This window comes from Psychrobacter sp. 5A.1, assembly GCF_030407455.1.
Lineage (GTDB): Bacteria > Pseudomonadota > Gammaproteobacteria > Pseudomonadales > Moraxellaceae > Psychrobacter.
In genome coordinates this window covers 1-41,911 of record NZ_JASDDJ010000027.1, presented here as the reverse complement: position 1 = coordinate 41,911, position 41,911 = coordinate 1, and the positions used below count along the sequence as shown (strand labels likewise).

Here is a 41,911-nt window from a genome sequence, read left to right as displayed (position 1 = left end):
GTATTCGATCTGGTATTCTTTTATATTAACTATGGTTATGTCTGATGACAGCATACTTTTTAGAACACCACCAAATAAATTTCCGATTTATATACGCTGTTATATCAAAAACAGATCTACTATCGTCTAAGCAAAAAAGGCTAATAGCAGGTTGTTGTACTCAGTATCGACTACTGCGATATCGGTAACCATGGTGCACTTAATACCAGCAAACATAAGGCAAAAAATATCAACGAAAACGACTGACTATAAGCAATGTATTTAGCCGGTATCACTAGATCTGCGGGAGAGTCAGGGATGCCTTTACGCTTCAATAATTTTGTACCATATATCCAGCCAAAAGTCGTATAAATGCCGTAAGCTGCAGGGACTGCGATAGCCAATGGTGTCAAATCAATCACGTATAGGATCACCACGGAGATAAAGAACCATAATGTGTCTAGCAACGAGCTGACTTGAAAAAATTTAGATTTGGGCAATTTGCCATCGGTCTTTTTGAGCATCTCCCCTTCTATCCAAATTAAAACTGCTACCACAGCGCTAAGAGTAATATACACGAATTGCGGCGTTAGCCAGTCTGGATAAGATATTTGCACAACATACAACCTGTTATCTATAAAAAGTGAGAATGAAGCATCCGCCCAATTCAATTACTTAGAAACGGGTTGGAACAATGACGGATGTTAATCGCAAAGGCGCTTTGGCCAATGTTAAGGTGCCTGCTTATATTGGGTAGCAATTACTGGTTTTCAACCGATAACCCCGATTCAAATCAAAGCGCAAAGCGCCTAACAAATACTTTGCATAAAAAAACCCATGCTATCAAGTGATAACACGGGCTATTTAATCTAAATCAGATTTTTATCTGAATAAGACTTTTATCTGTATAAAACTTAGTTTTTGTCTTTATCGATGATTTTGTTACCACCGATCCATGGCATCATGCCACGCAGCTTAGCACCAGTGATTTCGATTTGATGGTCAGCGTTGTTACGACGACGCGCAGTCATTGATGGATAGTTGGTTGCGCCTTCAGAGATGAACATCTTCGCGTATTCACCAGACTGGATGCGCTTTAGTGCATTACGCATGGCTTCACGTGACTGCTCATTGATAACCTCAGGGCCAGTAACATATTCGCCGTATTCAGCGTTGTTACTGATTGAGTAGTTCATGTCAGCGATGCCGCCTTCATACATCAAGTCAACGATAAGCTTTAGCTCATGTAGGCATTCGAAATAAGCCATTTCTGGTGCATAGCCCGCTTCTGTTAGTGTTTCAAAGCCCATTTTAACCAGCTCTACTGCACCACCACAAAGTACGGCTTGCTCACCGAATAGATCCGTCTCAGTCTCATCTTTGAACGTTGTTTCGATGATGCCTGAACGACCACCACCAACGCCAGCAGCATACGATAATGCTAACTGTTTGGCTTGACCAGAAGCGTCTTGATAAATAGCGATAAGATCAGGGATACCGCCGCCTTTAGCGAACTCTGAACGTACAGTATGACCTGGTGCTTTTGGTGCAACCATGATGACATCAAGATCGCCACGTGGGACAACTTGATTATAATGGATTGCGAAACCATGAGCAAAAGCTAGTGTAGCGCCTTCTTTTATGTTTGGCTCGATTACATCGTTATAAAGCTCTTTTTGGAACTCATCAGGCGTCAAAATCATGATGACGTCAGCGGCTTTTACCGCTGCTTCTACTTCAGCAACTTTTAGGCCCGCATTTGCTGCCTTTTTCCATGAGCCTGAGTTTGCACGTAGACCAACAGTCACATCGACGTCTGAATCTTGTAGGTTAAGCGCGTGCGCATGTCCTTGTGAACCATAACCAATAATGGCAACTTTCTTACCTTGGATAATTGATAAATCACAATCTTTGTCATAATAAACGTTCATAAATACAGTCCTTTTTCTCAATCATGGTTTGCCATGGATAGTAAACGCTTATGCTGTAGTCAATATAATAACTAAGATAAGCGCTTTGTTGATTAGATAAATAAATATTGGTTTAAACTGGTTTTGATAAATAATTAGATGCTTAGAGTCTTTTCACCGCGGGCAATACCAATAACCCCTGAGCGAACCACTTCCATAATACGCTCACGGCCAATGACATCGATGAAGCCGTCAAGTTTGGCTTTGTCACCCACGATTTGAATCGTATATAAATTTGAATTTACATCAACGATTTGTGCACGGAAAATATCTGCGCTGCGTTTAATCTCTTCACGTACACCGCCCGTCGCACGGACTTTAATGAGCATCAACTCACGCTCAACGTGTACGTTTTCTGTTAGATTAAGCACTTTAACCACTTCAATCAATTTATGCAATTGCTTGGTGATTTGCTCAATTCTTTCAGGTGACGTAATGGTTGTTACCGTTAGACGTGAGATACTTGGATCATCAGTAGGCGCGACGTTTAAGGTTTCGATATTGTAGCCACGTTGTGAGAACAAGCCGACTAACCGCGACAACGAACCCGCTTCGTTTTCCATCAATACCGAAATCAGATGTTGTTGTTGCATTAGGTACGCTCCCCTTTTGTTAACCACATATCACGCATTGTCTGTCCAGCGATTTGCATCGGATATACATGCTCATTACGATCGACATAAACGTCAATAAATACCAGCTTGTCTTTCATTGCCATCGCTTCTGCTATCTGTGCTTCCATAGTTGCAGGGTCAGTAATTTTGATGCCGACGTGACCATAACTTTCGGCCAATTTAACGAAGTCTGGCAGTGAATTCATATATGACTGTGCGTGACGACCTTCATATAGCATGTCTTGCCACTGCTTAACCATACCCAACTGAGCATTGTTGATGTTCAGGATTTTGACTGGTAAGTTATATTGCAAGCAGGTGGATAGCTCTTGGATATTCATCTGAATAGAGCCTTCACCAGTAATACAAACCACATCACGCTCTGGATTGGCAAGTTTGGCAGCCATCGCATATGGCAGACCAACACCCATGGTACCAAGACCACCTGAGTTCAGCCATTGACGAGGCTCATTATAAGTATAATAGAGAGCCGCAAACATCTGGTGCTGGCCGACGTCACTCGTGATAATAGCGTTACTATTAGTCACTTTATCTAAGGCTTGTACGACGCTCTGTGGCTTGATGCCATTGTCAGTACTGGTGTCATAACGCAAACCATGACGTTTACGCCATTCGTTAATCTGCGACCACCAGTCAAGCAATGCATGTTGCTCTAACTGCTTGTCTTGACCAACGATGTCTAGCATGTCCGTTAAGACAGATTTTACGTCACCCACGATAGGAATGTGCGCAAGGATGGTCTTTGAAATCGAAGCAGGGTCGATATCGATATGAATAATGGTGGCGTTAGGACAGAATTTTTTGACGTTATTGGTCACGCGATCGTCGAAACGTGCACCGACAGCCAATATCACATCAGCATGATGCATGCTCATATTGGCTTCATAAGTGCCGTGCATGCCAAGCATACCTAAGAACTGCTCATCTGAGCCAGGGAACGTACCAAGGCCCATTAAAGTGTTGGTCACGGGTAAGTTCAGACGATGCGCAAGCTCAGTCAGCTCTTCGTGAGCCTTACTCCAAATCACACCACCACCAGCGTAGATGATAGGACGCTGCGCTGCTAATAGCGTTTCAACGGCCTTTTTGATTTGACCGCTGTGACCTTTGAGTGAGGGCTGATACGAGCGTATAAATACCTCTTTTGGGTACTCATAAGCGAATTTTTCACTTGGTGCGGTCATGTCTTTTGGCACGTCAATGACAACAGGCCCTGGACGTCCAGTCTGCGCAATATAAAAGGCTTTTTTGACAATCATGGGGATTTCGCTAGCATGGCGTACTTGAAAGCTATGCTTGACGATAGGACGTGACACGCCGACCATATCTGTTTCTTGGAACGCATCTTCACCGATTAGGCTGCTTGGTACCTGACCTGCAATGACTACCATCGGTACTGAGTCCATAAAGGCGGTGGCAATAGCCGTCACCGTATTGGTCGCCCCAGGTCCTGATGTGGCTAGTACAACACCCGTGTTGCCCGTTACGCGTGAATAAGCATCTGCCATGTGACCAGCGGCCTGCTCATGGCGCACGAGAATATGCTCAATCGCTTCTTGCTGAAACAGCGCATCATAGATGTGTAAAACTGCACCACCTGGATAGCCAAAGATGTATTTGACACCTTCGTCAGTCAGTGATTGCACCAACATCTCAGCACCAGACAGCATTACAGGCTGCTCACTACCTTCAGCAAGACGTTGTTGCTTTTCTTCAAAATTTTTGGCGGCATTACCCGTTTGGGTACGTCCTGTCATATTCGGACTTTGCGTGGTTTGCGTCACTGTCATCACCTTTTTTTGCGGCGAGAATTTGCGGTATTCTATGAGATTGGATAATCACTGATAGTCATTATTTTTACACTCATTGAATCATCGCTAATTCTTGTCCATATCAAGAATATCTGCCTAGTAGCTTTAATTAATACTGTCTTATGAGACAATATATCATTCAAACACAGCAGTGTATTTAAGGTCAGCTTTGTGATGGAGGTTTATCGATATACAGTGACAAGATGCGAGTGCATCCATAAAAGAAATGGCTTATTATTGAGAGTAAATACCAGCAAGTACTCATTGTGAATTTGTTCATACAGATGCATCGACATAAGTAGGTAAAGTAATTTTCATGGCCAATACTGCATTATAAGGTCATTAGAGCTTACAAGAGGCCTGTTAGAAAGCTTCTCAACTACATACTATATCGTGTTTGACACAACCGCTAAAAACACATTTAGCACTTTTCAAATAATAAGTTCATCTTAGTCATTGTAGACAGATAAGTCCGGAGACAATGTATAAAGTTAGAATAGTGGTCGTTATGCCACCATGCTTGCTATATCATTGTCACAAAGGAAATAAAACTGCGTAAGCTACTGATAAGTAGCTCGTAGTCCTCATTCTCAAGTGCCACGGCAATATCGTAAAAGCCGTTCACTGACCAATCAACTGCTATTATATTCGATGGTTTGCGAGTTATTGTCAAGAAAAACTTCTAAAGCCTATCCCAAACTATTAGTTATTAAATAATATACATTCATAAGTATTATTTGCTAAAATTGAAAGTCGATACATTATTACTACCAATAAAACGCTCAAGTGTTATATTTACACCTATATACATTTGATTTTTATTACATAAGAGGATTGCTACTATGGCATATGCGTCTAAGATAAATACCGCTGCCAAACTATTAACGAGTACCGCGTGTATGCTACTGCTGTCCATGAATGCCAGTCAGGCTATTCAAGTTTACAAATCCATCGGAGCACATGGTGAAGTTAAATACAGCCAACATTCTCCGCAAACGGGTAAGAACATTGAACTGATTGAATTTCGTAGTGATGGACGGCAAAACAACGCAGGACAAATGGCAGGTAAAACAGATGCCAACCAGAGCAACAATACTCAAACTGCTGAAGAGCAGCGAGTAGCAGCGCTTGAGGCACGCATCAAAGAGCAAGATGCACAAGCCAACGCTCAACGCTGCCAGTCACTTCGTAATAACTTGACCAACCTAAATGTTGGCGGACGCATTTATGAGATGGACGATAAAGGCAAACGTCAGTATTTGGATGGCCGAGAAATTGAGCTTAAACGTGAGCGTGTACAGCAAGCGATTGATCAGTACTGTGGCAAGGCTGCTACCTAGAGTCAATATTAGGGTCTGTTGAACATTCAGATGTGGTGCTGGCAGTCACTATTTTTTAGACAATATGCCGTGGCATTTTTGACGCCTAGTCATTCTAGGGTAAACAATGTCGCCATGTATTGGAAAAAAATAGTGCTGCCCTCCACTCGAGCACAGCTCTTGCCTTGCGAACGGGCAAAGCGGTGCTTTGCTCGATCCGTTCTCAAGGCTGATGCTAAAATCCCCCCAAACGTTGTTGCAAGCCTAGCTAAGGTCTCGACATTATCGTCGGTTTGCGCCTAGTTTGGTGCAATTTTAGCGAACAGCAGCCCTAATATTTTAATGTTCAACAGACCCTAGTGATAGATATTAATATCTATTACTAATCAACTGCATAATATGACGAATGGCTACAGGCATATCTTGAGCTTGTAGCCCTCGTTGTCCTATCAAAAGCCTGCCATTATCACGGTGCTCGTTACTCATTTGATTGACCAGCTGATCCCCTGCCAACCCATGTATAATCACTGCTTGATGCAAACGATGCATTGCTGACTCTAAGTCTTGTTGTGCCAACAACCCAGCAATGACACCCGACAACACATCTCCCATGCCAGCCGTTGCCATGCCAGCATTACCAACACCGCAGACATACACCTGATCTTGACCCAAACCATGCTCTAATACTAAAGAGCCTGCGCCTTTTAACACCCAATCACCACCAAAAATTGTCGCACCCTGTTTTATAGCGGCCAATCTATCTGATTCTACCTCATGTATTTTTTTATCCAGCAATCTAGCGGCTTCACCACTGTGCGGTGTCAAACAAACCCGATGGTTGGCAGCATACTCTCGCAGATCTTTTATCAGCTCATGACCGTCCATTTGTAGCGAGGCCAAATGGTACAGACCATCAGCATCAATCACTATTGGTTTTTTTGCTCTTATAGCAGCTTGTAGATACTGGATAAACAGTGCTTTTGCTTTTTCGTCACGGCCTAAGCCCATACCAATAGCAATCACACTGGCTGCTTTAATTAGCTGTTTGACCCCTTCCACATCATGCAAATTGATGGTCATTGCATCTGGTAGAGAGGTTAATAGCGCTCCATGAAAAGCGTCATGGCAGGCAACGGTCATTTTACCCGCCCCTGTCGCCATCGCACTTGATGCAGAAAGAATGGCTGCGCCACCCATACCTTGTGAGCCATGGACACGATTGCCACCGATGATTAATACATGACCATAGCTGCCTTTGTAGCTATTTTGACGCCGTGGGCTTAAACCATAAGCAGTAGTAACGAGCTTTGCTACGGGCATAAATGCTTTATTATGCATAGGATACGGTATCAGCGGTATGTCAACCACCTGCCCGCTATAATCCATACCATCCTTGGTATGTAAACCAAATTTGCGCGCAATCAGGCATAAAGTCACATCCGCTCGTATCGCTATGCGTTCGAACACTTCGCCAGTAGCGGCCATCAGCCCACTTGGAATATCCACAGCAATAGCAAGCGCATGGTTTTGCTCAGACAATTTATTGAAAGTATCAATCGCCTGTTTATAAATACCCTCGGGAGCACGGTCTAAGCCTATACCAAATAGGGCATCGATATAGACGTCGGCGGGCAACGCTCTTTCTTTTGAGTCATTGTGCAACTTATCATATAGACCATCATATAAGTCATGATAATGATCAGCCTCTTCAAAGCGTTCATAATGGCACTTGGCGTGTAGGGCTATCTGTCGTGCTTTGGTCGCATCAGTTGTATTGTTGATATTGCTATCTTTTTTGGCAGAAATCACTGGTTGATCGGTGATGTCAAAATCACTCTCATTAAAACCAACCGCCATCACTTCTATTTGCCAGCCAGCTTGCTGCAAATAATAAGCAATGAGCCAGCCATCACCGCCATTATTGCCTTTTCCTACCCAAATACTTGCTCGGCGCGGGCGAGTATTTGGGCGGGTAATACGCTGAGAGACAATGGTGTTGGCAAAGTGGTTGGTATTGAAATTCTGCTGCTCATACAGCTGCTCGATCTGCTGCGCCATTTGCCACGCTGCTTGCGTCATCAATCCAAAGCTATCATGCCCCTCTGCAAACCATGCTTGCTCCATCGCATATATTTGCGCGCTGCTATATAACGCGATAGGTTTTGTCGTTTTTATAAATGATACATTGCTCTGATTTTTCATGATTGATCCTTGGTGCTTTTGGCTCATTTTTGTATGTTATCGACATATCGACATATGGTTGCTCATCTTCTATCTCAGCTTAGCAAAAGCTTACATCGACTTATGTATCGATATGAATGTAAGTTTATTTTCTTTTATACTTGCGCTCTTAGCTCACTCGCTTATCATAACGGTATTCACATTATCGCTAATTACCAAACATGAATAATATCACCGAACCAAACGAGCAAATATCCAGTAAACATCGACCTTCTATGCATACCGATAAAAATAAAGACAAGATTGTCGTTAATCAGCCAATAGCATTTGCTACCACAGCAGACGTCAAGCAGTGGATTAAAACCCAAGCACAGGCTTTAGGGTTTGCTGACTGTGGTTTTCTATCCGTGCATCACCCTTTATTTGCCAAACAAATCGTGCAGTTACAGCAATGGCTAGATAAGGGTTATGAGGGGCAACTGCAGTTTATGCACAGCAATCATGAGCTACGTGCTAATCCTGAAAAACTGGTCGATGGCGCAAAAACCATCATCAGTGTGCGTATGGATTATCTGACTCAAGCACCAACGCCGCGGACAATCACTGACAACGACCACCCCAACCAAGGTATCATCGCGCGTTATGCAAGAGGACGGGATTATCATAAGACCATGCGTAGCCGTTTAAAGCAATTGGCATTAAAAATAGAAACAATGCTTCCTGAATGGCAACATCTCAATATTGGGTCAGAGCGAGATTTTATCTTTAGGCCTTTTAGCGACTCTGCACCTATCTTTGAACGCCCTATCGCTGATGCTGCTGGCCTTGGATGGACAGGTAAGCACACGCTACTCATTAATAAACAAGCAGGCTCGTTTTTTGTGTTGGGCGAGCTATTTATTAGCCTTGAGTTGCCAGATGACCAACCTATCAAAGAGCATTGTGGCAGCTGTAGCGCCTGTATTGATATTTGTCCTACCCAAGCGATTGTCGCACCCTATGAGCTTAATGCCTCAGCCTGCATCTCCTACCTCACTATCGAGCATAAAGGTACCATTGATACCAAGTACCGCCGAGCGATTGGTAATCGCGTCTTTGGTTGTGATGACTGCCAGCTTATCTGTCCTTGGAATCGCTATGCCAATATCACACCTGTAGAAGACTTCGCACCACGGCACAACCTTGATAGTAGTAGCCTACTTGAACTATGGCAGTGGCAAGAAGCTGACTTTATGAAAAAGACGGAAGGCAGCCCACTCAGACGCACAGGTTATGTTAGCTTTTTACGCAATATCGCTATTGGACTTGGAAATGCCAACGCCTGTGCAGATACTGTTGCTCAATTACAGTCAAAACTGGGTGTACACAATGAGATATTAGATGAGCATATCCTTTGGGCAATAACTGAGCAGCAAGATAAATTAAAAGCGATTAAGTCTTAAGCTTATATTTGTCTAAACAAAAAAATGCCTCTTATTTACAAGAGGCATTTTTATTAGCGCATATTTTTGTATTATCCATTACAAATATTATGGCTTAGGAATACGTAAGACCTGACCTGGATAAATTTTATCTGGTTCTGAAAGCATGGGCTTATTGGCTTCAAAAATCTTCATATAATCGTTTGCTGAACCATATACATCTTTGGCAATTTTAGATAAATTATCGCCAGATTTTACTGTATACATCGTAGATTCAGGGGCATCTTCTTCGATATCGATATTATCGATGACTTTCGCAACGTTCTGTACGTTACCGATAGCGATGATGGCTTTTTCACGATCTGCTTGCGTTTTAGCCTTACCGCTGATTTCTGCCGTATCTGTTGAGCCATTATATTTAATCTTTAGCTCACTGATATCTAGGTTTTGCTGCTGAATACGGCGAAGTAAAATATTAGCCACTGACTGCGCGCTAGGTTCACTGCTTTGAACGGGGGTGTTGGCATCCGCTTTTGACTCTGACTTGGCATCATGTTTGGCATCGTCACGATTGAAAATTTTATCACCGATGTCTTTTGCAAAACTGAACATACCCATATGTGTGCTCCTTAAAGTATTATTATTTATCGCTCGTATTTATTTTTTTGGTAATGTGTACATTTAGCGGTTATCACACCTACCTAAGTATGATGCTCTGTAATATGCACTTCATTACGGCTTACCATTATGAGTATAAACAAAGTAATCGGATGTAGATAGTAATCGTATGTTGAATAATGTTGAATTGACGTAGTTTATGTTAAAAAATGATTGGTTTAAATCGCATGCCAAAAAAAACCGCCTATCCAATAAGATAAGCGGTATTATAAAATTGCTACGTAAAGAGCAAATTATAGTTGGGCTTGTACGTAATCGATTGCTTTTTGAACGGTCGTCAATTCTGCAGAATCTTCGTCAGGAATAGTGATACCAAAATCACTCTCAAATGACATAACCAATTCAACTAGGTCTAATGAATCTGCACCTAAGTCTTCCATAAATGAAGCATCGTTGTTGATATCTTCAATATTCATACCCAATTGCTCAGCTACTGCAGCTTTAACTCTTAGCTCGGTATCGTTACTCATGTAGATTTCTCCTTTTTGATCTATTATTTTGACAAACTGCCATAGTCCTATTATTAGGCTCTATGGCATTGTATATAAGATGGAACTTTCAGATTCATATGGCTATCTGAGTGCTTTATAACTAATGATACGTTTTGACTAATGTCTGGTAAAGCCTTGCTATCATACATGGCTTTGACATAAAAGTGTCCGTCATTATAGCACCCTTTATTATAGTTTACACTCGTTCACACAGTTTTTTATTATCACTATGTAACACTTGTGTGTCACTTACATATACATGCCACCATTGACCGGAATAACAGCGCCTGTGATATAGCTGGCCTCATCACTGGCTAAGAAATGTACAGCAGCTGCTATGTCTTCTGGCTGACCCAAACGGCTGATAGGTACAGCATCTAGCATAGAATTAAGGAGACGCTCATCAAGCTCATCTGTCATATCCGTTTCAATCAAACCTGGTGCTACGCAGTTGATGGTCACTTGTCGTGAACCGATTTCACGCGCGAGCGTACGGCTGAATCCTTCTACCCCTGCTTTGGTCGCAGCATAGTTAGACTGACCCGCATTGCCCATTTGAGCCACGACAGAGGTGATGTTGATAATACGACCGCGACGGGCTTTCATCATACCGCGTACTGCGCGTTTGCTCATGCGATAGACTGACGTCAAGTTAGTATCGATGACATTTTCCCAATCTTCATCTTTCATACGCATCAATAGACCATCTTGAGTGATACCTGCATTGTTGACCAATACTTGTACCGCGCCATAGACGCTTTCGATCTCTTCAAACAGTTTGTCAATTTGAGCGGTGTCACGTACATCTAAGACACGACCGATGCCACCAGAGTCATGAAGATAATCATCAATAAGCTCAGCACCTTTTTCAGTGGTCGCTGTACCAATGACAAAATGTCCTTCTTTAGCAAAACGTTTGGCGACTGCCTTACCAATACCTCGGCTAGCGCCAGTCACTAATGTAATCGTACGGCTCATGATAACACCTCTAATAATTTTTCTAGACGGGCAGGCTTGTCTGTAGGATAGCTTGAGATTGGCTGTGCTTGACGCTTTGCCAAATTGCTTAGTACGTTGCCACTGCCACATTCGATTAATATGTTAATTTGCTTGTCTGCCAGCTCTTGCATGGTTTTTGACCATAATACAGGCTCGCTCAACTGTTCAGTCAATGCTTGTTTGATGCCTACAGCGCTACTCTCAACGCGTGCATGGCGGTTTTGAATAACAGGAATAGTTGCTTGATCAAACTTGATACCCGCGAGTATCTCAGCCAAAGCACTACTTGCAGGTTCCATGAGGGCGCAATGAGACGGTACGCTCACTTTTAGAGGGACAGATTTTTTGCCCGTATTCTTTACTTTATCGATAACCGCATTGACACCAGCCGCGTTACCCGAGATAACCACTTGCCCTGGGCTATTAAAGTTAGCAGCGCCAACAACGGCGTCATCGACATGTTCGGTGGCTTGCTCGCACAAGTTTTCTACTCGGTTATCTTCAAGTCCTAACACCGCAGCCATAGCAGTATCGACACCTACAACGGCCTCTTGCATCAGCTGACCACGTTTATGTACTAAAGTGACTGCATCACCAAGCGATATCACGTTAGCAGCACACAGGGCACTATACTCGCCTAGAGAATGACCAGCTAAATAACAAGGCGTGTCGTCTATTTTTTGTTGTAATACACGCCAAATTGCGATACTCGCTGTTAGTAGCGCTGGCTGAGTATATTGGGTTTGATTGAGTTTTTCTTCATCCTGACAGATCGCCCACAAATCCTCACCAAGCGCATCACTCGCTTCGGTAAATGTATCGCGTATCTCTGGATAAACGTCAGCAAGCTCACTCGTCATCGCGACTGCTTGAGATCCTTGTCCAGGAAAAATAACCGCGATACGAGCGGGTTGCTTTTTTACCATATCGGGTACAGAAGCCATAACCAATATTCCTTATTTAATTAGAAATATCCCTAAAAACAATGGGGTGTATTATATTATTAGATGTGATACAAAGCCGCTACTTCGATTATTGGTATAAGAAAACGGATTGTCAGTAAACTATACACTGACCCACCCTATTATCATAGCGGATGCAAACCAAACAGCGATAGTAAAGCGCTATTCAATCTAAAGGGGCAGTTTATATCAGCACACTTTTCAATCGACTAACAACAGGTTATCTATGCTAAAAGTTTAGTCATAAATAACAAAAAGCCAAGTTATCCAGCCACATAATATATGATAGCGAAATAACTTGGCTTTCTTTAGCTCAAAACTCATTGCTTGATGCGGCTATGCAAAAGCAATAATAGTCACCAGTACTATGACTACTTTTGCATTAGCTAACAAACAACTTAGGCGTCTTGACTTACCTTGAACAACTGACGACCACGGTAAAAACCATCTTTAGTCATGTGATGACGACGATGTTTTTCACCAGTAGTAGCATCAATGCTCAGCTCAGCCACTTCCATACGATGGTGTGAACGGCGCATGTCACGACGAGAACGGCTTTTACGACTTTTTTGAACAGCCATGATATAGCTCCTATACTTAAAAGGGATAAGCTTGAAATTCAGCTTTAATCGATACTGACAGAGGCCATATAATCACAACAACCTAAGTCTTACGCATCATTAGTTAAATAGATTGCCACTCACATAAAATGCTAACTATGTCTAAAATCTATAGTAAATTTGCATAGTCAGCTTCTATCAGTAAGCAACTTGTTGCTAGAATGCAATAAACCGGACATTATACGCATGTTTAATGGATTAATAAAGCCCTGCATCTCACTCTTCTGTAGAAAGCTGATGAAAGGTATCACAAATTCATTAAGTAGTACATTTATATGTGAACTGCTTTTGATGAAACTACAGCTTGCCTTTTAGCGAGGCTAAAGCGGCAAAAGGATTTTCTGTTTCTTCTTCTTCTGGAATCTCACCAAACTGCTCTACCGTCATCTCACAGTCATCATGCTTTGGTGACATTGGCGTCTTGAGTAGTATCTCGTCTTCAACCAATTTCTTGAATGGCAATAGCTTCTCTGGTGATTGCTCTGTAATGATTTCATCAAGTAATAAATAATCTTGCTCTTCATTCACTAAGCGTACTTGGCTCTCTTTTTCAAGCAAAGCAATATTAAAATCATCAGACAAATCGATAGCCACTGGCTGCAGACAGCGCTGACAAGTTAGCCAAACCTGACCAGTCAATGTAAATGCCAAATGTAAGACATTATTACGGCGATACAAGCTAGCACTAAGCTGTATTTTTTCTTGCTCGTGTTCGGTAGCTAGAATAAGCGCCAGACGTTTGAACGCACTTGGCTCTACTTCTCCTGACCATTCATAACCAGTATCTGCCCACTTATCTAAAGAAATAGAATCGGGCATGCTGGTAGGTAACGGCACTTTTTTGTTATCAGTATGCATTGCTGACGGTTTACTTTCTGGAGTGCTTGACATGCGCGGCCTCATTCATCAAAACGGTGTATAATATTGCCTGCCATACTAACGGAAAGCATTGAATGACGCTAGCGCTAGTATGTTAATATTTTTGATATTGGCACGATTTAACATGACCTGTTCTTCGCCTTTATACTAAGGTGATAGTTTTCATTTTTACCACTTATCTGACCAGTATTTCACTTATGAATTCGTTTAACAATAAAATTGACTTTGCTAACTTACTCTCATCCTCTAAAGCAAAAATACTATTGAAATGTCTTACCGAGTTGGCCAGTGATATGAACTCCACTTCTACCGATTCATCAAATCTTGAGAAGAATAGAGCGTTAGAGCGCCTGAGAAATGAATGGCAATGCTTATCTACTACCGAAACTGACGATAACGACCAACAATTAGCTGATAATAATGAGCGAGTAGCTACCGACTGGCTCATTCAATTATTCAATACTTTATTTGCCGATCAAAAGGTTATATTGGTTCGTAGTGAAGGTGAACCCGAATACTTTCCTGCCCAAAACAATGAACCCGCAAGAATTGAATTTGCTCATGGGTTTTTTGCCAGTGCATTGCATGAAGTCAGCCATTGGTGTGTGGCCGGAGAAGCTCGTAGAAGGTTGCCTGACTTTGGCTACTGGTATGCACCAGATGGACGATCAGCAGCTCAGCAGCAGTCTTTTGAACGCGTTGAAATTAAGCCGCAGGCATTGGAGTGTCTTTTTACTTTAGCTTGCGGGCGACCTTTCCAAGTATCACAGGACAATTTATTTGCATCGTTTGATACGAGTGATAGCACCTTCGAACATGATGTTTATCGACAAGCAGAACAGTATATTACTGAGCCTCAGACACTACCACGTGATGCTAAAAAATTATTACTTACTTTACTTAAGGTTTCCACACCCAATTAGACTAAACCAATGGCAATATAACTCTCAATGATATGATTTTTATAACGTGAATGGTTAAGGATCTTATACGAACAATAACGCCTTGCCACTAAAGTTACATGTGCTATGCGCTATACTAATAATCAAATCGATATTTTAAACCAGTAAAGTTTATCAACGTTTAAAATATAATTTATGAATTATCCTCTGTAGTAAACAAACTTAACACAGCCACCGAAACACTTATTCAAATGAAGAAAAACCTCATAATTATAAGATAAGGAAGCACTATGCAAGTATTCTATATTCACCCAGACAATCCACAGCCTCGATTGATTGAGCAAGTGGCTGACCTGCTACGTAAAGACCAACTGATCATCTACCCTACCGATACCAGCTATGCCTTTGGTTGTCGTCTGGGTGCCAAAGATGCGTTAGAAAAACTTAAACAAATTCGTGAGCTTGATGATAAACACCAATTTACCTTATTGTGCCGTGACTTAAGTGAGATTGCTAATTACGCTACTGTAGATAATGTGCAGTTTAAACAGCTAAAAGCACATACCCCAGCACCTATTACATTCATTCTAAATGCCACAAAAGATGTACCAAAAAAACTGTCGCATGCGAAGAAAAAAACCATCGGTATTCGTGTACCTAGCAATCCTATTGCTCAAGCATTATTGGAAGCGATGGATGAACCCATTTTAACCAGCTCACTAATCTTACCTAACCGTGATGACATACTTGACGATCCATTCGAAATTGAAGACATCTTAGGCAATCAAATTGACGGTCTAATCAATGCAGGTATAAAGACAACCAAGCTAACCACCATTGTAGATATGACCAGCAGCCAACCTGAGATTGTCAGGCAAGGTGCTGCTGATGTTGATTCACTACTGCTCTAACAAAATGAATAATGTGATTAACCAAATTCAAGACATAAAAAAAAGCTCCAATTAATTGGAGCTTTTTTATGAATCATATATTCAGTATAAAACTAGTCACGATCAACTAATTCTACATATGCCATTGGCGCATTGTCACCATCACGATGACCGCATTTTACGATACGCAAATAACCACCTGGACGAGTCTGGTAACGAGGACCTAACGTGCCAAATAATTTGCCTACCATAGCTTTGCTACGCATACGGCTGAATGCTAAACGACGGTTAGCAACGCTGTCTTCTTTAGCCATAGTGATTAATGGCTCGGCAACGCGACGTAGTTCTTTAGCTTTTGGTAAAGTTGTTTTGATCAGTTCATGCTCAAATAATGAGTTAGTCATGTTCTGAAACATTGCCTTACGATGACTGCCGGTACGACCCAGCTTGACTCCACTCTTACGATGGCGCATAGTCAAAAATCCTTAAAGTTTAACGGCTACGATAAGAAAAGCGATCATCAACACGTAAATCAGCTGGTGGCCAGTTATCTAGGCGCATACCGAGCTCTAAATCTTTAGACGCTAAAACGTCTTTGATTTCCGTTAATGATTTCTTACCAAGATTTGGGGTTTTTAGAAGTTCAGTCTCTGAACGTTGTACCAAATCACCGATATAGTAAATGTTTTCAGCTTTCAAGCAGTTGGCTGAGCGAACCGTTAGTTCAAGATCGTCCACAGGGCGTAATAGCACCGGATCAACCTCTTCTTTCTCTTTCACAGGCTCAGGCGCTTCTTCAGCTTCTAGGTCAACAAAGATAGAAATCTGTTGTTGTAAAATAGTGGCTGCTTTACGAATTGCTTCTTCTGGATCTATAGTGCCATTAGTTTCAAGCTCAATGATAAGACGATCAAGATCAGTACGCTGCTCTACACGAGCGTTCTCAACCTGATAAGCAACACGAAGCACAGGACTAAAGCTTGCATCAAGCTTTAAGCGTCCAATTGCCTTGGTATCACCATCTTCACGGCGCTGGTTTGCTGGCTCATATCCACGACCCATCACTACACGCAAACGCATCTTAAGATGACCACGGTCGCTCAATGTACCCAAAACCAATTCTGGATTGATGATGTCAACATTGTGCGGCAACGCGATGTCTGCAGCAGTAATAGTGCCTGGACCTTGTTTATCCAAGGTCAAAAATACTTCATTTTGGTCATGAAGCGTAATTGCCAAGCCTTTTAAGTTCAAAAGCAAGTCAAGTACATCTTCTTGCAGGCCTTCAAGCGTTGAGTATTCATGGTCAACACCATCAATCTCAGCTTCAATGACTGCAGCACCAGGTAATGAAGATAACAAGATGCGACGCAGAGCATTACCTAAGGTATGCCCAAAGCCGCGTTCTAACGGTTCGAGCGTGACTTTCGCAATCGTTTCGTTAACCGTATCCACATTAATGGCATTCGGCGTTAGAAACTCAGTTGCATTTAGCATCATGATGTCACCTCGATTTATTAAACTGGTTTAATTAACGTTAATTGCTCAATGCCATTTTCATAACATTGAGCATTACGTCATTACTTAGAGTATAGCTCAACGATCAAGCTTTCGTTGATTTCAGCAGGTAGATCAATACGATCAGGCGCATGTTTAAACGTGCCTTGTAGTTTGCTGTGATCAACATCAAGCCATTCTGGAATACCACGTTGTGTCGCTAGTTCAATAGCGTTTTTAATACGTAGCTGTTCGCGAGATTTCTCTTGGATAGCGATGACATCACCATCTTGAAGCTGAATTGATGGAATGTTCACACGAACAAACTCATCACGACCAGCTTTTTTTACCATAACAGTACGATGACTGACTAGCTGACGTGCTTCTGCGCGAGTTGAGCCAAAGCCCATGCGATATACCACGTTGTCTAGACGGCTCTCAAGCATTGCTAGTAGATTTTCACCAGTAGCACCGCGCTTACGAGCAGCTTCTTTATAGTAATTAGCGAATTGACGCTCTAGCACACCATAAATACGCTTAACTTTTTGCTTTTCACGCAACTGTAGAGCATATTCTGAGGTCTTGTTACGGCTTACACCATGTTGACCTGGTGGACGACCAGCTTTCTTCGTTTTTACGTCATACGGTTTAACGCCAGACTTAAGGCCTAAATCCGTACCTTCACGACGTGATAATTTCAGTTTTGGTCCAATATAGCGGGCCATTGTTATGTCTCCTATAAGCTTTTAGTATAAAAAGCTTCGTCTTTAATATTAGACGCGGCGCTTTTTCGGCGCACGGCAACCATTGTGTGGGATTGGGGTTACATCAGAGATGCTGTTAACTTTATAACCCAATGCACCTAGTGCTCTTACCGCAGACTCACGACCCGGTCCTGGTCCTTTGACCAAAACATCGATATTCTTAACACCATATTCTTGGGCCGCTTTACCAGCGACTTCAGCTGCAACCTGAGCTGCAAATGGTGTAGATTTACGTGAACCACGGAAGCCTTGTCCACCTGAAGTGGCCCAAGCCAATGCATTACCTTGACGATCGGTAATCGTAACAATGGTGTTATTAAAAGACGCATGGATATGGGCAATGCCCTCCGATACTGAACGACGAGCCACCTTTTTGCGACTGCGAGTGTCTTTTGCCATCTTTTAGCTTCCTAAGTTAATTATCTTTTGAGAGGGCGTGTCGGACCCTTACGAGTACGAGCGTTGTTCTTGGTGTTCTGACCTCTAACTGGTAGGTTACGACGATGACGGATGCCACGGTAACAACCAAGATCAACTAAACGCTTAATATTCATTGAAACTTCACGACGAAGGTCACCCTCAGTCATATAGTTTGCAACTTGTGCACGGATAGCATCTAACTGTGTATCATCTAACTGACTGACTTTAGTCGTAGGGGCGATGCCAACTGCTTCTAAGATTTTCTGAGCAGTGGTACGACCTACACCAAAGATGTAAGTTAGTGAAATAACAGCATGCTTATTATCCGGAATGTTTACGCCGGCAATACGAGCCATTGATTTCTCTCCATTAAAGAAAAATAAGCGTTATCTAACGATAAGGCTTTACTCTTCAGATTTGTTGCTGTTAATACTAGAGCTTTTATAATCGTTATCGATGTCTTGACCATAAGCCTGTCTATCGATTCTATTATAAAAGATTTTGTATAAACACGGCAAGTGGCGGATGATATCGCATCCGCCGTTATTTTTCAAGTATTAATTTAATTAGCAAAGAAAACGTAATGTTTTCTCATGCTAAGTATTAACCTTGACGTTGCTTGTGGCGAGGTTCTGCTGTACAAATAATATGTACACGGCCTTTACGGCGCACAACTTTACAGCTACCACAAATCTTCTTAACTGATGCTTGAACTTTCATAGCATGCTCCTTGAAATATCGTACCGCTCATTTAAGGTTGAGTGGGCGATTGAATTAACGTCTGATCATGATATTGATGGGTCATCAAATGCGCTTGAATCTGCGAAATGAAATCCATTACCACAACCACCATAATCAGTAAAGACGTACCACCGAGTTGAAACGGTACACCAAACGATGACTGGACGACCATTGGCATTAAACAAATAACCGTCATATACATCGCGCCAATAAAGGTCAGTCGGTTTAATACATGATCGAGGTAACGCTGAGTTTGTTGTCCGGGGCGAATACCTGGAATATACGCACCACTACGTTTAAGGTTTTCTGCTACTTCACGCGGACTAAATACCAACGCTGTATAAAAATAGCAGAAGAAAATAATCATTGCGCCAAACAGTACTAAATATAGCGGTTGTCCTGGGGACAGTACCAATGCCATATTTTGTAATATTTTTTGTACCAAGGTGGGATCAGTTGATTGACCAACCCACTGCCCTAAACTTGCAGGAAACAACAGCAAAGAACTGGCGAAAATAGCTGGGATAACCCCGGCCATATTAAGCTTCAACGGCAGATGTGACTGCTGCTGAGCATAAATTTTCCGGCCTTGTTGTTGCTTTTGAGCATAGTTCACAGGGACACGGCGTTGAGCACGTTCAATATAAACGATACCCGCGGTAACCGCGATACCTAGCAATACAAAAATAAATAGTACAATCAAGTTCATCTGACCTTGATTGACCTGTTCGATAGACTGCGAAATCATACCTGGCGTACCAGCCACAATACTCGCAAAAATGAGCATTGAGATACCATTACCAACGCCACGCTCTGTAATCTGCTCACCAAGCCACATTAAGAACATTGCGCCCGCTACCAATGAAGTAACGGCTGGTATATAAAAGGTAAGACCAGACGATAAGGTAAGATTTTGGCTGATTAAGCCAGCACACATTCCTAATGACTGTACTAGAGCTAAAGCAAGCGTCCCTTGACGGGTATACTTGTTTAGCTTACGTCGTCCCGCTTCACCTTCTTTTTTGAGGGCTTCAAGCGATGGCAATACTGCAGACATCATCTGTACGATAATCGATGCTGAGATATATGGCATAATGCCAAGCGCCATAATAGACATACGCTCTAGCGCACCACCTGAGAACATGTTGAACATACTCAAAATGGTGTTTTCGTTGCGCGAAAACAGATCAGCCAAGTTAACTGGGTTAATACCCGGAACTGGAATATGTGACCCTAAACGATAAACAATCAATGCGCCGATTAAGAATAATAAACGCGCCCATAGCTCGTCATACTTACGTATGAAGGCAAATGGATTAAGCGGTATACCAGCCGATGACATTGATTGCTTTGACACGTTACTACTCCTCGATGCTACCACCAGCAGCTTCGATAGCTTGCTTAGCACCTTTAGTCACTTTGATACCTTTAAAGGTATAAGCTTTAGTGACTTCGCCTGATAGCATTACACGAGCACGCTTCATATCGTGACGGATAAGGTTAGCAGCTTTAAGTGTTTCAACGCTAACCACATCACCTTCAATTTTATTCAGTTCAGAAAGACGCACTTCTGCAGTCTTCATAGCCATTTTGCTGGTAAAACCAAATTTTGGAAGACGACGATATAAAGGCATTTGACCACCTTCAAATCCTGAGCGTACGCTAGAACCTGAACGAGATTTCTGACCTTTTACACCACGACCACCAGTCTTACCAAGACCTGAACCGATACCACGACCACGACGTTGAGCAGTTTTCTTTGCGCCAACACCTGGTGATAATTCATTTAATCTAAGACCCATTACGCTTCCTCCACTTTTACCATGTAGTTAACGCGATTAACCATACCACGGGTTGAAGGCGTATCTTCTACTTCAACAGTGTGATTAATGCGGCGTAAACCCAATCCTTTCAAGCTCGCTTTGTGGCTCTTTAGGCGATGGGCACCCGATTTAAATTGAGTGACTTTCATTTTTTTCATCGTAACTCACCTAGTCTAAGTTAACCCAAGATTTCGTCTACAGATTTACCACGTTTAGCTGCCATCTTCTCTGGAGTTGACATATCACGTAAACCGTTAAACGTTGCGCGAACAACGTTAGCAGTATTGGTAGAACCATAACATTTAGTCAAAACATCTTTGACACCAGCAACTTCTAATACAGCACGCATAGCGCCACCAGCGATTACGCCAGTACCTTCAGATGCAGGCTGCATGTAGACTTTACTAGCACCATGACGTGCTTTGATCGGATGATGCAAAGTTGCATCATTTAGCTCAACAGTAATCATATTACGTTTGGCAGCTTCTAGTGCTTTTTGGATAGCAGCTGGCACTTCACGCGCTTTACCACGACCAAAACCAACACGACCATTACCATCACCCACTACGGTTAACGCAGTGAAAGAGAAAATACGACCACCTTTAACAACTTTTGCAACGCGATCAACGGTAACTAAGCGTTCTACTAGACCGTCAGTCTGTTCATTTTTATCATTTTTATCATTTCTAGCCATGATTAAAACTCCAATCCGTTTTCGCGAGCTGCTTCTGCTAAAGCTTTAACTCGACCATGATATTTGAAACCACTACGGTCAAAGGCAACTTTAGTAATGCCAGCTGCTTTTGCGCGTTCTGCGATCATTTGGCCTACAGACGTTGCTGAATCAGCATTACCAGTCGCGCCTGAACGCAAGCTGCTGTCTAAGGTAGATGCCTGAGCAATCACTTCACCACCATTTGGAGAGATAATCTGGGCATAAATATGTTTCGACGTGCGGTTAACCGTTAAGCGATGAACGCCTAAGAAACGGATATGCGCGCGTGTTTTCTTAGCTCGACGCAGACGAGCTGCTTTTTTATCAAACATTTCAACTCACCTTATTTTTTCTTAGCTTCTTTGCGAATCACATGCTCGTCACTATAACGAATACCTTTGCCTTTATAAGGCTCAGGTGGGCGGAAACCACGGATATTAGCCGCTGCTTGACCAAGCTGCTGTTTATTGTTTGATTTCAAAACAATTTCAGTTTGCGTTGGGGTTTCAGCTGACACGCCTTCAGGTAACGTATATTCTACTGGATGAGAATAACCAACGTTCAAGGTTACTTTGTTACCAGTAACTTGTGCGCGATAACCAACACCAATTAATTGAAGACGTTTTTCAAAGCCTTCGTTTACGCCTTTAACATAGTTGTTAACAAGAGCGCGCATGGTGCCAGTGTGCATCATAGCTTCTTTTGAATCGACTGTAGGTGAGAAAATGATAGCATCATCTTCCTGTTTCAGCTCGACCAATTCATGCAGGCGTAAAGACAAATTGCCGTTCTTGCCTTTAACTTCGACCTGCCGATCGTTCAAAGTAACGCTTACGCCGTTTGGCAGCGTCACTGGGGCTTTAGCCACACGAGACATAGGAATATTCCTTAAAAAATTAACTTCTTTATATTAGCGAAAAAACTAACAGGCTAAAAAGCCTGCTAGTTTAGCATAATTGTCCCCAATAAGCATCATTCAATTTTATCAATCTCTGATGCCTAAGTTTTTAAGGATATATCGATCAATCATAAATTAATATATACTCAAAAAGGGTCAAATAGACTTTATCGTCTTATTACCTAATGCAGTAAATGCAAATTAGGCAACAAATGCGACGATTTCACCACCGATACCAGCAGCGCGTGCAGCACGATCACTCATGATACCTTGGCTAGTAGAAACGATAGCAACACCCATACCTTGCTTAACAGTAGGGATAGCGTCTTTACCGCGGAACTGGCGTAAACCAGGACGGCTATAACGTTGGATAGTTTCGATGACAGCTTTGCCTTCGAAGTATTTCAATTCAATAGTAAGGGTTGCTTTGTTGTTTTCTTGTTCAGCAACAACAGCGCTAGCCACATAACCTTCGCTAACTAGTAAATCAGCAATTGATTTACGTAATTTAGAGCTCGGCATTGCTACCGATACTTTGTTAGCCATTTGTGCGTTACGAATACGGGTTAGCATATCCCCAACGGTATCTTGCATACTCATATAGTTACTCCTTACCAGCTTGCTTTACGAACACCAGGCACATCGCCTTGCATGACACGCTCACGCAGCATATTGCGTGATAAGCCAAACTTGCGGAAGTAACCGTGAGGACGACCGGTGATAGCACAACGATTACGCAGACGTACTGGTGATGAATTGCGTGGAAGAGCTTGTAGCTCTAACATTGCTTCCATACGAGTTTCGTCACTTGCAGTCATATCACTGATAGTTTCTTTTAGCTTGATACGCTTTTCAGCATATTTAGCAACCATTTTTTCGCGCTTTAATTCGCGGTTAATCATGCTCTTCTTTGCCATAACGTCTTTACCTTATTTAAATGGGAAGCCGAATGCTTTAAGCAACGCACGACCTTCTTCATCAGATTGAGCTGACGTGGTGATTGTCACATCCATACCGCGGATACGATCAATTTTGTCAAAATCTACTTCTGGGAATACAATTTGTTCTTTGATACCCAATGAGTAGTTACCACGTCCGTCAAAGGCTTTAGGTGAAAAACCGCGGAAATCACGAATACGAGGAATTGCAATGGCAACGAGACGATCTAAAAATTCGTACATTTGCTCACCGCGTAACGTTACTTTACAGCCAATTGGCCATTCTTCACGAATCTTAAAGCCAGCAACTGATTTACGCGCTTTGGTGACAACAGGCTTTTGACCAGCAATTGCAGTCATATCAGCCACAGCACCTTCAAGCAATTTCTTGTCTTGAGACGCGCCGCCTACACCCATGTTCAGTGTGATTTTAGTGATTTTAGGCACTTGCATCACATTTGCCAAACCAAGTTCTTCTTTGATTTTCTGCTTTAGTTCATCGTTATATAAAGATTTTAATCTTGCCATTACCATTACACCCTTAGTGTCTTACGCAGTCGCCACTACTTCACCGCTTGAACGATAGACGCGTTGTTTCTTGCCGTCTTCGCCAAACTGATAAGTAATACGGTCTGCTTTTTGGGTTTGCGCATTTAAGATTGCGACATTTGAGATATGCAGAAAAGCTTCTTGCTTAAGAATGCCACCTTCAACGCCAGTTGCCTGATTTGGCTTCTGATGTTTGGTAACAATATTAATGCCTTCAACCTTAATACGATCGTTTTTTACAGCTTGTACAGTACCTTGCTTGCCTTTGTCTTTCCCAGCAATCACGATAACTGTATCGCCTTTACGTAATTTTGACATGGATTACCTCACAATACTTCTGGTGCTAGTGATACAATTTTCATAAACTGATCACCACGTAGTTCACGAGTTACCGGTCCAAAAATACGAGTTGCAATCGGCGCTTTGTTTTGGTTCAACAATACCGCTGCATTGTCGTCAAAACGTAACACAGAACCATCAGGGCGACGAACGCCTTTTTTGGTACGTACAACTACTGCATTCATCACGTCGCCTTTTTTAACACGACCACGAGGAATGGCTTCTTTAACCGTTACTTTAATAATGTCGCCAACTGATGCATAACGACGATGAGAACCACCCAGTACTTTAATGCACTGAACTCGCCTTGCACCGCTATTGTCTGCAACTTCCAGCATTGACTCAACCTGAATCATAGCGTTACTCCACACGTATGAGCAATAAAAACCAGTTGCTGCCGCTAGCACAGTATGAGTAGACGGCATTTTAATATAAATAACCGCGACTTACTCTTAATGTGAGTGATATACGCTCGGCGCAATCAGCATCCTTAAAAAGGCGGCTATTTTAACAGCTTCTGGCTTTTAATGCAATTTACTTAGATTTTTTCTACTTTTTCAACCACATCAACCAAAGTCCAAGACTTGGTTTTTGAGATTGGACGCGTTTCTTTGATGCGGACAAGGTCGCCTTGTTGGCAAACGTTATTCTCATCATGTGCTTTGATTTTCGTAGAACGACGAAGCTGCTTGCCATACAAAGGATGACGAACCAGACGCTCAATCAAAACTGTGATGGACTTGTCCATCTTGTCGCTGACAACTCGTCCTGTCAATACGCTAGCATTGGTAGCTGTTTGATTGTTATCGCTCATGAGTCGCCTCGTTGTTTCTCGTTAATCAAAGTCTGAAGCTGAGCAATCGTGCGACGATTGCCTCTGACTTCATGGGTATTACCCAACTGACCAGTTGCTTTAGCCATACGAATACGGAAAGCATCAAGTTGCTTTTCATCAAGTAACTGGGTCAGTTCTTCTAATGATTTATCACGTAATTCACTGATCTTCATTACATTATCGTCCGCTTAACAATGGTAGTTTTAAAGGGCAATTTTGCTGCAGCAAGCGTGAAAGCTTCACGTGCAAGCTCCTCTGGTACCCCTTCAATTTCATATAGCACTTTACCAGGTTTGATTTCGCATACCCAATACTCTACAGGACCTTTACCTTTACCCATACGTACTTCTAATGGCTTGTTGGTAATAGGCTTGTCTGGGAATACACGAATCCAAATCTTACCGCCACGCTTAATTTTACGAGTGATGGTACGACGTGCTGCTTCGATTTGACGTGCTGTCATACGACCACGCGTCAATGATTTTAGACCAATTTGTCCGAATGCAACGGTGCTTCCACGATGAGCTAGCCCAGTGTTACGACCTTTATGCATTTTACGAAACTTGGTACGTTTTGGCTGTAACATAGTTTAACCTCTGTCTGAGTTTCGACGGTTTCCGTTTCCGCGACCACGGCGTTTTGGCGCACGAGTCTGCTCTTCTTTGACCGGATTATAAACGCTGTTCATACCGTCAAGGATCTCTCCGCGGAAAATCCAAACTTTAACACCGATGGTGCCGTAAGTTGTCTCTGCACGAATTGACGAGTAGTCAATGTCAGCACGGAGTGTATGCAGTGGCACACGACCTTCACGGTACCATTCACTACGAGCAATCTCAGCACCGCCAAGACGGCCAGACAGCTCAACTTTGATACCTTTAGCACCAGAACGCATGCTGTTTTGTACGGCGCGCTTCATCGCACGACGGAACATAACACGACGTTCAAGCTGACTACCGATACCGTCTGCTACCAAACGTGCATCAAGATCAGGTGACGTGATTTCTTCAATGTTGACCTGAGCAGGTACGCCCATAATTTTGGTCAATTCTTTTTGAAGTCTTTCAATATCTTCGCCTTTTTTACCGATAACAATACCAGGACGCGCAGTGGCGATGGTAATCTTAGCGGCGCCAGTAGGACGCTCGATCATGATGTTGCTGATCATTGCGTTGTCTAGCTTTTTGCGTAGATATTCACGAACTCTAATGTCGTTGATTAGGTATTCTGAGTATTGTTTAGGGCTAGCATACCAGTTTGCGTTATGCTTTTTTACAACACCAAGACGAATTCCGATTGGATGTACTTTTTGACCCATAACTTATTCTCCTACCTTTATAGTGATGTGACAGGTACGCTTGCTGATACGATCAGCGCGACCTTTAGCACGTGGTAGGATACGTTTTAGCGTAATGCCTTCATCAACGTAGATAGTTGATACTTTAAGAGTATCGATATCTAAACCGTTGTTGTTTTCGGCATTGGCGATGGCTGAGTTAAGACATTTCTTAACAAACACAGCGCCTTTCTTATTGCTATACGTTAGGATATCCAAAGCACGCTCAATAGATTTGCCACGAACTTCATCAGCAACGAGTCTAACTTTTTGTGCCGATATGGCGGCACCGCGTAATTTTGCAGTTACTTCCATGGTAAGCACCTTATCTCTTAGCTTTTTTGTCAATGCCGTGACCACGATACGTACGAGTCGGGGCAAATTCACCTAGTTTATGACCAACCATCTGTTCGCTCACGATAACCGGTACATGAGTACGGCCGTTGTGAACAGATAAAGTTAGGCCAACCATTTGTGGCAGGATCATCGAGCGGCGCGACCAAGTTTTAATTGGCTTGCGTGAGTTGGTTTCTAATGCATTCTCAACTTTAGCAAACAAGTGCGCGTCTATGAATGGACCTTTTTTCAATGAACGAGGCATGAAATTCTTCCTTTATTTCTTCTTGGCGCGACGGCGGATGATCATGTTGTCAGTACGCTTATTGTGACGCGTTTTAAGTCCTTTAGACTTCTGACCCCAAGGGCTAGTTGGATGGCGACCTTTGTTACGACCTTCACCACCACCATGCGGGTGATCAACCGGGTTCATAGCGACACCACGAACTGAAGGACGAACACCACGCCAACGTGAAGCACCAGCTTTACCAAGTGATTTCAAGTTGTTTTCAGTGTTAGAAACTTCACCAATAACAGCACGGCAATTCACGTGTACACGGCGGGTTTCGCCAGAACGCATACGTAGAATAGCATAAACACCGTCACGACCTAGTAACTGAACACTAGCACCCGCGGCGCGAGCCATCTGTGCACCTTTACCGATTTTAAGTTCGATATTGTGAATCACAGTACCCAATGGGATATTTTTTAGTGGTAAACAGTTACCTGGACGAATTGGTGATGCTTCGCCTGACATTACTGTATCGCCAACTGCTTGTTTTTTAGCAGCGATGATGTAACGACGTTCGCCATCAGCGTACTTAAGTAATGCAATATGCGCAGTACGGTTAGGATCGTATTCAATACGCTCTACCGTTGCTGGGATATTGTCTTTAGTACGTTTGAAATCGATAATACGATAATGCTGCTTATGACCACCACCGATGTGACGAGTCGTTATGCGACCATTATTGTTACGACCACCGGTCTTACTTTTTGATTCTAGAAGCGCTGCAAACGGACGACCTTTATAAAGGTGTGGATGCACTACTTTTTCAACAAAACGACGGCCTGGTGATGTTGGCTTTGCTCTTACGATAGGCATGAGTGTAATCCTTATTCGTTATTCGCTGTTTCACTAGTAGAAGCAGTCGTATTCGCGACCTCTTCACCAGCATCAGCCATTTGTACATCTTGACCAGCTTTTAAGGTAACATAGGCTTTTTTATAGTCATTACGACGGCCGATACTTTTACCAAAACGCTTTGTCTTACCTTTAACATTCAAAGTGTTTACTTTTAAAACTTCAACACCTTCAAACATCATCTCAACTGCTTTTTTAACTTCAAGCTTAGTAGCCTTAGAGTCAATTTTAAATACCTGCACACCAAGTGAGTCGCCAAGCATTTGAGATTTCTCTGAGAATACAGGTCCTCTTAGGATCTGATAAAGTCTTGCGTTATTCATGCTAGTGCTTCCTCAAATTGTTTCGCAGCTTCAACTGACATGATTACTTTATCAAAAGCAATCAAGCTCACTGGATCCACTTCACTTGTACCAAGTACATTGACATGTGGGATGTTGCGAGCAGCTAAGTATAAGTTTTCGTCAACTTCTTTTGTGACGATCAATGCACGAGGTGCACCAAGCTCATTTAACTTTGCGATCAGCTCTTTGGTCTTAGGACCAGAAACGCTTAGCTCTTCTACCAAAATCAGACGCTCTTGGCGAATCAATTCGGCTAGGATGCACTGCATCGCACCGCGATACATCTTACGGTTAACTTTCTGTGACCAATCTTGTGGCTTAGCCGCGAATGCACGACCACCCCCACGCCAGATTGGGCTACGAATAGAACCCGCACGAGCGCGACCAGTACCTTTTTGGCGCCATGGCTTAATACCACCGCCAGAAACTTCGGCACGGGTTTTTTGTGCGCGTGTACCTTGGCGAGCACCAGCTAAATAAGCGGTGACGACTTGATGCACTAGTGCTTCGTTGAATTCACGACCAAATGCCGTATCAGAAAGCTCAACCGCAGCACCTGTAACTGTTTTTAAATCCACGTTAATCCCCTTGCTTAGGCTTTGACTGACGGACGTACGATAACATCGCCACCGGTGGCACCTGGGATAGCACCCTTGATGACAAGTAACCCTTTTTCGGCATCAACCGAAATCACTTCTAGGCCTTGAACAGTAACACGTTTGTTACCCATCTGACCCGCCATCTTTTTGCCTTTGAATACTTTACCTGGTGACTGGTTTTGACCAGTTGAACCATGTGCACGATGAGACACTGAGTTACCATGAGTAGCATCTTGCATACTAAAGTTGTGACGCTTTACAGGACCTTGGAAACCTTTACCTTTACTGTTTCCTGTCACATCAACCATCTGACCTTGTTCGAACAAGTCAGCTAGAATCTCGCCACCAATCTCACGACCTTCAAGATCGCTTTCGTTGGCACGAAATTCCCAAACACCACGGCCAGCGGCAACGCCAGCTTTAGCGAAGTGACCTTTTTGAGCTGCTGTTACGCGGCTGTCACGACGGGTACCTGTGGTAACTTGGATGGCTTGATAGCCATCTACATCAGTATTTTTTACTTGAGTAATGCGGTTAGCACTGATCTCAACCACTGTTACAGGGATAGAAGCACCTGTTTCAGTGAAGACACGGGTCATGCCGCATTTTTTACCGACTAAACCGATCGCCATTTTAGACCTCTTTATATCTTATATTAATGGGTTGGGTGTTTATGTGCATTAACCCAAAGCAATTTGAACGTCAACACCCGCCGCCAAGTCAAGCTTCATTAGCGCATCCACAGTTTTGTCGGTAGGTTGAACGATGTCAACCATACGCTTGTGAGTACGGATTTCGTACTGATCACGAGCGTCTTTGTTTACGTGTGGTGAAGTTAGAACGTTGAAGCGCTCAATGCGAGTCGGCAACGGTACAGGACCACAAACTTGCGCACCGGTGCGCTTTGCAGTATCAACGATCTCTTGTGCAGATTGATCAATCAGACGATGATCAAAAGACTTAAGACGGATACGGATTCTCTGGTTAGCCATGCCAGCAAGCTCCTAATATGTGCTTTCGTCATTCTTGCGTTGCAAGATCATGATCAAAAGCAGTTTGGTTAAATATTCACTTAAAGCGGCCTTCTGTTCTTAACCAGAATGAGTTCTTTATCCGAACTTGTAGCGTGCCAAAAGCAAAATAGTTTAAAGCCCCGCCGACCCTCCTATATATTGGAAAGCAGCAAAGGCATAATGAAATAGTGCCAGAAACGATGCTCTGGCTGTCATAGCGCCAGCTTTTTTTATTCAGCTGCGCATATATAATTCAGTGGTATACATTATACATAGTATTCTACCGATTGCAAGGGCAATATCTAGAACAGCTAAAGATATCAAGTAATTAAGGTAACGCTGTTAAATAAGCGAACCTAATGAAAACCGACTGATTATATTCAATAAAATCAATCTAGCACAATATCATACTGCTCTTGGGTATAGAGATTTTCCACATCAAAAGTAATCACTCTGCCCAGTAGGTACTCTAGGTCTGCTACCGTATCAGATTCTGTGGTCAGCAGTAAATCAATGACGGCGGCATGAGCCACGACCGTAAACTTTTTAGGAGAGTTGTAGGTGCGAGCGCAACGCATGATCTCACGGAATATCTCAAAGCAGACGGTTTCGGCTGTTTTAACAAAGCCGCGTCCCTGACACGTTGAGCACGGTTCACAAAGCTGCTGCCCTAACGATTCTCGGGTACGCTTACGAGTCATCTCTACCAAGCCAAGCTCACTAACCTGCGTAATCTTAGTTTTTGCATAGTCTTGGGTGAGCTGCGACTGTAGACTTTCTAGCACATCGTCTTTGTGCTGCTGCTCTAACATATCGATAAAGTCTAAGATAATAATGCCGCCTAGATTACGTAGGCGCAACTGACGAGCAATAGCATGAGTGGCTTCTAGATTGGTTTTGTAGACCGTGTCCTCTAATGAGCGACCGCCCACAAAAGAACCTGTATTGACATCAATTGTCGTCATTGCTTCCGTCTGATCGATAATCAGATAGCCACCAGACTTTAGGTCGACACGGCGTTTCAAAGCGTCACGCAAGTCGTCCTCGACACGGTGTACATCAAACAATGACTGCTCTGCGGTGTAATGCACGATTCGATCATAAACAAAAGGCACAAACTCTTTGGCAAAGTATCTGACTTGCTCATAGATTTGCTCATTATCGATGATGACTTTTTCGGTATCAGCATGTACCAAGTCACGGATTGAGCGTAATGGTAATGCTAACTCTTGATAAATCAGCTCTGAGCTTTGATGATGATTGATTTCTTGGCGACGGGCACAGATAGTTCGCCACAGCTGCAATAGGTAATAAATATCTTCTTCTAGCTTATCAACAGGGACACGTTCAGCAGCCGTACGAGCAATGAGCCCGCCTTTTAGATTGACCGTTTGCATCAGGCTGCTAAGTTCGGTTTTTAAGCGTGTCCGCTCTTCTTCACCATCAATGCGCTGTGATATCCCGATATGCTCGCTCGATGGCAGATAAACCAGATAGCGTGATGGTAGTGATACATTGGTCGTAAGACGAGCACCTTTGCTGCCTAATTGGTCTTTGGTTACTTGTACCAAAATACGCTGACTCTCATGCAAACGATGCTGAATCAATGTCTTAGCAGCTGGCACTATCTCTGTATTTTGCGCACTAACTATAGGCGGTGTCATGGCCAAGCTATCAGCCGATACGCCAGTAGTAGCGTCGTCTTCATTGATTTCGTGCTTAGTGTGTTTGGCCGATTTATTTTTTTCTGCCACTGGACGCGGCTCACGCTGCATGTCATTGACGTGCAAAAATGCTGTCCGTGATTGACCAATATCAACGAAGGCTGCCTGCATTCCAGGAAGGACACGAACGACCGTACCTAGATAGATATTGCCGACCAAACCCAGTTTGTGATGTCGCTCAATATAAATCTCGCCCAAAATGCCATTGTCTAAAACCGCAACACGGGATTCCATTGGACTAATATTAATCAGCAGCTCTTCGGACATAGTTTTTTCTCTTATCTCTCAGCTTTTTTGTTAGACGTTCATCGTCTATTAGATTGACAGTGTAACAAATGCGACTTGCTCTTGCCCATTACCCTACCGTGTCATTATGTGCATATCCAATTATAACGGGTTGACTGTGCTCATACTGCCTTCTGCCATCTCTTTGATTAATGCCAATGTTTGCGCCAATGGTAATCCAACGACATTGGTGTAGCTGCCATTAATACGACTGACCCAAGCCGCACCCAAGCCTTGGATACCATACCCACCCGCTTTGTCAGCTGGCTCACCGCTATCCCAATAGTCACTCATCATCTGTGTCGTCAGAGGTATAAAAGTCACTTCCGTACGCTCAGTGATTTGCTGCTGATTGATAATCTGAAACGCTTGATTGGGTTTTGATATGTTGGGCTCTGACGTTTTGGGCAATGGCTGTACTTGGGTCGCTTGTACGGCAGTCCACACTTCATGGACATTATCAGACATATGCTGCCACATCGTATAGGCATGCTCACGATCGGCTGGTTTGACCAATACGGTCTTGCCATCCGACAGCACACCGATGGTATCAGAGGTCAAAATAATGAATGGAGCTATTAGACTATTTTGATCTGTGTTAAAAGTACCACTTAACTGCTGTATTGCGGCATCGGCTTTGGTTGCGACCATACGCTCGATATAGGCTTTTGGTGACTCATTAGCTAACGGAGTCTCATCAATATCCACGCTCAAAATACTAAAATCTAATTGCGCTCTTGCCAGTAGCTCACGACGACGCGGAGAGCCAGACGCTAAAATGATATCCATCGACATTCTCTTCATTTATAAATTTATGGTGTGTGCTTTTAGGAAATTTTGTGGGTAAGTCACGGTGAGCCATTAACGCGAAAACTTGCGTAAAGTAAACAGCACGAGTGGCCAGCTGAGAATGCTCATGAGTAATGACAACACAGATTGGGCGACAAAAACATTTTGAACAAACATCTGTAGTATCCATAGATTTAACTGAAAGACTATCAACCCTAGACTAGCAATTAACCAAGCGGTGATGGTGTTTAGTTGTCTGACATAGATACTAGTGACTTTGATCACTAGTGCGACCACGACAGCTGCAAAGGCTTGCTGCCCTAAATGGGTGTCCATTAGTAAATCAGCGATAATCCCGACGGTAAATGCGGTAAAAATACCGACATAACGTGGCTGGAAGAGTAACCAAAAAATCAGCACCATGATCATAACCATGGGGCGCAACGTGGCCATACTAGGGCTTAATGGATATACATTGAGTGATGATGCAGCGATGAAACTCAGAACAATCACAACTATCAATAGTACCGTTGCATTCTCAGAATCAGGATACGACATGGGTACTTACCTTAGCGAGTGTTTGGTGACTGCGGTTATATTGTGAATTGAGATTTGACAAGGTAAATACTATAAGTGAAAAACATTAGGACCTGAATAAACAGGCTTATTGGTCTGATAACCACAGGCTTATGCCATCGTTATTTATCGAGCAACAGCGGTATTACTCTCATTCAGTAACTTGTCTTGAAGTATGAGCACATAAGCGTTATCAATAAAGTTAGCTGCTGGCGTGACTTCAATCGTTCTAAAGTTATCGGTTTGCTCGTCTTTGACATGCGCGATACGACCGACTCGATAACCTGCAGGAATACGTCCACCCAAACCTGACGACACCAACTCATCACCCACGCGCACATCCGACGTTTTGAAGACATAATTGAGACTCAATGAGGATGGAATGCCTTGGCCTGTGACGATCGCGCGCTGACCTGTGCGTTTGACGGTGACCGCAACGGACTGCTGCTCATCTGTAATCAACAGTAGGCGGCTGGTGTTAGGATAAACATTAATGATTTGTCCTAATACCCCATCTTCGTCGATGACTGTTTGTCCAACTTGCACACCATCTTGCTCACCTTTATTGAGCACCACAATCTGTCTGAGCAAATTGGTATCTGTCCCGATGACTTGCGCCAGATTAAGATCAAACTGCTCAGGCGTGGTGGTAGATAGAATGCCTTGCAAACGTGCATTCTGTGCCAAAATATAGTCTTGCTGTTGTAGCTTGGCATGCGCATGTATCAGTTGCGACTTTAGCTGCATATTTTCGCGACGCAGTGCTTCTTTTGATTGCAGGCTGCCACTTGCCCAATGCTTGGCATAGCTTGGCAATAAAGACAGCTCATAAATAGGCTGCATCGCGGCATGGCTGGTACTACGTACTGGCTGAAACCATTCTGAATTTTTGCTATCAAACCACATCAGTATTAAGGCTGCTATCAATACAATGGCAGTCTTACGAAGTGATAACGGCTGGCGCGCAAAAATACTTGGAGTCATAAGTCGTCTGATTTAAAAATTCTAAAATGAACAATAGCACTGATTTGAAGCATGAGTGTTTATCGAGGATATTGGGTGATAGTACGAATGAATGCAATTAAAGGTAGCACAATCGGCTACCTTTAATTTTATATACAATCAATCCTTTATCAATTGGGTACGGTATCAGTCTCGCTTAGCCTACTACTTGTAGTACTTTCGCTCGGCTTCCTTGTATCCAAATTATATTGAACCGACTATACTTATGGTTTTATCATTTATGAAAATCATCATTATCAATATTGCACACGCTATAGAGCAAATACGGACATGGAAGATTTAGACAAAAATCATGTTCAAGCTTTTGTTATTGATGAAATCAAGCGCGATACCACCACCGCGGCTAACACACGTTAATGGGTCTTCTGCCACAGTCACTGGTAAACCTGTCTCTTGAGAGATGAGTTTGTCTAAGTCACGTAATAATGCACCGCCACCTGTCAGGACAATACCACGCTCAGCGATGTCTGATGACAATTCTGGTGGCGTCTGCTCAAGTGCTACTTTTACGGCACTAACAATACCGCTTAATGGATCGGCCAAAGCCTTTTGCACTTCTTCTGAGTTGACAGTAAAGGTTTTTGGTACACCTTCTGCCATGCTACGACCGCGAACTTCTACTTCTAGTTGGCTGTCTTCGTTTAGTGCAGAACCGACTTCTTTTTTGATGCGCTCAGCCGTCGTCTCACCGATGACACAACCGTGCGTACGGCGTACATGGGTAATGATAGCCTCATCAAACATATCGCCACCGATACGAATCGACTCAGCATATACACAGCCCGATAATGCAATAACGGCAATCTCAGTCGTACCACCACCGATATCAACGACCATAGAACCACTGGCTTCATGAACGGGCATGCCAGCGCCAATAGCGGCAGCCATAGGCTCTTCTAGCAATAGTACTTTGCTCGCCCCTGCTGATGACACTGCCTCACGAATCGCCTTTCGCTCAACCAGAGTAGACTTACATGGCACACAAACCACGACGTTAGGATTTGCCATAAAACGCTTGGCTTTTACCTTAGCGATAAAGTGCTTAAGCATTTTTTGCGTCACTTCAAAATCGGCAATGACGCCGTCTTTTAATGGGCGAATCGCTGTGATATTGGCGGGCGTACGACCGAGCATCTGCTTGGCATCGATACCAACAGCGGCGACGGTCGGGTTTTGAGTACGATTGCTTCGTAACGCGACCACCGTAGGCTCGTCAAGTACGACGCCTTTATTAGGAATAAAAATTAGGGTGTTCGCAGTACCGAGGTCGATAGCGATATTATTTGATAAAAATCCAAACAGGTTCATGACTAATATATCCAGCGTCTTACGAATGAGGCGAATGAGAGTGACTGAGGTGTTACTCGTCAGTGTTGAGCAGGTCGTCGTTAAACATTACTTGTAGCGAAAGTTAACCATCACAACAAGTCAAAACCCAAGCAATAATGATGAAATGAAAAAACTGGGCTAAATTATACCGATTTAGCTCAAAAAAAACATAGGTATTTGCATCAGTAAGTAAGGATTTTTGTCTTAGACGCCAAAAGTTGTTACAAAGTTTGAAATAGTAGTGAATACCTTTCAACTCAGTGAAACATCATTTAATTCGATAACTAACAAGGCTCTACAGGCAGATGAGTGTTTTGCTTAGTAGCAGATGCATACTGTAACGTATTTCAGAACAGAATGGGTAAGCAATTGAGAATCTATCGTGAATTATACGGTCAGTTTTGCAACTCTTTGTGAATCATTGTGTCTTGGCTGATACTATCTATTAATTAATACTATCTATTGGCTGATACTGTCTGTTGGTTTAGATTGTGCATCAATCAAGCGTCATGCTCTGTAAACTTGAGTCAGATGCTTTATAATAAGCCAACTTATTATTTGTTTGTATTTTAGTTGTTTCTATTTTAGCGCTTACGTATTTTAGTTTTCGTAACCAACTACTCTAACAAAAACTGTCCTTAACTGGAGAAACTATGTCTCAGCAGCCAGCAACGTCTGACAGCAACGTCAGCCGTGAAGAAATCCTAGAAGTTGCCAACCTTGCTCGTTTAGGTGTCGATGAAAATACAGCCGATAGCTATGCCGATGATATCAGTAAAGTATTGAAGCTCATGCAGACGCTATCTAGCGTTGATACCACAGACATCAAACCATTAGCCAATATCCATGAAGCTTGCCAAGAGCTGCGTGCTGATGTGGCCAAACACGATATCAATCGCGAGCGAAATCAGTCAGTCGCGCCTGCCGTAGAAGAAGGTCTATACCTTGTGCCTCAGGTGATTGAATAATAGTGATCGAATAACCTAATCACGTATTTGCCATTATCCCATTTTATTTTATGCTATTAACATTTTGACGGACGACACCTTATGTCTGAACTTCATTTATTAAGTACCCAGCAGCTTATTACTGGCTTGCAAGACAAACAATTTAGCAGCGCGGAATTAACCGAACACTACATCAAGCGTATCGACGCGCTAGACAGCAAGATCAACAGCTTTATCACTCATACCTCTGAGACGGCACGTGCGCAAGCAAAAGCGGCAGATGAGATGCGTGCACAGGGCGATCAACGCCCATTACTCGGCGTCCCAATGGCACACAAGGACATCTTTTGTACCCAAGGCGTACTGACGACTTGTGGCTCAAAGATGCTCCATAACTTCATCTCACCTTATAGTGCTACTATCGTCTCTAACATCGACAAAGCAGGCATGATTAGCTTAGGCAAGCTCAATATGGATGAGTTTGCGATGGGCTCAGACAATAGCAGCTCATACTACGGCACGGTACAGAATCCTTGGAACCTAGAGCGTGTCCCTGGTGGCTCGTCAGGTGGTAGTGCTGCCGCCGTTGCCGCTGGTTTTGTTCCAGTCGCCACCGGTAGTGATACTGGCGGCTCTATTCGTCAGCCAGCTTCATTCTGCGGCTTAACGGGTATCAAGCCTACTTATGGCCGTGTATCACGCTTCGGCATGATTGCCTACGCTTCAAGTTTGGATCAAGCTGGTAGTATGGGACGCAGTGCTAAAGATTGCGCTTACCTGCTACAGCCAATGATTGGTCACGATCCACGCGATGCGACTTCTATCAAATACGATATGCCTGACTACGTACAAGACATCAACGACGCAGAAGCTGCTGCTGGTGACAAACCATTTGCTGGCTTGCGTATCGGTGTGGCCAAAGAATACTTCGGTGCAGGGCTTGATAGCGAAGTTGAACAAGCATCTCGTGCTGCGCTGAAGAAGTACGAAGAGCTGGGCGCAACGATTGTAGAAGTGAACATCACTGATCCTGAAATCACGCTTGCCACTTATTATATGCTAGCCCCTGCCGAGGCATCATCAAACCTATCTCGCTTCGATGGCGTACGTTTCGGCTATCGCTGTGAGAATCCGACCGATCTGATCGATCTATACACACGCTCACGCTCTGAAGGCTTTGGCCCTGAAGTACAGCGCCGTATCTTGACCGGCACTTATGCGCTCTCGGCAGGCTACTTTGATGCTTACTACACCAAAGCCCAAAAAATCCGCCGTTTAATCGTAAAAGACTTCGATGAAGCGTTTGCGAGCTGTGATGTGATTGCCAGTCCAACTGCACCAACTGCTGCTTACAAGCTCAGCGACAATCTTGACCCTGCGACCATGTACTTAGGCGATGTTTATACCATCGCGGTCAACTTAGCGGGTCTGCCTGCGCTCAGCCAACCAGTCGGTTTGACCTCAGACGGTCTACCAATTGGATTGCAATTAATCGGTAAGCATTGGCAAGAGAGTCAACTGCTCACGACCGCGCACCTGTTCCAGCAGCATACGGATCATCATCTACAGCACTCTGCCATCGCAAAGGAGACGGTATAATGAATACAGCAACTACTACTGATAACAATGCCGTCCGCGAGCACGCCGTGCGTAAAGAGCTGTTCGTTGATGGTTATGAAGTCGTCATCGGCATTGAGATTCATTGCCAGTTGAACACGGAAAGTAAAATATTCTCAAGTGCGCCGACTGACTTCGGTCACGAGCCAAACAGTCAAGCCAGCATCGTCGATTTGGGCTTGCCTGGTGTGTTGCCAGTACTAAATGCTGGCGTGGTCGATCGCGCGCTAAAATTCGGTATCGGCGTCAACGCTGAGTTAGGTCTATTTAATACGTTTGACCGCAAAAACTACTTTTACCCTGATTTGCCGAAAGGCTATCAAATCACTCAGATGGCCAACCCGATCGTCGGTGAAGGCTACATCGATGTCGTGGTCAATGAAGGGGAAAAGAACGAATACCCTAAACGTATGGGTATCACCCGCGCGCATCTAGAAGAAGATGCTGGTAAATCGGTGCATGATGCTGTCGATGGTATGACTGGCGTCGATCTCAACCGTGCTGGTACACCGCTGATTGAAATCGTCTCTGAGCCTGATATGCGCTCTGCTCATGAAGCGCTTGCCTACATCAAAGCCATTCATCAGTTGGTCACTTGGCTGGGTATCTCAGACGCTATCATGGCAGAAGGCTCGTTCCGCTGTGATTGTAACGTCTCTATACGCAAGCCTGGTGATGATCTCGGTACGCGTACTGAGCTAAAAAACTTAAACTCGTTCCGCTTCATCGAACGTGCTATCAATCGTGAAATCGAGCGTCAAATCGATATCTTAGAGGACGGTGGCAAAGTCGTTCAGGCGACGATGCTATATGATCCAGAGCGCGATGAAACTCGTGTGATGCGTACCAAAGAAGATGCCAACGACTATCGCTATTTCCCTGATCCTGATCTGCTGCCTGTCCGTATCGAGCAGCATACAGTTGATGCGATTAAAGCCGCTATGCCTGAGCTACCAGTTGCCCGTCGTGCACGTTTTGAAGAAGCGCTTGGTCTATCAGAATATGATGCTCGTATCTTGACTGGTAGTCGCCAAATTGCCGATTACTTCGAAGACGTGGTCGCTGAAGTGGGACAATCAGATGCCAAAATGGCTGGCAACTGGGTCATGGGTGATCTACTGGGCGCTCTGAATAAAGATGACAAAGACATCATCGACTCTCCTATCAGCGCCAAGCAATTGGCGGGTATGCTAAAACGTATCAAAGACGACACGCTATCTGGCAAATTGGCTAAGAAAGTCTTTAGTGCTCTATACGAGCGTGAAGGCGGCGATGCTGATGATGCAGCCGATAAGATCATCGAAGACAAAGGCCTCAAGCAAGAAACGGACACTGGCGCTATTAAAGCCATCGTTGAAGACGTCATTGGGAAAAATCAAGCAATGGTTGATGAGTATCGTGGCGGTAAAGAAAAAGCCTTTAACGGTCTGGTCGGTCAAGTTATGAAAGCCAGTCGCGGTAGTGCCAACCCGCAGCAAGTGAACCAAATCCTAAAAGAGTTATTGGGTTAAGGTAAGCTACTGGTTAGTTCAGCTGACTGTGATAGGCAAAATAATGTGATAGATTTTGGCTGCTAGAAATAGCCCTTGCAATATACATAATTTTGCGTAAAATAGTCAGTCACTCGGGGCGTAGCGCAGTCTGGTAGCGCACTACACTGGGGGTGTAGTGGTCGCAGGTTCAAATCCTGCCGTTCCGACCAAACATAGCAGTAAAGAGAAAAGCCAATCATTGTTTTCAATGGTTGGCTTTTTTTTGTGCTAAATTTGGTGAGTGTAGCAAGAAAACTATTATAAGGTTCCAATATGTTCAAATATTTAGACTTTACTGAAGTTTCTCAATTGATTATTAAAAGTAAAAATGTCGATGACTCATCATTAGGATATTTGAAAAAGAGTGTTCTGGATTTCATTCGACAATCAGAAATAGAACCTTGCTTCTATTACAAAGGTTATCTAAGAGCTATTATAAAAGGAAATTTCAGCTCAACTATCGATGAGGCTAGATTTCTTTTCGAGGGTTACATCAGACCACCTACAGGCATTGTTCGTAAAGTTTTTTCTGAATACAATGACTATAGAGAGTGTCCTTGGAATAAGCTACTTGGAAATTTTAATGCAGATGCTGACTCACTTTATATCCAAAAGGTCAATATAGTTGAAGTTGTTGATTTACAAGAACAACATGATGATGATTACTTGAACCGTAAAAGAAAGCCTTTTGATTTTGATAGAGCTAATGAGCTATATATTGAACCTCAAACTTATATTTACGAAGAAATGTATTTCTATAAGATTGATGTAGGAAACTTTTTTAATTTAGAATACCAAACAAGCCATGAAGGTTTAGCTCAAAAGCTGATAGAAGCAAAAATAAAAATAGAACACCTTAAAATCCAACTTGCACAAGCTGAAGTTGAATTAGAAGACAACTCAGTTGATGACGAGCCAACACACCATAAAAGTGTAGGTTCTATGCAAGCTTTAGTGACTACGCTTATTAAAATGGCTGAATATGATAAAGAACACCTAGCCGATCCTTATGGAGAACTTAATAAGCTTATTCAAGCTAAAGCTGAGGGACTAGGGCTGTCAGTTAAAAAAGATTTTATTGCAAAATGGTTAAAGAAAGCTGATGACGTTCTATAGAACTTTGACATTTTCTATATAGAACTATCGAATTACTCTATTTCATAAAATACCTTCATACCAGCCGTATCAATCAAGTTACGGTAAATATGGAGCTAAACATGACTCAGCAAGATCACACCCCATCTCATTTAGAGCAGCAGCCACCGCATAATGCGCCTAGCAACTTATCAAAACGGCTACTGCCAATACTAAAAATGATACTCAGCATTTTATTACCTTACTTGCTATCACCGCCTGATATCAGCATTCATATTCATCACATTAATATCATGTTTTAAAGCCGAAAAACTGAGCACTACCCTAGCCGATACTCGTGTCCTATAGACTTTTATATAGCGAGCCGTTAGGGTAAATGCTACAACGTTACGATGGTTTATCCTATGTCAGAGCCTGTCAATCAGCCTACCTCTACCCGCCTTATAGATGATGCTCCTTGGGAGCGTTACCGTCGACCCTACGTGCGTGATTTGGCTTATGCGCTGGCTTGTCCTAACGTCTTAACGCAGTGGTTAGACTTTGCACCGCATGAAAATACACATGCTATTTCAGTTCATAGCGCTAGCTTTTGGCGGGCACAGTTTGAGGCGTATGAGCAGCGGTTAACAGAGCTGGATACCACTAATGACTATCAAGCGCTGACTCGCTATTTGCTCAAGCGCCCAAGTCCCAATCGATTAGGATTTCATTTTGAAGGGTTACTGTCATTTTGGTTAGAGGATGGGTTCGCACGCAAACTGCATCCGTACGAGACGCTCGCTAATAATGTGCAGCTATATAATGGTAAGCAAACGACTGGAGAAATAGATCTAATTTTATACAATCATCAAGACAAGCTGATTGAGCATTGGGAGCTGGCCATCAAGTTTTTGGTGGTGTTCTAAAAAGTATGCTGTCATCAGACATAACCATAGTTAATATAAAAGAATACCAGATCGAATACTT

General features: G+C 43.2%; 54 protein-coding genes and 1 tRNA gene. 11 read left to right on the top strand and 44 right to left on the bottom strand.

All coding sequences use genetic code 11. The features are described 5' to 3' along the window. Positions 1–170 precede the first annotated feature (170 nt). The 4 genes from QL982_RS07915 to QL982_RS07900 form a co-directional block, all read right to left on the bottom strand. A complete protein-coding gene (locus QL982_RS07915) occupies positions 171–596 on the bottom strand; it encodes a hypothetical protein (protein WP_290162944.1) in 426 nt (141 codons plus the stop codon). A gap of 297 nt (positions 597–893) precedes the next feature. Beyond that, positions 894–1,910, bottom strand: coding sequence for a ketol-acid reductoisomerase (gene ilvC / locus QL982_RS07910; protein ID WP_290162946.1), 1,017 nt, complete (start codon positions 1,908–1,910; stop codon positions 894–896). Positions 1,911–2,044: 134 nt separating this feature from the next. Continuing rightward, positions 2,045–2,542: an acetolactate synthase small subunit gene (gene ilvN, locus QL982_RS07905; RefSeq protein ID WP_057758828.1), complete on the bottom strand. Its 498-nt coding sequence runs from the start codon at positions 2,540–2,542 to the stop codon at positions 2,045–2,047. Beyond that, a complete protein-coding gene (locus QL982_RS07900; RefSeq protein ID WP_290162971.1) occupies positions 2,542–4,254 on the bottom strand; it encodes an acetolactate synthase 3 large subunit in 1,713 nt (570 codons plus the stop codon). The genes ilvN and QL982_RS07900 overlap by 1 nt, the downstream gene beginning before the upstream one ends. Positions 4,255–5,237: 983 nt before the next feature. Between QL982_RS07900 and QL982_RS07895 the strand changes: the two genes are divergently transcribed. Further along, positions 5,238–5,735, top strand: a complete 498-nt coding sequence (locus tag QL982_RS07895; protein ID WP_290162949.1) for a DUF4124 domain-containing protein — start codon at positions 5,238–5,240, stop codon at positions 5,733–5,735. Positions 5,736–6,083: 348 nt separating this feature from the next. Here the strand turns inward: QL982_RS07895 and QL982_RS07890 are convergent, their stop codons facing one another. Further along, entirely contained in the window at positions 6,084–7,916 is a 1,833-nt protein-coding gene (locus tag QL982_RS07890; RefSeq protein ID WP_290162951.1) for an NAD(P)H-hydrate dehydratase, read from the bottom strand. 254 nt (positions 7,917–8,170) lie between these two features. Between QL982_RS07890 and queG the strand changes: the two genes are divergently transcribed. Then, complete coding sequence (gene queG / locus QL982_RS07885) at positions 8,171–9,337, top strand: tRNA epoxyqueuosine(34) reductase QueG (RefSeq protein ID WP_290162974.1); 1,167 nt, start codon at positions 8,171–8,173, stop codon at positions 9,335–9,337. 87 nt (positions 9,338–9,424) lie between these two features. Here the strand turns inward: queG and lysM are convergent, their stop codons facing one another. The 6 genes from lysM to QL982_RS07855 form a co-directional block, all read right to left on the bottom strand. After that, positions 9,425–9,934: a peptidoglycan-binding protein LysM gene (lysM, locus tag QL982_RS07880; protein WP_290162953.1), complete on the bottom strand. Its 510-nt coding sequence runs from the start codon at positions 9,932–9,934 to the stop codon at positions 9,425–9,427. 293 nt (positions 9,935–10,227) lie between these two features. Continuing rightward, on the bottom strand, positions 10,228–10,464 hold the full coding sequence (gene acpP / locus QL982_RS07875; protein WP_290162955.1) for an acyl carrier protein: 237 nt from the start codon (positions 10,462–10,464) through the stop codon (positions 10,228–10,230). 270 nt (positions 10,465–10,734) lie between these two features. Further along, the gene (gene fabG / locus QL982_RS07870) at positions 10,735–11,463 is read right to left on the bottom strand and encodes a 3-oxoacyl-ACP reductase FabG (protein ID WP_290162956.1); all 729 of its coding nucleotides are present in this window, start codon (positions 11,461–11,463) and stop codon (positions 10,735–10,737) included. Further along, on the bottom strand, positions 11,460–12,428 hold the full coding sequence (fabD, locus tag QL982_RS07865; RefSeq protein ID WP_290162957.1) for an ACP S-malonyltransferase: 969 nt from the start codon (positions 12,426–12,428) through the stop codon (positions 11,460–11,462). The genes fabG and fabD overlap by 4 nt, the downstream gene beginning before the upstream one ends. Positions 12,429–12,844: 416 nt before the next feature. Continuing rightward, the gene (gene rpmF / locus QL982_RS07860; protein ID WP_068408434.1) at positions 12,845–13,027 is read right to left on the bottom strand and encodes a 50S ribosomal protein L32; all 183 of its coding nucleotides are present in this window, start codon (positions 13,025–13,027) and stop codon (positions 12,845–12,847) included. Between the two features lie 336 nt (positions 13,028–13,363). Next, a complete protein-coding gene (locus tag QL982_RS07855) occupies positions 13,364–13,957 on the bottom strand; it encodes a YceD family protein (protein WP_201592628.1) in 594 nt (197 codons plus the stop codon). A 185-nt stretch (positions 13,958–14,142) separates the two neighbouring features. On the opposite strand from QL982_RS07855, the gene QL982_RS07850 reads away from it, so the two are divergent. Together QL982_RS07850 and QL982_RS07845 are read left to right on the top strand one after the other, a co-directional pair. Next, positions 14,143–14,868 (top strand): elongation factor P hydroxylase, encoded by a 726-nt coding sequence (locus QL982_RS07850; RefSeq protein WP_290190258.1) that lies wholly within the window; start codon positions 14,143–14,145, stop codon positions 14,866–14,868. 269 nt (positions 14,869–15,137) lie between these two features. Next, a complete protein-coding gene (locus tag QL982_RS07845; RefSeq protein ID WP_290162000.1) occupies positions 15,138–15,758 on the top strand; it encodes an L-threonylcarbamoyladenylate synthase in 621 nt (206 codons plus the stop codon). A gap of 92 nt (positions 15,759–15,850) precedes the next feature. Here QL982_RS07845 and rplQ read toward each other — a convergent pair whose 3' ends face one another. The 33 genes from rplQ to QL982_RS07680 form a co-directional block, all read right to left on the bottom strand. Beyond that, positions 15,851–16,210, bottom strand: coding sequence for a 50S ribosomal protein L17 (rplQ, locus tag QL982_RS07840; protein WP_010196736.1), 360 nt, complete (start codon positions 16,208–16,210; stop codon positions 15,851–15,853). Between the two features lie 19 nt (positions 16,211–16,229). Beyond that, positions 16,230–17,237, bottom strand: coding sequence for a DNA-directed RNA polymerase subunit alpha (gene rpoA, locus QL982_RS07835; RefSeq protein ID WP_021813386.1), 1,008 nt, complete (start codon positions 17,235–17,237; stop codon positions 16,230–16,232). Positions 17,238–17,317: 80 nt separating this feature from the next. After that, on the bottom strand, positions 17,318–17,959 hold the full coding sequence (gene rpsD / locus QL982_RS07830) for a 30S ribosomal protein S4 (protein WP_057758723.1): 642 nt from the start codon (positions 17,957–17,959) through the stop codon (positions 17,318–17,320). 48 nt (positions 17,960–18,007) lie between these two features. Further along, the gene (rpsK, locus tag QL982_RS07825) at positions 18,008–18,397 is read right to left on the bottom strand and encodes a 30S ribosomal protein S11 (protein ID WP_010196728.1); all 390 of its coding nucleotides are present in this window, start codon (positions 18,395–18,397) and stop codon (positions 18,008–18,010) included. Positions 18,398–18,417: 20 nt separating this feature from the next. Next, positions 18,418–18,774: a 30S ribosomal protein S13 gene (gene rpsM / locus QL982_RS07820; protein ID WP_021813384.1), complete on the bottom strand. Its 357-nt coding sequence runs from the start codon at positions 18,772–18,774 to the stop codon at positions 18,418–18,420. Positions 18,775–19,021: 247 nt separating this feature from the next. Then, positions 19,022–19,138, bottom strand: coding sequence for a 50S ribosomal protein L36 (gene rpmJ / locus QL982_RS07815; protein WP_010196721.1), 117 nt, complete (start codon positions 19,136–19,138; stop codon positions 19,022–19,024). Positions 19,139–19,169: 31 nt separating this feature from the next. Then, entirely contained in the window at positions 19,170–20,501 is a 1,332-nt protein-coding gene (secY, locus tag QL982_RS07810) for a preprotein translocase subunit SecY (protein ID WP_290162097.1), read from the bottom strand. Positions 20,502–20,520: 19 nt separating this feature from the next. Beyond that, on the bottom strand, positions 20,521–20,961 hold the full coding sequence (gene rplO / locus QL982_RS07805; protein ID WP_290162008.1) for a 50S ribosomal protein L15: 441 nt from the start codon (positions 20,959–20,961) through the stop codon (positions 20,521–20,523). Continuing rightward, positions 20,961–21,140 (bottom strand): 50S ribosomal protein L30, encoded by a 180-nt coding sequence (gene rpmD / locus QL982_RS07800; protein WP_010196714.1) that lies wholly within the window; start codon positions 21,138–21,140, stop codon positions 20,961–20,963. The genes rplO and rpmD overlap by 1 nt, the downstream gene beginning before the upstream one ends. Positions 21,141–21,160: 20 nt before the next feature. After that, entirely contained in the window at positions 21,161–21,676 is a 516-nt protein-coding gene (gene rpsE, locus QL982_RS07795; RefSeq protein ID WP_057758716.1) for a 30S ribosomal protein S5, read from the bottom strand. Between the two features lie 2 nt (positions 21,677–21,678). Then, positions 21,679–22,029 (bottom strand): 50S ribosomal protein L18, encoded by a 351-nt coding sequence (gene rplR / locus QL982_RS07790; RefSeq protein WP_057758713.1) that lies wholly within the window; start codon positions 22,027–22,029, stop codon positions 21,679–21,681. Positions 22,030–22,040: 11 nt separating this feature from the next. Then, positions 22,041–22,574 (bottom strand): 50S ribosomal protein L6, encoded by a 534-nt coding sequence (rplF, locus tag QL982_RS07785; protein WP_290162011.1) that lies wholly within the window; start codon positions 22,572–22,574, stop codon positions 22,041–22,043. 222 nt (positions 22,575–22,796) lie between these two features. Beyond that, positions 22,797–23,195 (bottom strand): 30S ribosomal protein S8, encoded by a 399-nt coding sequence (gene rpsH / locus QL982_RS07780; protein WP_290162012.1) that lies wholly within the window; start codon positions 23,193–23,195, stop codon positions 22,797–22,799. Between the two features lie 11 nt (positions 23,196–23,206). Continuing rightward, complete coding sequence (gene rpsN, locus QL982_RS07775) at positions 23,207–23,512, bottom strand: 30S ribosomal protein S14 (RefSeq protein ID WP_010196705.1); 306 nt, start codon at positions 23,510–23,512, stop codon at positions 23,207–23,209. 12 nt (positions 23,513–23,524) lie between these two features. Continuing rightward, positions 23,525–24,061, bottom strand: a complete 537-nt coding sequence (rplE, locus tag QL982_RS07770; protein ID WP_290162013.1) for a 50S ribosomal protein L5 — start codon at positions 24,059–24,061, stop codon at positions 23,525–23,527. A gap of 21 nt (positions 24,062–24,082) precedes the next feature. Next, positions 24,083–24,400: a 50S ribosomal protein L24 gene (gene rplX / locus QL982_RS07765; protein ID WP_101204866.1), complete on the bottom strand. Its 318-nt coding sequence runs from the start codon at positions 24,398–24,400 to the stop codon at positions 24,083–24,085. A gap of 8 nt (positions 24,401–24,408) precedes the next feature. Beyond that, the gene (gene rplN / locus QL982_RS07760) at positions 24,409–24,777 is read right to left on the bottom strand and encodes a 50S ribosomal protein L14 (protein WP_010196702.1); all 369 of its coding nucleotides are present in this window, start codon (positions 24,775–24,777) and stop codon (positions 24,409–24,411) included. A 182-nt stretch (positions 24,778–24,959) separates the two neighbouring features. Then, entirely contained in the window at positions 24,960–25,235 is a 276-nt protein-coding gene (gene rpsQ, locus QL982_RS07755) for a 30S ribosomal protein S17 (protein ID WP_021813375.1), read from the bottom strand. After that, positions 25,232–25,429 (bottom strand): 50S ribosomal protein L29, encoded by a 198-nt coding sequence (gene rpmC / locus QL982_RS07750; RefSeq protein ID WP_110923946.1) that lies wholly within the window; start codon positions 25,427–25,429, stop codon positions 25,232–25,234. Before rpmC ends, rpsQ begins: the two co-directional genes overlap by 4 nt. Next, the gene (gene rplP, locus QL982_RS07745) at positions 25,429–25,842 is read right to left on the bottom strand and encodes a 50S ribosomal protein L16 (protein WP_010196693.1); all 414 of its coding nucleotides are present in this window, start codon (positions 25,840–25,842) and stop codon (positions 25,429–25,431) included. Before rplP ends, rpmC begins: the two co-directional genes overlap by 1 nt. A gap of 3 nt (positions 25,843–25,845) precedes the next feature. After that, positions 25,846–26,574 (bottom strand): 30S ribosomal protein S3, encoded by a 729-nt coding sequence (gene rpsC / locus QL982_RS07740; RefSeq protein WP_290162017.1) that lies wholly within the window; start codon positions 26,572–26,574, stop codon positions 25,846–25,848. A 3-nt stretch (positions 26,575–26,577) separates the two neighbouring features. Then, complete coding sequence (gene rplV, locus QL982_RS07735) at positions 26,578–26,907, bottom strand: 50S ribosomal protein L22 (protein WP_010196689.1); 330 nt, start codon at positions 26,905–26,907, stop codon at positions 26,578–26,580. Positions 26,908–26,917: 10 nt separating this feature from the next. Continuing rightward, positions 26,918–27,193: a 30S ribosomal protein S19 gene (rpsS, locus tag QL982_RS07730; protein WP_194365162.1), complete on the bottom strand. Its 276-nt coding sequence runs from the start codon at positions 27,191–27,193 to the stop codon at positions 26,918–26,920. A gap of 12 nt (positions 27,194–27,205) precedes the next feature. Beyond that, positions 27,206–28,033 carry a 50S ribosomal protein L2 gene (rplB, locus tag QL982_RS07725; RefSeq protein WP_290162021.1) on the bottom strand — a complete coding sequence of 276 codons (828 nt, stop codon included), beginning with the start codon at positions 28,031–28,033 and terminating at the stop codon, positions 27,206–27,208. An 11-nt stretch (positions 28,034–28,044) separates the two neighbouring features. Further along, positions 28,045–28,395, bottom strand: coding sequence for a 50S ribosomal protein L23 (rplW, locus tag QL982_RS07720; protein WP_011279789.1), 351 nt, complete (start codon positions 28,393–28,395; stop codon positions 28,045–28,047). Next, positions 28,392–28,994, bottom strand: a complete 603-nt coding sequence (gene rplD, locus QL982_RS07715; protein ID WP_197177625.1) for a 50S ribosomal protein L4 — start codon at positions 28,992–28,994, stop codon at positions 28,392–28,394. Before rplD ends, rplW begins: the two co-directional genes overlap by 4 nt. A gap of 14 nt (positions 28,995–29,008) precedes the next feature. After that, positions 29,009–29,647: a 50S ribosomal protein L3 gene (gene rplC, locus QL982_RS07710; protein WP_194365159.1), complete on the bottom strand. Its 639-nt coding sequence runs from the start codon at positions 29,645–29,647 to the stop codon at positions 29,009–29,011. Between the two features lie 48 nt (positions 29,648–29,695). Continuing rightward, on the bottom strand, positions 29,696–30,007 hold the full coding sequence (gene rpsJ, locus QL982_RS07705) for a 30S ribosomal protein S10 (RefSeq protein ID WP_010196670.1): 312 nt from the start codon (positions 30,005–30,007) through the stop codon (positions 29,696–29,698). A gap of 410 nt (positions 30,008–30,417) precedes the next feature. Next, the gene (locus QL982_RS07700) at positions 30,418–32,019 is read right to left on the bottom strand and encodes an Rne/Rng family ribonuclease (protein ID WP_290162026.1); all 1,602 of its coding nucleotides are present in this window, start codon (positions 32,017–32,019) and stop codon (positions 30,418–30,420) included. A 120-nt stretch (positions 32,020–32,139) separates the two neighbouring features. Beyond that, positions 32,140–32,826, bottom strand: coding sequence for a Maf family protein (locus QL982_RS07695; protein ID WP_290162028.1), 687 nt, complete (start codon positions 32,824–32,826; stop codon positions 32,140–32,142). A gap of 72 nt (positions 32,827–32,898) precedes the next feature. Beyond that, positions 32,899–33,384 (bottom strand): rod shape-determining protein MreD, encoded by a 486-nt coding sequence (gene mreD, locus QL982_RS07690; protein ID WP_290162030.1) that lies wholly within the window; start codon positions 33,382–33,384, stop codon positions 32,899–32,901. Between the two features lie 144 nt (positions 33,385–33,528). Beyond that, a complete protein-coding gene (gene mreC / locus QL982_RS07685) occupies positions 33,529–34,386 on the bottom strand; it encodes a rod shape-determining protein MreC (RefSeq protein WP_290162032.1) in 858 nt (285 codons plus the stop codon). A 318-nt stretch (positions 34,387–34,704) separates the two neighbouring features. Next, positions 34,705–35,733: a rod shape-determining protein gene (locus QL982_RS07680; RefSeq protein WP_356645257.1), complete on the bottom strand. Its 1,029-nt coding sequence runs from the start codon at positions 35,731–35,733 to the stop codon at positions 34,705–34,707. A gap of 674 nt (positions 35,734–36,407) precedes the next feature. Here QL982_RS07680 and gatC point away from each other — a divergent pair. From gatC to QL982_RS07645, 7 genes are all read left to right on the top strand, one after another. Beyond that, the gene (gene gatC, locus QL982_RS07675) at positions 36,408–36,722 is read left to right on the top strand and encodes an Asp-tRNA(Asn)/Glu-tRNA(Gln) amidotransferase subunit GatC (RefSeq protein WP_290162034.1); all 315 of its coding nucleotides are present in this window, start codon (positions 36,408–36,410) and stop codon (positions 36,720–36,722) included. Positions 36,723–36,803: 81 nt separating this feature from the next. Continuing rightward, positions 36,804–38,300 (top strand): Asp-tRNA(Asn)/Glu-tRNA(Gln) amidotransferase subunit GatA, encoded by a 1,497-nt coding sequence (gene gatA, locus QL982_RS07670; protein ID WP_290162036.1) that lies wholly within the window; start codon positions 36,804–36,806, stop codon positions 38,298–38,300. Then, a complete protein-coding gene (gene gatB / locus QL982_RS07665; protein ID WP_290162038.1) occupies positions 38,300–39,829 on the top strand; it encodes an Asp-tRNA(Asn)/Glu-tRNA(Gln) amidotransferase subunit GatB in 1,530 nt (509 codons plus the stop codon). Before gatA ends, gatB begins: the two co-directional genes overlap by 1 nt. Before the next feature lie 114 nt (positions 39,830–39,943). After that, positions 39,944–40,020 (top strand) — tRNA-Pro (locus tag QL982_RS07660). Between the two features lie 103 nt (positions 40,021–40,123). Beyond that, positions 40,124–40,966, top strand: coding sequence for a hypothetical protein (locus QL982_RS07655; protein ID WP_290162040.1), 843 nt, complete (start codon positions 40,124–40,126; stop codon positions 40,964–40,966). Positions 40,967–41,067: 101 nt separating this feature from the next. Further along, on the top strand, positions 41,068–41,247 hold the full coding sequence (locus QL982_RS07650) for a hypothetical protein (RefSeq protein ID WP_290162042.1): 180 nt from the start codon (positions 41,068–41,070) through the stop codon (positions 41,245–41,247). Positions 41,248–41,349: 102 nt separating this feature from the next. Then, positions 41,350–41,850: a DUF1853 family protein gene (locus tag QL982_RS07645; protein WP_290190257.1), complete on the top strand. Its 501-nt coding sequence runs from the start codon at positions 41,350–41,352 to the stop codon at positions 41,848–41,850. Positions 41,851–41,911: the final 61 nt, after the last annotated feature.

What these genes read in the sequence shown, in the direction of transcription:
- ilvC (WP_290162946.1), bottom strand. Translation starts at nt 1,910, where the DNA reads ATGAACGTTTATTATGACAAAGATTGTGATTTATCAATTATCCAAGGT.
- ilvN (WP_057758828.1), bottom strand. Translation starts at nt 2,542, where the DNA reads ATGCAACAACAACATCTGATTTCGGTATTGATGGAAAACGAAGCGGGT.
- QL982_RS07900 (WP_290162971.1), bottom strand. Translation starts at nt 4,254, where the DNA reads ATGCTGTCTGGTGCTGAGATGTTGGTGCAATCACTGACTGACGAAGGT.
- QL982_RS07895 (WP_290162949.1), top strand. Translation starts at nt 5,238, where the DNA reads ATGGCATATGCGTCTAAGATAAATACCGCTGCCAAACTATTAACGAGT.
- QL982_RS07890 (WP_290162951.1), bottom strand. Translation starts at nt 7,916, where the DNA reads ATGAAAAATCAGAGCAATGTATCATTTATAAAAACGACAAAACCTATC.
- queG (WP_290162974.1), top strand. Translation starts at nt 8,171, where the DNA reads ATGCATACCGATAAAAATAAAGACAAGATTGTCGTTAATCAGCCAATA.
- lysM (WP_290162953.1), bottom strand. Translation starts at nt 9,934, where the DNA reads ATGGGTATGTTCAGTTTTGCAAAAGACATCGGTGATAAAATTTTCAAT.
- acpP (WP_290162955.1), bottom strand. Translation starts at nt 10,464, where the DNA reads ATGAGTAACGATACCGAGCTAAGAGTTAAAGCTGCAGTAGCTGAGCAA.
- fabG (WP_290162956.1), bottom strand. Translation starts at nt 11,463, where the DNA reads ATGAGCCGTACGATTACATTAGTGACTGGCGCTAGCCGAGGTATTGGT.
- fabD (WP_290162957.1), bottom strand. Translation starts at nt 12,428, where the DNA reads ATGGCTTCTGTACCCGATATGGTAAAAAAGCAACCCGCTCGTATCGCG.
- rpmF (WP_068408434.1), bottom strand. Translation starts at nt 13,027, where the DNA reads ATGGCTGTTCAAAAAAGTCGTAAAAGCCGTTCTCGTCGTGACATGCGC.
- QL982_RS07855 (WP_201592628.1), bottom strand. Translation starts at nt 13,957, where the DNA reads ATGTCAAGCACTCCAGAAAGTAAACCGTCAGCAATGCATACTGATAAC.
- QL982_RS07850 (WP_290190258.1), top strand. Translation starts at nt 14,143, where the DNA reads ATGAATTCGTTTAACAATAAAATTGACTTTGCTAACTTACTCTCATCC.
- QL982_RS07845 (WP_290162000.1), top strand. Translation starts at nt 15,138, where the DNA reads ATGCAAGTATTCTATATTCACCCAGACAATCCACAGCCTCGATTGATT.
- rplQ (WP_010196736.1), bottom strand. Translation starts at nt 16,210, where the DNA reads ATGCGCCATCGTAAGAGTGGAGTCAAGCTGGGTCGTACCGGCAGTCAT.
- rpoA (WP_021813386.1), bottom strand. Translation starts at nt 17,237, where the DNA reads ATGATGCTAAATGCAACTGAGTTTCTAACGCCGAATGCCATTAATGTG.
- rpsD (WP_057758723.1), bottom strand. Translation starts at nt 17,959, where the DNA reads ATGGCCCGCTATATTGGACCAAAACTGAAATTATCACGTCGTGAAGGT.
- rpsK (WP_010196728.1), bottom strand. Translation starts at nt 18,397, where the DNA reads ATGGCAAAAGACACTCGCAGTCGCAAAAAGGTGGCTCGTCGTTCAGTA.
- rpsM (WP_021813384.1), bottom strand. Translation starts at nt 18,774, where the DNA reads ATGGCTCGTATTGCCGGCGTAAACATTCCGGATAATAAGCATGCTGTT.
- rpmJ (WP_010196721.1), bottom strand. Translation starts at nt 19,138, where the DNA reads ATGAAAGTTCAAGCATCAGTTAAGAAGATTTGTGGTAGCTGTAAAGTT.
- secY (WP_290162097.1), bottom strand. Translation starts at nt 20,501, where the DNA reads ATGTCATCGGCTGGTATACCGCTTAATCCATTTGCCTTCATACGTAAG.
- rplO (WP_290162008.1), bottom strand. Translation starts at nt 20,961, where the DNA reads ATGGGTCTTAGATTAAATGAATTATCACCAGGTGTTGGCGCAAAGAAA.
- rpmD (WP_010196714.1), bottom strand. Translation starts at nt 21,140, where the DNA reads ATGAAAAAAATGAAAGTCACTCAATTTAAATCGGGTGCCCATCGCCTA.
- rpsE (WP_057758716.1), bottom strand. Translation starts at nt 21,676, where the DNA reads ATGGCTAGAAATGATAAAAATGATAAAAATGAACAGACTGACGGTCTA.
- rplR (WP_057758713.1), bottom strand. Translation starts at nt 22,029, where the DNA reads ATGTTTGATAAAAAAGCAGCTCGTCTGCGTCGAGCTAAGAAAACACGC.
- rplF (WP_290162011.1), bottom strand. Translation starts at nt 22,574, where the DNA reads ATGTCTCGTGTGGCTAAAGCCCCAGTGACGCTGCCAAACGGCGTAAGC.
- rpsH (WP_290162012.1), bottom strand. Translation starts at nt 23,195, where the DNA reads ATGAGTATGCAAGATACCGTTGGGGATATGCTAACCCGTATTCGTAAC.
- rpsN (WP_010196705.1), bottom strand. Translation starts at nt 23,512, where the DNA reads ATGGCAAAGAAGAGCATGATTAACCGCGAATTAAAGCGCGAAAAAATG.
- rplE (WP_290162013.1), bottom strand. Translation starts at nt 24,061, where the DNA reads ATGGCAAGATTAAAATCTTTATATAACGATGAACTAAAGCAGAAAATC.
- rplX (WP_101204866.1), bottom strand. Translation starts at nt 24,400, where the DNA reads ATGTCAAAATTACGTAAAGGCGATACAGTTATCGTGATTGCTGGGAAA.
- rplN (WP_010196702.1), bottom strand. Translation starts at nt 24,777, where the DNA reads ATGATTCAGGTTGAGTCAATGCTGGAAGTTGCAGACAATAGCGGTGCA.
- rpsQ (WP_021813375.1), bottom strand. Translation starts at nt 25,235, where the DNA reads ATGAGCGATAACAATCAAACAGCTACCAATGCTAGCGTATTGACAGGA.
- rpmC (WP_110923946.1), bottom strand. Translation starts at nt 25,429, where the DNA reads ATGAAGATCAGTGAATTACGTGATAAATCATTAGAAGAACTGACCCAG.
- rplP (WP_010196693.1), bottom strand. Translation starts at nt 25,842, where the DNA reads ATGTTACAGCCAAAACGTACCAAGTTTCGTAAAATGCATAAAGGTCGT.
- rpsC (WP_290162017.1), bottom strand. Translation starts at nt 26,574, where the DNA reads ATGGGTCAAAAAGTACATCCAATCGGAATTCGTCTTGGTGTTGTAAAA.
- rplV (WP_010196689.1), bottom strand. Translation starts at nt 26,907, where the DNA reads ATGGAAGTAACTGCAAAATTACGCGGTGCCGCCATATCGGCACAAAAA.
- rpsS (WP_194365162.1), bottom strand. Translation starts at nt 27,193, where the DNA reads ATGCCTCGTTCATTGAAAAAAGGTCCATTCATAGACGCGCACTTGTTT.
- rplB (WP_290162021.1), bottom strand. Translation starts at nt 28,033, where the DNA reads ATGCCTATCGTAAGAGCAAAGCCAACATCACCAGGCCGTCGTTTTGTT.
- rplW (WP_011279789.1), bottom strand. Translation starts at nt 28,395, where the DNA reads ATGAATAACGCAAGACTTTATCAGATCCTAAGAGGACCTGTATTCTCA.
- rplC (WP_194365159.1), bottom strand. Translation starts at nt 29,647, where the DNA reads ATGGCGATCGGTTTAGTCGGTAAAAAATGCGGCATGACCCGTGTCTTC.
- rpsJ (WP_010196670.1), bottom strand. Translation starts at nt 30,007, where the DNA reads ATGGCTAACCAGAGAATCCGTATCCGTCTTAAGTCTTTTGATCATCGT.
- QL982_RS07700 (WP_290162026.1), bottom strand. Translation starts at nt 32,019, where the DNA reads ATGTCCGAAGAGCTGCTGATTAATATTAGTCCAATGGAATCCCGTGTT.
- QL982_RS07695 (WP_290162028.1), bottom strand. Translation starts at nt 32,826, where the DNA reads ATGGATATCATTTTAGCGTCTGGCTCTCCGCGTCGTCGTGAGCTACTG.
- mreD (WP_290162030.1), bottom strand. Translation starts at nt 33,384, where the DNA reads ATGTCGTATCCTGATTCTGAGAATGCAACGGTACTATTGATAGTTGTG.
- mreC (WP_290162032.1), bottom strand. Translation starts at nt 34,386, where the DNA reads ATGACTCCAAGTATTTTTGCGCGCCAGCCGTTATCACTTCGTAAGACT.
- QL982_RS07680 (WP_356645257.1), bottom strand. Translation starts at nt 35,733, where the DNA reads ATGAACCTGTTTGGATTTTTATCAAATAATATCGCTATCGACCTCGGT.
- gatC (WP_290162034.1), top strand. Translation starts at nt 36,408, where the DNA reads ATGTCTCAGCAGCCAGCAACGTCTGACAGCAACGTCAGCCGTGAAGAA.
- gatA (WP_290162036.1), top strand. Translation starts at nt 36,804, where the DNA reads ATGTCTGAACTTCATTTATTAAGTACCCAGCAGCTTATTACTGGCTTG.
- gatB (WP_290162038.1), top strand. Translation starts at nt 38,300, where the DNA reads ATGAATACAGCAACTACTACTGATAACAATGCCGTCCGCGAGCACGCC.
- QL982_RS07655 (WP_290162040.1), top strand. Translation starts at nt 40,124, where the DNA reads ATGTTCAAATATTTAGACTTTACTGAAGTTTCTCAATTGATTATTAAA.
- QL982_RS07650 (WP_290162042.1), top strand. Translation starts at nt 41,068, where the DNA reads ATGACTCAGCAAGATCACACCCCATCTCATTTAGAGCAGCAGCCACCG.
- QL982_RS07645 (WP_290190257.1), top strand. Translation starts at nt 41,350, where the DNA reads ATGTCAGAGCCTGTCAATCAGCCTACCTCTACCCGCCTTATAGATGAT.